The 56,116-nt window shown below is 69.7% G+C and carries 54 protein-coding genes (2 of these 54 only partly in view); 17 read left to right on the top strand and 37 right to left on the bottom strand.

The genetic code is table 11. The features are described 5' to 3' along the window. Together gcvT and ACIA5H_RS00525 are read left to right on the top strand one after the other, a co-directional pair. A protein-coding gene (gene gcvT / locus ACIA5H_RS00530; protein ID WP_397072858.1) for a glycine cleavage system aminomethyltransferase GcvT crosses the window boundary here: on the top strand, positions 1–482 show its 3' portion. 619 nt of this gene lie to the left of the window's left edge; 482 of the gene's 1,101 nt are visible here — the last part of the coding sequence; its start codon lies off the left edge, out of view; it ends in the stop codon at positions 480–482. Positions 483–588: 106 nt separating this feature from the next. Continuing rightward, positions 589–1,686, top strand: coding sequence for a branched-chain amino acid aminotransferase (locus tag ACIA5H_RS00525; protein WP_397072856.1), 1,098 nt, complete (start codon positions 589–591; stop codon positions 1,684–1,686). A 1-nt stretch (position 1,687) separates the two neighbouring features. Here ACIA5H_RS00525 and ACIA5H_RS00520 read toward each other — a convergent pair whose 3' ends face one another. The 5 genes from ACIA5H_RS00520 to ACIA5H_RS00500 all read right to left on the bottom strand — a co-directional run bounded on the left by ACIA5H_RS00520 (position 1,688) and on the right by ACIA5H_RS00500 (position 6,588). Beyond that, positions 1,688–2,401 (bottom strand): MBL fold metallo-hydrolase, encoded by a 714-nt coding sequence (locus tag ACIA5H_RS00520; RefSeq protein ID WP_355072903.1) that lies wholly within the window; start codon positions 2,399–2,401, stop codon positions 1,688–1,690. A 98-nt stretch (positions 2,402–2,499) separates the two neighbouring features. Then, positions 2,500–3,255, bottom strand: coding sequence for an adenosylcobinamide-GDP ribazoletransferase (locus ACIA5H_RS00515; protein ID WP_397072853.1), 756 nt, complete (start codon positions 3,253–3,255; stop codon positions 2,500–2,502). A 166-nt stretch (positions 3,256–3,421) separates the two neighbouring features. Then, positions 3,422–4,501, bottom strand: a complete 1,080-nt coding sequence (gene cobT / locus ACIA5H_RS00510; RefSeq protein WP_397072851.1) for a nicotinate-nucleotide--dimethylbenzimidazole phosphoribosyltransferase — start codon at positions 4,499–4,501, stop codon at positions 3,422–3,424. 154 nt (positions 4,502–4,655) lie between these two features. Next, entirely contained in the window at positions 4,656–5,216 is a 561-nt protein-coding gene (cobU, locus tag ACIA5H_RS00505; protein WP_397072849.1) for a bifunctional adenosylcobinamide kinase/adenosylcobinamide-phosphate guanylyltransferase, read from the bottom strand. Between the two features lie 403 nt (positions 5,217–5,619). Further along, positions 5,620–6,588 (bottom strand): helix-turn-helix domain-containing protein, encoded by a 969-nt coding sequence (locus ACIA5H_RS00500; RefSeq protein ID WP_355072910.1) that lies wholly within the window; start codon positions 6,586–6,588, stop codon positions 5,620–5,622. Positions 6,589–6,673: 85 nt separating this feature from the next. On the opposite strand from ACIA5H_RS00500, the gene ACIA5H_RS00495 reads away from it, so the two are divergent. After that, positions 6,674–6,835, top strand: a complete 162-nt coding sequence (locus ACIA5H_RS00495; RefSeq protein ID WP_379253047.1) for a hypothetical protein — start codon at positions 6,674–6,676, stop codon at positions 6,833–6,835. Positions 6,836–6,863: 28 nt separating this feature from the next. Here the strand turns inward: ACIA5H_RS00495 and ACIA5H_RS00490 are convergent, their stop codons facing one another. Beyond that, a complete protein-coding gene (locus ACIA5H_RS00490; RefSeq protein ID WP_397073401.1) occupies positions 6,864–7,478 on the bottom strand; it encodes a DUF3043 domain-containing protein in 615 nt (204 codons plus the stop codon). 256 nt (positions 7,479–7,734) lie between these two features. Here ACIA5H_RS00490 and ACIA5H_RS00485 point away from each other — a divergent pair, with 256 nt between their 5' ends. Both ACIA5H_RS00485 and ACIA5H_RS00480 read left to right on the top strand, forming a co-directional pair. Continuing rightward, positions 7,735–8,085, top strand: a complete 351-nt coding sequence (locus tag ACIA5H_RS00485) for an iron-sulfur cluster assembly accessory protein (RefSeq protein WP_355072914.1) — start codon at positions 7,735–7,737, stop codon at positions 8,083–8,085. 252 nt (positions 8,086–8,337) lie between these two features. Next, entirely contained in the window at positions 8,338–9,306 is a 969-nt protein-coding gene (locus ACIA5H_RS00480) for a carbohydrate kinase family protein (RefSeq protein ID WP_355072915.1), read from the top strand. A gap of 58 nt (positions 9,307–9,364) precedes the next feature. On the opposite strand, the gene asnB is transcribed toward ACIA5H_RS00480, so the two are convergent. Further along, the gene (asnB, locus tag ACIA5H_RS00475) at positions 9,365–11,308 is read right to left on the bottom strand and encodes an asparagine synthase (glutamine-hydrolyzing) (RefSeq protein WP_397072845.1); all 1,944 of its coding nucleotides are present in this window, start codon (positions 11,306–11,308) and stop codon (positions 9,365–9,367) included. Between the two features lie 364 nt (positions 11,309–11,672). Between asnB and ACIA5H_RS00470 the strand changes: the two genes are divergently transcribed. The 3 genes from ACIA5H_RS00470 to ACIA5H_RS00460 all read left to right on the top strand — a co-directional run bounded on the left by ACIA5H_RS00470 (position 11,673) and on the right by ACIA5H_RS00460 (position 13,974). Next, positions 11,673–12,764 (top strand): cytochrome c oxidase subunit II, encoded by a 1,092-nt coding sequence (locus tag ACIA5H_RS00470; protein ID WP_397072843.1) that lies wholly within the window; start codon positions 11,673–11,675, stop codon positions 12,762–12,764. Positions 12,765–12,777: 13 nt separating this feature from the next. Then, positions 12,778–13,194: a cytochrome c oxidase subunit 4 gene (locus ACIA5H_RS00465; RefSeq protein WP_355072918.1), complete on the top strand. Its 417-nt coding sequence runs from the start codon at positions 12,778–12,780 to the stop codon at positions 13,192–13,194. A gap of 123 nt (positions 13,195–13,317) precedes the next feature. After that, complete coding sequence (locus ACIA5H_RS00460) at positions 13,318–13,974, top strand: TetR/AcrR family transcriptional regulator (protein WP_379253050.1); 657 nt, start codon at positions 13,318–13,320, stop codon at positions 13,972–13,974. On the opposite strand, the gene ACIA5H_RS00455 is transcribed toward ACIA5H_RS00460, so the two are convergent. The 16 genes from ACIA5H_RS00455 to ACIA5H_RS00380 all read right to left on the bottom strand — a co-directional run bounded on the left by ACIA5H_RS00455 (position 13,971) and on the right by ACIA5H_RS00380 (position 29,097). Continuing rightward, complete coding sequence (locus ACIA5H_RS00455) at positions 13,971–15,068, bottom strand: CSLREA domain-containing protein (protein ID WP_397072841.1); 1,098 nt, start codon at positions 15,066–15,068, stop codon at positions 13,971–13,973. The genes ACIA5H_RS00460 and ACIA5H_RS00455 overlap by 4 nt on opposite strands. A gap of 288 nt (positions 15,069–15,356) precedes the next feature. Further along, entirely contained in the window at positions 15,357–15,656 is a 300-nt protein-coding gene (locus ACIA5H_RS00450) for a YciI family protein (RefSeq protein ID WP_364427916.1), read from the bottom strand. 99 nt (positions 15,657–15,755) lie between these two features. Beyond that, a complete protein-coding gene (locus ACIA5H_RS00445) occupies positions 15,756–17,033 on the bottom strand; it encodes an FAD-binding oxidoreductase (protein WP_355072926.1) in 1,278 nt (425 codons plus the stop codon). A 52-nt stretch (positions 17,034–17,085) separates the two neighbouring features. Continuing rightward, on the bottom strand, positions 17,086–18,651 hold the full coding sequence (locus ACIA5H_RS00440) for an alkaline phosphatase D family protein (RefSeq protein ID WP_397072838.1): 1,566 nt from the start codon (positions 18,649–18,651) through the stop codon (positions 17,086–17,088). A gap of 70 nt (positions 18,652–18,721) precedes the next feature. Next, positions 18,722–19,486 (bottom strand): sporulation protein, encoded by a 765-nt coding sequence (locus tag ACIA5H_RS00435; RefSeq protein ID WP_397072836.1) that lies wholly within the window; start codon positions 19,484–19,486, stop codon positions 18,722–18,724. A gap of 72 nt (positions 19,487–19,558) precedes the next feature. After that, complete coding sequence (locus tag ACIA5H_RS00430) at positions 19,559–20,230, bottom strand: phosphoribosylanthranilate isomerase (RefSeq protein WP_397072834.1); 672 nt, start codon at positions 20,228–20,230, stop codon at positions 19,559–19,561. 43 nt (positions 20,231–20,273) lie between these two features. Continuing rightward, complete coding sequence (locus ACIA5H_RS00425) at positions 20,274–21,005, bottom strand: lysophospholipid acyltransferase family protein (RefSeq protein WP_379253056.1); 732 nt, start codon at positions 21,003–21,005, stop codon at positions 20,274–20,276. Between the two features lie 178 nt (positions 21,006–21,183). Beyond that, complete coding sequence (locus ACIA5H_RS00420) at positions 21,184–22,194, bottom strand: ROK family protein (protein ID WP_355072938.1); 1,011 nt, start codon at positions 22,192–22,194, stop codon at positions 21,184–21,186. Then, positions 22,191–22,607 (bottom strand): hypothetical protein, encoded by a 417-nt coding sequence (locus tag ACIA5H_RS00415; RefSeq protein ID WP_397072831.1) that lies wholly within the window; start codon positions 22,605–22,607, stop codon positions 22,191–22,193. Before ACIA5H_RS00415 ends, ACIA5H_RS00420 begins: the two co-directional genes overlap by 4 nt. Further along, positions 22,597–23,871 carry an ArsA family ATPase gene (locus ACIA5H_RS00410; RefSeq protein WP_397073399.1) on the bottom strand — a complete coding sequence of 425 codons (1,275 nt, stop codon included), beginning with the start codon at positions 23,869–23,871 and terminating at the stop codon, positions 22,597–22,599. The genes ACIA5H_RS00415 and ACIA5H_RS00410 overlap by 11 nt, the downstream gene beginning before the upstream one ends. Positions 23,872–23,894: 23 nt before the next feature. Beyond that, complete coding sequence (locus ACIA5H_RS00405; RefSeq protein ID WP_355072941.1) at positions 23,895–24,329, bottom strand: SRPBCC family protein; 435 nt, start codon at positions 24,327–24,329, stop codon at positions 23,895–23,897. Between the two features lie 37 nt (positions 24,330–24,366). After that, positions 24,367–24,750, bottom strand: a complete 384-nt coding sequence (locus ACIA5H_RS00400; protein WP_355072943.1) for a polyketide cyclase / dehydrase and lipid transport — start codon at positions 24,748–24,750, stop codon at positions 24,367–24,369. 29 nt (positions 24,751–24,779) lie between these two features. Next, positions 24,780–25,907, bottom strand: a complete 1,128-nt coding sequence (locus tag ACIA5H_RS00395) for a glycosyltransferase family 4 protein (RefSeq protein ID WP_355072945.1) — start codon at positions 25,905–25,907, stop codon at positions 24,780–24,782. Positions 25,908–26,101: 194 nt separating this feature from the next. Then, the gene (locus ACIA5H_RS00390; protein WP_397072828.1) at positions 26,102–27,094 is read right to left on the bottom strand and encodes a hypothetical protein; all 993 of its coding nucleotides are present in this window, start codon (positions 27,092–27,094) and stop codon (positions 26,102–26,104) included. Between the two features lie 150 nt (positions 27,095–27,244). Continuing rightward, positions 27,245–28,309, bottom strand: a complete 1,065-nt coding sequence (locus tag ACIA5H_RS00385) for an NlpC/P60 family protein (RefSeq protein ID WP_355081455.1) — start codon at positions 28,307–28,309, stop codon at positions 27,245–27,247. Positions 28,310–28,527: 218 nt separating this feature from the next. Beyond that, the gene (locus ACIA5H_RS00380; protein WP_355081457.1) at positions 28,528–29,097 is read right to left on the bottom strand and encodes a C40 family peptidase; all 570 of its coding nucleotides are present in this window, start codon (positions 29,095–29,097) and stop codon (positions 28,528–28,530) included. A 596-nt stretch (positions 29,098–29,693) separates the two neighbouring features. Here ACIA5H_RS00380 and ACIA5H_RS00375 point away from each other — a divergent pair. Beyond that, positions 29,694–31,487 (top strand): DEDD exonuclease domain-containing protein, encoded by a 1,794-nt coding sequence (locus ACIA5H_RS00375; protein WP_397072825.1) that lies wholly within the window; start codon positions 29,694–29,696, stop codon positions 31,485–31,487. Positions 31,488–31,492: 5 nt separating this feature from the next. Then, positions 31,493–31,768 (top strand): Lrp/AsnC family transcriptional regulator, encoded by a 276-nt coding sequence (locus ACIA5H_RS00370; protein WP_067800602.1) that lies wholly within the window; start codon positions 31,493–31,495, stop codon positions 31,766–31,768. Positions 31,769–31,772: 4 nt separating this feature from the next. Here ACIA5H_RS00370 and ACIA5H_RS00365 read toward each other — a convergent pair whose 3' ends face one another. The 3 genes from ACIA5H_RS00365 to ACIA5H_RS00355 form a co-directional block, all read right to left on the bottom strand. Next, positions 31,773–32,054: a hypothetical protein gene (locus ACIA5H_RS00365; RefSeq protein ID WP_397072823.1), complete on the bottom strand. Its 282-nt coding sequence runs from the start codon at positions 32,052–32,054 to the stop codon at positions 31,773–31,775. A gap of 235 nt (positions 32,055–32,289) precedes the next feature. Continuing rightward, the gene (gene trpD / locus ACIA5H_RS00360) at positions 32,290–33,351 is read right to left on the bottom strand and encodes an anthranilate phosphoribosyltransferase (RefSeq protein WP_397072821.1); all 1,062 of its coding nucleotides are present in this window, start codon (positions 33,349–33,351) and stop codon (positions 32,290–32,292) included. Between the two features lie 362 nt (positions 33,352–33,713). Continuing rightward, positions 33,714–34,145: a hypothetical protein gene (locus tag ACIA5H_RS00355; RefSeq protein WP_355079579.1), complete on the bottom strand. Its 432-nt coding sequence runs from the start codon at positions 34,143–34,145 to the stop codon at positions 33,714–33,716. A gap of 196 nt (positions 34,146–34,341) precedes the next feature. Between ACIA5H_RS00355 and ACIA5H_RS00350 the strand changes: the two genes are divergently transcribed. From ACIA5H_RS00350 to ACIA5H_RS00335, 4 genes are all read left to right on the top strand, one after another. Beyond that, positions 34,342–34,953: a heme-copper oxidase subunit III gene (locus tag ACIA5H_RS00350; protein WP_039797061.1), complete on the top strand. Its 612-nt coding sequence runs from the start codon at positions 34,342–34,344 to the stop codon at positions 34,951–34,953. Between the two features lie 86 nt (positions 34,954–35,039). After that, positions 35,040–35,903 carry a cytochrome c gene (locus ACIA5H_RS00345; RefSeq protein ID WP_355079581.1) on the top strand — a complete coding sequence of 288 codons (864 nt, stop codon included), beginning with the start codon at positions 35,040–35,042 and terminating at the stop codon, positions 35,901–35,903. Positions 35,904–35,929: 26 nt separating this feature from the next. Further along, positions 35,930–37,105 (top strand): ubiquinol-cytochrome c reductase iron-sulfur subunit, encoded by a 1,176-nt coding sequence (locus ACIA5H_RS00340; RefSeq protein ID WP_355079687.1) that lies wholly within the window; start codon positions 35,930–35,932, stop codon positions 37,103–37,105. Beyond that, complete coding sequence (locus ACIA5H_RS00335) at positions 37,102–38,721, top strand: ubiquinol-cytochrome c reductase cytochrome b subunit (protein WP_355079583.1); 1,620 nt, start codon at positions 37,102–37,104, stop codon at positions 38,719–38,721. Before ACIA5H_RS00340 ends, ACIA5H_RS00335 begins: the two co-directional genes overlap by 4 nt. A 67-nt stretch (positions 38,722–38,788) precedes the next feature. Here ACIA5H_RS00335 and ACIA5H_RS00330 read toward each other — a convergent pair whose 3' ends face one another. After that, a complete protein-coding gene (locus tag ACIA5H_RS00330) occupies positions 38,789–39,289 on the bottom strand; it encodes a polyadenylate-specific 3'-exoribonuclease AS (RefSeq protein ID WP_397072817.1) in 501 nt (166 codons plus the stop codon). Between the two features lie 376 nt (positions 39,290–39,665). On the opposite strand from ACIA5H_RS00330, the gene ACIA5H_RS00325 reads away from it, so the two are divergent. After that, the gene (locus ACIA5H_RS00325) at positions 39,666–41,051 is read left to right on the top strand and encodes a class II 3-deoxy-7-phosphoheptulonate synthase (RefSeq protein ID WP_355079587.1); all 1,386 of its coding nucleotides are present in this window, start codon (positions 39,666–39,668) and stop codon (positions 41,049–41,051) included. Between the two features lie 54 nt (positions 41,052–41,105). On the opposite strand, the gene pknB is transcribed toward ACIA5H_RS00325, so the two are convergent. Beyond that, a complete protein-coding gene (pknB, locus tag ACIA5H_RS00320; RefSeq protein ID WP_397072815.1) occupies positions 41,106–43,067 on the bottom strand; it encodes a Stk1 family PASTA domain-containing Ser/Thr kinase in 1,962 nt (653 codons plus the stop codon). A gap of 118 nt (positions 43,068–43,185) precedes the next feature. On the opposite strand from pknB, the gene ACIA5H_RS00315 reads away from it, so the two are divergent. Next, a complete protein-coding gene (locus tag ACIA5H_RS00315) occupies positions 43,186–43,554 on the top strand; it encodes an Rv2175c family DNA-binding protein (protein WP_355079591.1) in 369 nt (122 codons plus the stop codon). Positions 43,555–44,298: 744 nt separating this feature from the next. Here the strand turns inward: ACIA5H_RS00315 and ACIA5H_RS00310 are convergent. The 4 genes from ACIA5H_RS00310 to ACIA5H_RS00295 form a co-directional block, all read right to left on the bottom strand. Further along, entirely contained in the window at positions 44,299–45,318 is a 1,020-nt protein-coding gene (locus tag ACIA5H_RS00310; RefSeq protein WP_397072812.1) for a phytoene/squalene synthase family protein, read from the bottom strand. Beyond that, positions 45,315–47,036, bottom strand: coding sequence for an alpha-(1->6)-mannopyranosyltransferase A (locus ACIA5H_RS00305; protein ID WP_397072810.1), 1,722 nt, complete (start codon positions 47,034–47,036; stop codon positions 45,315–45,317). Before ACIA5H_RS00305 ends, ACIA5H_RS00310 begins: the two co-directional genes overlap by 4 nt. Before the next feature lie 63 nt (positions 47,037–47,099). Beyond that, a complete protein-coding gene (gene crtI / locus ACIA5H_RS00300; protein ID WP_379253067.1) occupies positions 47,100–48,683 on the bottom strand; it encodes a phytoene desaturase family protein in 1,584 nt (527 codons plus the stop codon). Between the two features lie 22 nt (positions 48,684–48,705). Next, positions 48,706–49,839, bottom strand: coding sequence for a polyprenyl synthetase family protein (locus tag ACIA5H_RS00295; protein WP_397072808.1), 1,134 nt, complete (start codon positions 49,837–49,839; stop codon positions 48,706–48,708). 185 nt (positions 49,840–50,024) lie between these two features. On the opposite strand from ACIA5H_RS00295, the gene ACIA5H_RS00290 reads away from it, so the two are divergent. After that, positions 50,025–51,026, top strand: a complete 1,002-nt coding sequence (locus ACIA5H_RS00290; RefSeq protein ID WP_379253070.1) for a methylenetetrahydrofolate reductase — start codon at positions 50,025–50,027, stop codon at positions 51,024–51,026. A gap of 426 nt (positions 51,027–51,452) precedes the next feature. Here the strand turns inward: ACIA5H_RS00290 and ACIA5H_RS00285 are convergent, their stop codons facing one another. The 5 genes in view from ACIA5H_RS00285 to ACIA5H_RS00265 are tightly spaced (each overlapping or abutting the next) and all read right to left on the bottom strand, a layout consistent with a single transcriptional unit that may run on beyond the window. After that, the gene (locus ACIA5H_RS00285; protein ID WP_355079600.1) at positions 51,453–52,610 is read right to left on the bottom strand and encodes an LLM class flavin-dependent oxidoreductase; all 1,158 of its coding nucleotides are present in this window, start codon (positions 52,608–52,610) and stop codon (positions 51,453–51,455) included. After that, positions 52,607–53,413 carry a DUF1684 domain-containing protein gene (locus tag ACIA5H_RS00280; RefSeq protein WP_379253072.1) on the bottom strand — a complete coding sequence of 269 codons (807 nt, stop codon included), beginning with the start codon at positions 53,411–53,413 and terminating at the stop codon, positions 52,607–52,609. Before ACIA5H_RS00280 ends, ACIA5H_RS00285 begins: the two co-directional genes overlap by 4 nt. Beyond that, positions 53,410–54,777 carry an NtaA/DmoA family FMN-dependent monooxygenase gene (locus tag ACIA5H_RS00275; protein ID WP_397073397.1) on the bottom strand — a complete coding sequence of 456 codons (1,368 nt, stop codon included), beginning with the start codon at positions 54,775–54,777 and terminating at the stop codon, positions 53,410–53,412. Before ACIA5H_RS00275 ends, ACIA5H_RS00280 begins: the two co-directional genes overlap by 4 nt. Next, a complete protein-coding gene (locus tag ACIA5H_RS00270) occupies positions 54,777–55,910 on the bottom strand; it encodes an LLM class flavin-dependent oxidoreductase (protein ID WP_397072804.1) in 1,134 nt (377 codons plus the stop codon). The genes ACIA5H_RS00275 and ACIA5H_RS00270 overlap by 1 nt, the downstream gene beginning before the upstream one ends. Next, positions 55,910–56,116 carry the 3' portion of a hypothetical protein gene (locus ACIA5H_RS00265; RefSeq protein ID WP_379253075.1) on the bottom strand. 126 nt of this gene lie beyond the right edge of the window, so the window shows 207 of its 333 coding nt (coding positions 127–333); its start codon lies beyond the right edge, outside the window; the stop codon is at positions 55,910–55,912. The genes ACIA5H_RS00270 and ACIA5H_RS00265 overlap by 1 nt, the downstream gene beginning before the upstream one ends.

Genomic DNA, 56,116 nt, shown 5'->3' with positions numbered 1-56,116 from the left:
CGCTGTTCCGCGTCTTGGTCGAGCGGGTGCGCGCCGCCGAGGGGCAGGTGGCCGGGCTCGGGGCCCGCGACACCCTGCGTACGGAGATGGGCTATCCGCTGCACGGGCACGAACTCTCCCTGGACATCTCCCCGGTGCAGGCGCGCTGCGGGTGGGCGGTCGGCTGGCAGAAGCCGGAGTTCTGGGGGAAGGCCGCTCTGGAACAGGAGAAGTCGGCCGGTCCGCGCCGAATCCTGCTGGGGCTGAAAGCACTCGACCGGGGTGTGCTCCGGCAAGGGCAGACCGTGCTGCGTGATGGCGAGCCCGTCGGCGAAACCACTTCCGGCACCTTCTCGCCCACCCTCAAGGTCGGCATCGCGCTGGCATTGCTCGACACCGCGGCGGACATCCAACCCGGCGCCGAGGTCGAGGTCGACGTGCGCGGCCGCCGCGTGCGCTGCGAAATCGTGCGCCCGCCGTTCGTGCGGACCAGCACCAAGTGACCCGTCCTTCTCCCGGACGCATGGGCGATCGGCTGCGGGCGGCGCTGCGCTGAGGGGTATGGACCAAGGCGAAATGGCCGGAATCGGGCCGGATAGGATCGTCGCCATGACCGCTGCCGCACAGTTCACCCGTATTCCGCACCCCGCGCCGCTTCCGGCGCAGCGGCGACAGGAGGTACTGGCGGAGCCGGGGTTCGGGCGGTACTTCACCGATCACATGGTCTCGATCGATTACGTCGGCGGCACGTGGACGAACGCGCGGGTGGAGCCGTACGGGCCGCTGGCGCTGGACCCCGCCACCATGGTGTTCCACTACGGCCAGGCCATCTTCGAGGGACTCAAGGCCTACCGGCACAGTGACGGCAGCGTCTCCTGCTTCCGCATCGACGCCAACGCCGCGCGTTTCCGCCGGTCGTCTCGCCGGATGGCGATGGCCGAGCTGCCCGACGAGCTGTTCATCGAGTCGGTGCGCCAACTGCTCGAGGTCGACCGCGAGTGGGTGCCCGCGGCGGGCGGCGAGGAATCGCTGTACCTGCGGCCGTTCATGTTCGCGACCGAGGCCGGACTCGGCGTGAAGCCCGCCGCGGCGTACAAGTACCTGCTGCTCGGTTCCCCGGCGGGGGCGTACTTCCCGCGTGGCGTCAAGCCGGTGCGGGTCTGGCTGTCCACCGAATACGTGCGCGCCGCGCCGGGCGGCACCGGCGAGGCGAAGGTCGCCGGCAACTACGCGGCTTCGCTGCTGGCCCAGGCCGAGGCGTCGGCCAAGGGCTGCGACCAGGTGGTGTGGCTGGACGCGTGTGAGCGCCGCTACGTCGAGGAGATGGGTACCAACAACCTGTTCTTCGTCTTCGGTTCCGGCTCCGACGCGCGCCTGGTCACCCCGGAACTGTCCGGCTCGCTGTTGCCCGGCATCACCCGCGACTCGCTGCTCACCCTCGCCGCCGATTCCGGCTTCCCGGTCGAGGAGCGCAAGATCTCGGTCGAGGAATGGCGCAAGGGCGCCGAATCCGGGGAGATCACCGAGGTTTTCGCGTGCGGCACCGCCGCGGTGATCACGCCGGTCGGCTGGGTTCGCTCCGGTGAGGGCGAATTCACCATCGGCGGTGGCGAGCCCGGCGCGGTCACCATGGCCCTGCGCGACACCCTCACCGGCATCCAGCGCGGCACCTTCGCCGACAAGCACGGGTGGATGCGGCGGATGTGACTCAGCCCGGCATCAGCATGTGCCACTGCTCCAGCGTCTGCGGACGCATGACGTAGTTTTTGTCCCGGACAGTGGACAGCGCGGCGCTGGGTTCCTGCGAGTACCAGTGGCCCGGATAGACGACCGGGTCGCCGGCGAGTCCGGCCAGGTAGCGCAGGCTGCGGAACATTTCGTCCGAATCGCCGCCGGGGAAATCGGTGCGGCCACAGCCGTCGACGAACAGGGTGTCGCCCGCGATGAGGCGGTTGTCGAACAGGAAGCACTGACTGCCCGGCGTGTGGCCGGGCGTGTGTAGTAACTCGATGTCGAAAGCTCCGACGGTGACCTTGTCGCCGTGCTCGTGGCCGGTGAACTCGCTCTCGGCGATCCCGGTGACGTTGGCCACCCACGGCAGTTCTTTGGCGTTGACATGCACTGGGACGCTTGTCTTTTCGAGCAGCTCGCGCACACCGCGCAGGGTGAAGCCGAGCATCGTGCCGCCCACGTGATCGGGGTGGTGGTGGGTGGCGAGCACCCCGCTCAGCCGCAGGCCGTCGCCCTCGGCGATGTCCACCAGATCACCCGCGGCGTAGGCCGGATCGATCACCACGCAGTCGCCCGTTTCCCGATCGCCGATCAGATACGCGAAGTTGCGCATCTGCGTCGCGATCGGATCGCCCACGGCGTAGTCGCGTCCCGACAACAGCTGGCGAAAGTACAGGCGCTCAGAAGACATACCGCCCACCTTATTGCCCGACCCAGACGATCCGCGCGCCACCGCCGGAAAAATTCCAGTGACCCAGACTCTCGCCCCCAACGGCCCGCCGGAGACGGTCAGCCGGGCTGGATCGTGAGGGACAGCACGGCCGCGGTGAGGGCCACCGTGGTCTCGATCGCGGCGCCGAGGACGTCACCGGAGAGCCCGCCGAAACGGCGCGCGCAGTGCCGGACCAGAACCCTCGACGCGGCCAGTCCGAGCGTCACGGCCAGCGGGCCGAGCCACGGGCGGCCCGGCACGGCGAACACGGCGAGACCCGCCGCGGTCACCGGCCACATGACCGCGGCGGCGGCCGATTGCGTGCCTGCCACCAGAACACCGAACCCGGTGCCCGGCGCGGCCGGGACACCCCGGCAAGCGAGGATCACCGCGACACGGCCGGTCACCACGGCGAGAGCGGCGGCGAACCACCGGCCCGAATCGGCCAAGGACGCGAACGAGAACGCCTGTATACCGATGACGAACGCCAGCCCGGCGACGCCGAATGGTCCGGCCCCGCCGCTCTTCATGATCTGCCTTGCCCGCTCCGGCGGCCCATAGCTGCCGAGCCCGTCCAAGGTGTCGGCCAGGCCGTCGAGATGCATACCCCTGGTGATCAACGCCAGCGCGCCGACCACCAGCAGCCCGGCCAGCGCGGCGCTCGCCCCGGCCCAGGTCAGCGCCCAGAGCAGGCCCGCCGCCCCGGCCCCGAGCAGGGCGCCGACCAGCGGCGCCAGCAGGATCGCCCGCCCCGCCGCCGCGCGGTCCACGGCATCCGGCCCGCGCACCGGGAGCACCGTGAGCCAGGAGATCGCCAGCCGAACCCCGTTCACGCCGGTCCTCCGCGGACGGGCGGCGCTTCCCTGGGGGCCGGGTGCCGCGCGCGGACTGCCGACGCCTGCGGATCGCCGCTCGAAGCCCCGAACGGTCCGGCGGGAACGAGGTCACGGCAGCCGCGCCGAGTCGTAGGCAGGTGGCGGCCTCGCGGCAGGGCGGACTTCACTTGCGCAGGTTCGGCGGGGCGCTCGCCTGTTCGGCGTCGGAGGTGCTGACGCCCGCTTCGGCGAAGGTGGACATCTCCGCGAGCGCGGCCACCGCCGAGCGGAGGATCGGAAGGGCGGTCAGCGCGCCGGAGCCTTCGCCGAGGCGCATGGTCAGGTCGAGCAGCGGATCCAGGCGCAGGTGCCGCAGCGCGAGTTCGTGTGCCGGTTCGGTGGAGCGGTGACCGGCCAGCCACCAGGCGCTCGCGCCCGCGGCGAGATCCTCTGCGACCATCGCCGCGGCCGTGACGACGACGCCGTCCAGGACGACGGGCGTACGACGGGTGGCGGCCTGGGCGAGGAACGCCGCCATCGCGGCGAAGTCGGCGCCCGCGGCCACGCGGAGAAGTTCGACCGGGTCCTTCACCACCGGGCGGGCGCGGCGCATCGCGTCGCGGATCGCGGCGACCTTGCGGATCCATCCGGCGTCGTCGACGCCGGTGCCGCGGCCGACCGCCGCGACCGGCTCGGTATCGGTCAGGCTCGCGACGAGCACGGTGGCCGGAGTGGTGTTGCCGATGCCCATGTCACCCGCGATCAGCAGGTCGGCGCCCGCGTCGATCTCCTCGTCGGCGATGGCGCGGCCTGCTTCGATCGCCGCTCGGACCTCCTCGGCGGTGAGCGCGTCCTCGCGATCGATCGCCCCGCTGGAGCGGCGCACCTTGTGCTCGGACACCTGCGGATCGGTGTCGGCGTCGACGGAGATGTCCGCCACCCGAACCGTCGCGCCCGCCACCGCCGCCAGCGCGTTCACCGCGGCGCCGCCACCCAGGAAGTTCGCGACCATCTGCGCGGTGACCTCACTCGGATACGCCGACACCCCGTGCCGCGCGATGCCGTGATCCCCGGCGAAGACCACGACCCTGGCGCGCTCGAACTGCTTCGGCGGGCACGCGCCCTGGCAGGCCGCCACCCAGTTGCCGAGTTGCTCCAATCGGCCCAGTGCACCAGCGGGTTTGGTCAGCTGCGCCTGCCGTTGCTCGGCCGCCGCACGAAACTGTGTGTCCGGAGGCGCTACCGGTCCGAATCCGTGCGTCACTATCGAGCCTTTCGGTCATGGCGGTTCCGCCGACTACGCCGCCCAATCTTGCCATTGCCCCTTCGCGCCGTGGGTCCGTGACCTGATCTCCGGCGGTGGGCGGTGCGACCGATCCGCGCGGTTCACCGCCGGTCGTCGCTCGTCGTCGCGCGGGCTACTCGAGACGGAGGGGAAGGCCCGCTACGACCAAGAAGGCCTCGTCGCAGACCTGGGCCAAGCGCTGGTTGAGGGTGCCGATCTCGTCGCGGAAGAGGCGGCCCGAACGCGTGGCCGGGATGACGCCCATGCCTACCTCCGGGCTGACGATCACGAGATCACCGGTGTAGGCGGCGACGGCCGCGACCAGTGCGTCGGTGTCGGGGGAGACCGTGCCGCGCGGAGCCTCCCAAGCCTCGCGCGCGTCGATGCGGGCGGTCAGCCAGGTGCCGATGTCGTCGATCAGGGTCACGTCGGGCGGCGTGGGCATGAACGCGGTGAGAATCGCTGTCGGGTCGGCGCTTTCGATGGTCGACCAGCCCGCCGGGCGTCGGCCGCGATGCTTGGCGATGCGCTCGGCGAAATCGTGGTCGGCGGGATCGGGCACGGCGGTCGCGAGATAGCGCACCGGGCCGCCGGCCCGAAGCGCGAGGTCCTCCGCGAACGCCGACTTTCCGGACCGCGCGCCACCCAGAACAAGGATGCTGCGCGCCGCCGCGGGCGAGGGACTTTCCGACACGAGTGCACGGTATCAATCGAACGGCGGATTGCCGCGTGACTGCCGATGCCCGCCCGGCGTGTGCCGTGCTCCGGCGAACTTCGGAATGCGGCCTGCGGCGAGACGTGCCGAGCGGGCGCGGCGGTAGGCCCGAACAGATGGTGGCGGCGGGTCCGGTCCCAGGCGGGATCGTCGGGCACCTTACGGGCTAGGGGGTCGTCGAGGCACTGCGTATCGGACGCGAGTCGTGTTCTTCGATGTCGCAGGCCAGTCAGCCGGTCATGCTCGCCAGGTCGGCCGTAGCGATCCACATACGTGTTCGATGTCCGCGGTTCATGCGGTGCCTTTCAGCGCGCGGACTCGGTGCAGTTGGGTGAGTGCCGCGGTCCGGCAGATTCCGCCGGGTCCCATCGCCGTTTTGTCATCAGGCGGGAGTGTCCGAGCTGCGTCCGAAGCGGCGGCGGTACTCGGTGGGGGCGATGCCGACGAGACGCTGGAAGTGGTGGCGCAGGAGGGCGCCGGAGCCGAAGCCGGAGCGGTCGGCGATGTGTTCCAGCCCGAGGTCGGTTTCCTCGAGCAGTTGCTTGGCCAGCAGCACGCGCTGGTTGGTGAGCCACTTCACGGGGGTGGTTCCGGTCTCGGCGGCGAATCGGCGCGCGAAGGTGCGGGTGGACATGTTGGCGCGGGCGGCCAGGTCTTCCACTGTGTGCGGCAGGTCGAGGTGCTCGTTCATCCACTCCAAGGTGGGGATGAGGCTGTCGGACGTGCAGGCCGCGACGGGGCGTTCGATGAACTGGCGCTGCCCGCCGTCGCGCTGCGGGGGGACCACCATCCGCCGCGCGATCGCGTTGGCCACGCCGCTGCCGAGTTCGCGCCGCACCAGGTGCAGGCAGGCATCGATGCCCGCGGCGGTGCCTGCGCTGGTGATCAGGTCACCCTCGTCGACGAACAGCACGTCCGGATCGACAGTTGCCTCGGGGTACTCGGCCGCGAGTTTCTCCACGTAGCGCCAGTGCGTGGTGCATTTGCGGCCGTCGAGCAACCCGGCCGCCCCGGCCAGGAACGCTCCGGAACACACGGTGAGCACGGTCGCCCCGGCGGCCGCAGCGTCGCGGATGGCCGTGACGACCCGCGGATCGAATCCGTGGTCGGCCGCGGCGGCGGGAATGGCCACCAGATCGGCCGCCGCCAGTTCCTCCAGCCCGTACTCCGGTGTGACTGTGATGCCAGGGCTGGTCGAGTGCAGCGGGACACCCGGCTCGGCCCCGCACACCCGGAAATCGAAGGCGGGCAGTCCGTCGGCCGTGCGGTCGAGGCCGAAAACCTCACAGATGACCCCGAATTCGAACATGGCCATGCGTTCGGACAGCACCACGGCGACCTTCGACAGCATGCGCCCAGTCTAGTGGCCGTATTTTTGCGAACAATGTCACTACCGCCACTTTCGGCGGTAAATCGCTGACCGCAAAATTACTGCCATGGTTACTTTTCTCATCACCCTGGCGGTCATCGTGGCTTTCGCCACACTCATCGCCCGCGGCACCGACCGCGCGGGATCCGCGCAAGTGATCGACCGCGACGTACAGCGGCTGCACTCCGAGCTGACGGCGATGCTCGGCCGCAACACCCACCACCGCTGACCGGCCAGCGCCGTAGGCGCTGGCAAAACTACACAGCTTCGCCGGGGGTTACTCGCGGCTTCGGGGCGCGCATCTTGCGGATCTGCGAGGCGCGGACGAAGGCGTACCAGCCGAGGCGGTAGCCGCCGTCGGTGGTCTCCGGGAAACGCTCCCTGACCCGGTTGTTCACCACGCGGCCGAGCAGGACGCCCTCGATGCCCATGAACAGCATCATCACCAGCATGGCCAGGGTGACGACGGTCTGCAGCGCGGGCGCGAGGAACATCGAGAAGATCAGCACCAGCGCCATCGGCATGAACAGGCCGACCAGGTTGCGCCGGGCGTCGACGATGTCGCGGACGAAGGCCCGGACCGGGCCCTGGTCGCGGGGCGGCAGGTATTTGTCCTCGCCCGCGAGCATGCGCTCCCGTCGATCCGCGGCGGCCTCGCGCCGCTTCGCGGACGCCGCCTTGCGCTCCGCTCTGGTGCCCCGCGCGGCCTTGCGCCGGGCGCGGGCCTCCTTCGCGGTGAGCGGAGCGGGTGCTATCGGGCCGCGGCGCTTGCCTTGCGCGTCACGGCGTTTCGGGGTGGGACGGCCCTTGCCCGCGGTGGCCGTGGCCGCCGCGCGGGTGGTGCTTGCGGCCGAGTCACCGTTCGTGACCACCGTCGATGCGGCGGTCGCGTCGGTGGTGCTGGACTCGCCGCGACGGAACAATTTCACACCGACCAGGCTATTCGATGGGTGGCGCGGCGAGAAATGCGGTCCGATTCGCCCGGAGTGTGCGGGCTCACGGAGGTTGCGTGTCACCGCGGACCGGCTGGTGGCAAGATGGAGGAATAGCAGCCCGCCGAGTGGTGTTTACCGACACGACCCGTGCGCTGTTCCACGGGTTCGACCACAGGTTCCTCGAGGAGAGTTCATGACTGTGCAGAACGAGACCGCCACCCACGGTGTGACTCTGACCGACGCCGCCGCCACGAAGGCGAAGGCCCTGCTCGACCAGGAGGGCCGCGACGACCTGGCGCTGCGGATCGCGGTGCAGCCGGGTGGTTGCGCCGGCCTGCGTTACCAGCTGTTCTTCGACGACCGCTCGCTCGACGGCGACCTGACCGTCGACTTCGGTGGCGTCACGCTGGCCGTCGACCGGATGAGCGCGCCGTACGTGCAGGGCGCCTCGATCGACTTCGTCGACACCATCGAGAAGCAGGGCTTCACCATCGACAACCCGAACGCCACCGGCTCCTGCGCCTGCGGCGACTCCTTCAACTGAGGTAGTAGCGTCCCGGCGCGGTCGCGGAGATCGGCCGCGTTCGATCGGAACAACTGATCTCGTAAGGACATGGGTAACTCGTCGGGAACGCCCAGGACCCGAGCGGCACTTGCGCAAGACCTGAACGCAAATCCGGTGCCGCTCAACTAGTACGGCCTGAAGACCCGGAGAGGCGGCATCAGCTACGGTGAGATCGGGACTCGCGTCCCGGTCTGCACCGCCTGCCGCCTACCGTTGAAGGGGCTCAGCCACGTGTCCATCGCCGTTTCCGCGTCCATTGCGACCGACCACCTCATGCGTTTTCCCGGACGGTTCGCCGACGTACTGCTGGCCGATCAGCTCGACCACGTGTCGCTGAGCTTCCTCGTCGATGATCTGCAGATCCGTCGCGGAGGCGTCGGTGGCAACATCGCCTATGCCATGGGCCTGCTCAATCGGACGCCCCTGCTGATCGGAGCCGTCGGCGCCGACTTCGGCGAGTACCGCGCCTGGTTGGAGAAGCACGGGGTCGACTGCTCCACCGTGCTGGTGTCCGACCGCGCGCACACCGCGCGTTTCGTCTGCACCACCGACGACGACATGGCCCAGCTCGCGTCGTTCTACCCCGGCGCGATGAGTGAGGCCCGCGACATCTCCATCGCCGAACTCGCCGAGACGCGGGACCTCGACCTCGTCCTGATCGGCGCCAACGACCCGGAGGCGATGCTGCGGCACACCGCCGAGTGCCGCGAATTGGGGATCCCGTTCGCCGCCGATCCCTCGCAGCAGCTGGCCCGCTTGGACGGCGACCAGTCCGTGCAGCTGATCGACGGCGCCGCATATCTTTTCACGAACAAGTACGAGTGGGGCCTGCTGCTGCAGAAGACCGGCCTGACCGAGGAAGAGGTCGCCCAGAAGGTCGGCGTCCGCGTCACCACCCTGGGCGCGGACGGCGTGCGGATCGTCGATCGCGACGGCACCGACGTGACCGTCGGCGTCGTGCCCGAGATCGAGAAGGTCGAGCCGACCGGCGTCGGTGACGCCTTCCGCGCAGGCTTCCTCACCGCGCACACCGCCGGGCTGAGCCTGGAGCGTTCGGCGCAGCTGGGCTCGTTGATCGCCGTGCTCGTGCTGGAGACCATGGGCACCCAGGAGTGGACGCTGACCAAGGAGTCCGCGCTCGAGCGCCTCAGCCAGGCCTACGGTCCCGAAGCCGCGGCGGACATCAAGACGCTGCTGTAGACCGTGCGAACGAAAGGCGCGCACCCGGCCGGGTGCGCGCCTTTCCCGCGTTTCCGGGTCAGAGCGAGACCGGGTAGACCGGCTCCTGGATCTCCGGCTTGATCCGGTCCTCGACGAAGATGCCGTGCCACACCATGAACACCAGCAGTGTCCACAGCCTGCGGCTGTGGTCGGAGGTCCCGGCCCGGTGCGCGACCAGCATCTCGCTGATCGCGGCCTTGTTCAGCAGGTGGTCGGTCTGCGACTCCGCGATCTGCTGCTGCGCCCAGTCGTAGAGTTCCGTGCCGCGCAGCCAGTGCCGCAGCGGGACCGGGAAGCCGAGTTTGGCGCGGTGCAGCACGTGCGGCGGCACGATGCCCTCCAGCGCCTGACGCAGCGCGTACTTCGTGGTCTCCTTGGTGATCTTCTGGTCGAACGGCAATCCCTCGGCCGCCTTCAGCACCTCGGAGTCCAGGAACGGCACGCGCAGTTCCAGCGAGTTGGCCATGGTCATCTTGTCGGCCTTGACCAGGATGTCGCCGCGCAACCAGGTGAACAGGTCAAGGTGCTGCATCCGGGCCACCGGATCCCAGCCGCGCGACTGCGCGTAGAGCGGCGCGGTGACGTCCTGGTGGGTCCATTCCGGCCGGAACTCGCGCAGCACGGCGCGCAGCTGGGCGTCGCTGAAGCTGCGCGCGTTGCCGTAGTAGCGCTCCTCCAGCGTGAGCGAGCCGCGGTGCAACAGGCTCTTGCCCCTCGTGCCGTCCGGAATCCGGTCCGACAGCTTGCCCGCCAGCCTGCGCAGGCCGCGGGGCAGCTTCTCGAACGGCTTCAACGACAGCGGCTCGCGGTAGATGGTGTACCCGCCGAACAGCTCGTCGGCGCCCTCACCCGAGAGCACCACCTTGACGTGCTTGCGGGCCTCCTTGGCGACGAAGTACAGCGGGACCAGCGCCGGGTCGGCCACCGGGTCGTCGAGGTACCAGACGATCTCCGGTATCGCCGCGGCGAACTCGGCGGGGGACACCACCTTCACCACGTGCCGCGCGCCGATCGCCTCGGCGCTCTCGGCGGCCACGTCCACCTCCGAGTAGCCCTCGCGCTCGAACCCGGTGGTGAACGTGATCAGCTTCGGGTTGTGCCGCATGGCCAGCGCCGCGACCGCGGTGGAGTCGATGCCGCCGGACAGGAACGAGCCGACCGTCACGTCGGCGCGCATGTGCTTGGCGACGGAGTCCTCGAGCGCCGCGGCGATCTCCCGGTAGCGGGACGCCGCCGAGCCGGGGGTGAACGGGCGCACCGGGAACTTCGGGGTGAAGTACCGGGTGACGACCGGCGCCGCGCCGGGCCGCACGGTGGCGTAGCTGCCCGATTCCAGCCTGCGGACGTCCTTGTGCAGCGTCTCCGGCTCGGGCACGTACTGCAGCACCGTGTAGTGCTCCAGCGCGCGCGGGTCCAGCTCGTCGCTCAGCCGCAGCGCGGGCAGCAGTTCGAGCAGGCTCTTCTTCTCGCTGCCGAAGGCGGTTCCGCCCGGCCCGGTGGCCAGGAACAGCGGTTTGATGCCGAACGGGTCGCGGGCCAGGAACAGCTCCTTGGTCTCGGCGTCCCAGATCGCGAAGGCGAACATGCCGCGCAGCCGCCGCACCGCCTCCGGACCCCAGTAGTGGAACGCCGCGACGATGGCCTCGCTGTCGCCCTCGGTCTGGAAGATCTTGCCGTCCGGGAACTCGGCGGCGTGCGCCTCGGCGAGTTCCGCGCGCAGCTCGAGATAGTTGTAGATCTCGCCGTTGAAGGTGAGCGCGTAGCGGTCGGGCCGCTCGGGCGGGCCCCAGCGCAGCGGCTGGTGCGAGTGCTCGATGTCGATGATCGACAGGCGGTTGAACCCGAAGATCACATGGTCGTCGTGCCAGGTGCCGCGCTCGTCCGGGCCGCGGTGGCGCACGCAGTGCAAGGCCTCGTAGACCTGCTCCACCGTGCCAGGTGCCGCCTCGTCAGATGCCAGGAATCCGAGCAGTCCACACACGGCGTCGGCAACCTCATTTCTCACAGTCGGGATACGCGCGCACCGTATGGGGCGCAAGGGGACGAAATCTAGTGTCCGAGTATGCCGCACCTAGGGCGTCCGCGCGTCGCGCGCGTCACGTCAGGGCGGAATCGCTGGTGACGATGATCCCGGCGGGCCCGGTGAGGTGTCGAAGCCGACCCGACGACAAAGGGGGGGTGCGTTTGGTCTACGCTGCGTAGTACTCAGGTCTCTCTCAGGCGACCCGCGCGCGAATGCGCCGGCCCGGGGAGTGCCCTGATACGAGCTTAGGACGTGTCGTCGGGGCCCATCGCAGCCCGGACGATGCACTGTCGGAATGTGTGGCGACCAGGAAGGCGTGAGCGTGGCGCACAAGGCGAGCGAAGAGATCGGGGCACGACCCGCCCGGGGTCGGCAGGGCCGTATCCTTCGGCGGGCCGGGCTGGCGGTGTCCTTGGGGATCACCGCGCTGCTCGTCTCGGGCTGCTCGATCGACACTGTTTGGCTGCGGTTCGGCTGGCCGTCCGGCATCACGCCGCAGGCCACCCGGATGCGGGAGTTGTGGACCTGGTCGGTCATCGCCGCGCTGGCGATGGGCGTGCTGGTCTGGGGTCTGACCTTCTGGACCATCGCGTTCCACCGCAAGAAGGCCGACTCTCCGGAGTTCCCGCGCCAGACCGGCTACAACGTGCCGCTGGAGCTGACCTACACGGCGATTCCGTTCGTCATCATCGCCGTGCTGTTCTACTTCACCGTGGTCGTGCAGAACTACGTGCACGAGAAGGTGGACAACCCCGACGTCACCGTCGACGTGACCGCCTTCCAGTGGAACTGGAAGTTCGGCTACCGCAACGTCGACTTCAAGGACGGCTACAGGTTCGACGGCATCGACACCTCGCGTGAGGCGCTGAACCAGGAGCAGCTCGAGGGGTACAAGGAACGGACCAAGGACGGTCACCCGCAGCCGGGCCCGGTACACGGCAAGCCGGAGAACGACATCCTCTCCTACCTGCACTACGACAAGGTCGAGACGATCGGCTCGAGCAACGAGATCCCCGTCCTGGTGCTGCCGACCGGCAAGGTCATCGAGTTCCAGCTCGCCGCCGCCGACGTGATCCACGCCTTCTGGGTGCCGGAGTTCCTGTTCAAGCGCGACGTGATGCCCAACCCGAAGGAAAACCACTCCGACAACGTCTTCCAGATCTCCAAGATCGAGAAGGAAGGCGCGTTCGTCGGCCGCTGCGCCGAGATGTGCGGCACCTTCCACTCGATGATGAACTTCGAGGTCCGCGCGGTCACGCCGGAGAAGTTCACCAAGTACCTGGACGCGCGCCAGGCGGGGAAGACCAACGCCGAGGCGCTCGCGTCCATCGGGGAGTCTCCGGTCGCCACGTCCACCGCGCCGTTCAACACCAGGCGCGACACCAAGAGCGCGGCCTCGGCCGAGAGCAAGTGAGGATTGATCTGACATGAAGATCGAAGCGCGGATTTTCGAACTGCTCACGGTGTTCTTCATCATCATCGCGGGCGTCTACGGCTTCTTCACCGGTCAGTCGCGTACGGGTGTCGAATGGGCGGGCACCACGGCCATGGTGTTGACCGCGGGTCTGTCGCTGATCATCGGGACCTACTTCCGGTTCGTCGCCCGTCGTCTCGACCTGCGCCCGGAGGACTACGAGGACGCCGAGATCGTCGACGGTGCGGGCGACCTGGGCTTCTTCTCGCCCGGCAGCTTCTGGCCGATCACGCTGGCCGCCGCCGGTTCGGTGACCGCGCTCGGCCTGGCGTTCTTCCAGTTCTGGCTGATCGGCATCGGCGTCGTGTGCGTCCTGACCGCCGCCGCCGGGCTGGTGTTCGAGTACTACCTCGGCCCCGAGAAGCACTGAGCCGAAGATCTGCCGAAACGGCCCCACCGGAAAAATCCGGTGGGGCCGTTTCGCGTGTGCGACGAGCTGCCGAAGCGGCGGAGTCCGGGTAGCTCCGGGCCCGCACCTGCTATGAAGGTGCGGGTGGGAGAGAAGTTGCTGGAACCGACCTTGAAGGCGTTACCGCACGGACCGCACGGCCTCGCTCGCGACCTGGTGACGGGCTCGCAACGGCAGCGCCTGCTGTACGGGGTCACGGTCGTCGTCGCCGACCGGGGCTACCTCGATGCGACGATCGCGGATATCGCCGCTGCCGCGAAGGTTTCGCGTCGGACGTTCTATCAGCACTTTCCGGACAAGGAAGCCTGCTTCCTCGCGGCGGCCGAGACCGGCCGCGATCTGATGATCGATCATCTCCGGCAGGTGATGAGGCAGATCTCGTCCGAGCCGGTGACGCCACTCGAAGCGCTCCGCCGCGGCATCCGTGAGTACCTCACGCTGCTGCGCGACGAGCCTTCGTTCGCCCGTGCCTTCTACCTGGAAACCGCGGTGGCCGGGTCGCGCGCGATCGAGTCGTTCGAACGATGCCAGCAGTGGTTCGCCGGATTCATCCGATCTTGGCGTGCGGCAGCGGGCCCCGTCGACTCCACCGTTCCCGATTGCGCGTACCTGGCGGTCACCGACGCGACCAACGAGGCCGTCCGCCGAACCCTCCGTGCCGGAGGAGACTTGCTCGAGCTCGAGGAAGCCGTCGTGTACATCCACCGCGCCTTGCTCGGGCCGCCGACGCCCGCCGACTAGGACAGAACTCTGTCGCCGGCCCCGGTGAGGTTGCAGGATGCGTCGTCGCTGGTGTTGCCACCTTCCGAGGCAATTCTCGCGAACACCTCGGCGCAGTTGACCACAGCTGTCCCGGACCTGTTGCCGAGAATCGTGGAGTCCCGCAGGAGGACGGTGCCGAGAGGGACGTTCACCAGGTCGGTCAACCGGCGTGGAAGGGTGTCGAGGTAGGCCGGCGCGACGTTGATGCCACTGCCGCCGTCGGATGCGGTGTTCCCGGTGATCGTCGCGCGATCGAAGGTCACCACGCCCCTTCCCCGAACGTCGACGCCGCCGCCGCGTCCGGCGAATCCGCCAGGGCGGTACCAGACTCCGGGGTCGACCACGTGGTTGTCCGCGATGGTGGTGTCGGTGAAGGTGCAGGTGTTGTCGCACCGCACACCGCCCGCCTCGCCCGCGGAATTGCCGGAGATGACCGTATTCCTCGTCTTCAAGTCCGAGCCGGGCACGTTGAAGATGCCGCCGCCGTATCCGGCGCTGTTGCCCTGGACCACGACGTCGTCGAGAACGAGATCCGACGAATTCGCGATGCCGCCCCCGCCGGTGTCGTAGAACGGGATCTCGTGCTGGGCGGCGACTCCGCCGGTCACCGTCAATCCCGCCAACGTCACGGGCGCGGCGACACTGAGCACCCGGTCGATCCCGCCCGCGTCCAGAACTGTTCGATCGCGGCCGGCGCCGCGCAGCGTCGTGGGGGCGGTCAGGTTCAGGTCGCCCGTGGTCGGATCAGGGTTGCGACCCTGTACTTTCCGCTGGTCGGGGGCGATCGTCAACACGTATCGACCGGCGGGAACCACGATTGTGCTGCCTGGACGGGCATTGGCCGTCTGCACCGCGGCGCGCAGCGTGCAGGCGCCGGAGATCGTGCGGCATTGCCCGCTGCCTGGGTCGGCCGCTACGTCGTCCGTCGTGGAGTCCACCGTTATCACACCCGGCGCACCCGCGGTGGGTGAGGTGTCGGCGTCGGCCGCTGCGGGAAAACCGGCCACGGCTCCCGCGACCAGGGCTGAGATGGCGAATGCGCTGATCGCCGCAGCAGATGTGCTCGTCCTCATGAGGTCTCTGATCCGATCACGAACATGGAGTAAGGTACGCCCGCGTATAAGTAGGGAACGTGAGCGTTTACAACTATGTCGCATCAGAACCCGCTACCGGTGGCGTTTCCGGAATTCGGTCCGCAGTCGCTGATCGGCATCGGCGTCGTCCGCATCCTGACAGCGCGGCAGGATGGTGTTCGAGAACTGCCTCGGGCCCGAGAAGCGCTCAGTCGGAGTTTCACCGAGTGTGAGTGGCGAATTCGGGGGTGCGTGCTCGCGAATCAGACCCGCTGTGTCCGGTTCACCTCAGGCTCCGTTGCGGTCGGAGGCCGCGATCACCTCGGGCGCGCCGAGTAGTGGCGTGAACTCCACGACCTCGTGCGTCGCGACGCCGTGGAGGAGGTACGGATCGGTGGCGAGGATCGAGTCGAGCCGATCGCGCGGCATATCGGTGGTCAGGTAGACGCCGCCCACCAGTGGAACGCGGCGTCCCGCCAGCACGAGGCGCCGGTCGGTGATGAGCTGCTCCAGCCAGCGACCGTGAGCGGGGCGCAGGGGGTCCACTTCGGCGAGCGGAACGGTGTAGGTGACGGTCACGACGAACATGAACGCAACGCTAGCGCTGGCCCTGATCGGTAGTCATGGCGATTTCCGGCGGCACGCGCACCAGCGGCCCTCGACCGAGGGACGGTACGGGCCGAACCGCTACTCGGCTTCGTACCGCAGCGAGTTCTCCGAACGGCAGATCTCCTCGATGCCGGAGACGATGTCGCGCAACTGTTCCGACGGGAGCGCGGCAGGGCGCAGGCGGCAGGTGAAGGTGATCAGGCCGTGGTCTTCGGCGGGCAGGCCGCGGGCGGCGGATTCGGCGCGCAGGTAGCGCGAGCGTACGCCGTAGGTCATCGCGGAGATGACCGTGAAGCAGCCGGTGCGTTCCCGGTGTCCCGAGAACAGATCGTGGAGGCGGTAGAACACCGACGTATAGCTCGACAGGGGCGCGAAAATGCCCACCCGGTAGGCGGGACCACGCTCGGACGAGCTGAGCGCCGTATCGGCCAGATACTCCGCATCGCGGAGGGTTTGCACCTTCGGCGCGAACAGCACCGCGCCCGCGGCCGCGTTGCGCACAGGCATGCCCGCCTTGCCGGGCGCGGCGGAGGCGATGGCGCCCAGCGATTTCCGCGCGCGCGACCCGACCTCGCGCCGGGCGCGCAGTCCCCTGGTGGGCGCGGTGGGGTACAGGCTCGACCACTGCCCGAAGCGCACGGTGCCCAGCTGTACGTGACCGGTGCCGACCGGGCGCGCCACCTTCAGCGGCGCAGTATCGACCCAGCGGCCGACCTGCAGTTCGGCGTTGCCGGGCCGCAAGATCTCCGCATAGGCGTGCTCGACGAAGGAGTCGAAGTCCAGGAACCGGTCGGCGTCGGTGGTCAGCCAGGTGCGTTCCTTGTCGATCTCGATCGCGTCCAGGGTGAGCGCGGTGATGATGCCCGCCCGGCCGCCCGCGCCCAGGATGCGCTGGAACCGCTCGGTGTGGTGGGTGCGCCCGCAGGTGCCGATGCGCCCGTCGGTGTCCACGTACTCCAGATCGACGATCTGGTCGATGAACAGGCCGTGTTTGTGCGAGGCCGCGCTGACGCCGCCGACCGAGGCGAAGCCGCCCGCGGTGATGTCGCGGTGATCGCCGACGACGGGCAGGCCGAGGCCGTGCGCGCCGAGCCTGCGGTCGATATCGGAGAGTTTGGCGCCCGCCTGCACCCGGACGGTGCGCCGGCCCAGGTTGATGTCCAGCACCTGATTCATCCGGCGCAGCGACACCACGGTCGGCTGAGCGGGCAGCGCGAGGCCCTCGTCGAGCAGCTCGCCGCCGCGCACCATCAGCCGTTCCGATCGCCCACGTGAATCCCGCACCGTGCGAACGACATCGGCGGTATCGCGGGGGAGGTATTCCTCGGCGTTGGAGACAATGTGCGGCGTGCTCATGGCAGAAGAGCTAACCACAGCGCGGCCCGCGCCGCTCCCCCGAAGCGGGGTGTCACCGCGACGCCGGCGCAAGGCTCTTGCTGAACAGGACGGATCCGGCGGCGTCGCACAGATCTACGGTCAGTTCCCTTGACCTTCCGTCGATGCGCACCTCGCCGAAATGCTGGAAGGCGTCCAGTGGCGAGCTGTTCTGCACCGGCGGGGCGTGCACGTAGACCGCCTCCGGACCGAACGTGCCGTCGAGCTGGTTCGGGCCGAACGCGCCCGCGTTGAGCGGACCGGAGACGAACTCCCAGAACTCGTCGAAGTCGGTGAAGGCCGCCCGCTCGGGCGAATAACGGTGCGCCGCCGTGTAGTGCACGTCGGCGGTGAGCCAGACGACGTTGGCCACCTTGTTCGCCTTGATCGACGACAGCACCTGGGCGATCTCGCGTTCCCGGCCCGACGGCGCGCCGGGATCGCCGTTGGCGGGTCCCTCGAAGGCGGTGGTGTTCTTCTGTTCGCCGTCCGGGACGACCAAGCCGAGCGGCAGGTCGTTGGCAATGATCTTCCAGGTGGCGGTGGACTCGCGCAGGCTGTCGACGAGCCACTTCGTCTGCGCCGGACCGAAGATGCGGCCGTCGGGGCCGTTGTTCGCGTTGTTGGCGTCCTTGTTCGCGCGCATGTCCAGCACGAAGACGTCGAGCAGCGGACCGTAGGAGATCTTGCGATACAGGCGGCCGTCCACCGCTTCCCTCGGCTCCAGCGGCATCCACTCGTGGAAGGCCTGCCAGGAACGGGTGGCCAGGGTGTCCATGGAGCGTTCGGTGTAGCCCTTGGACTCGCCGACCAGTCCGCCCGGGTACCAGTTGTTCACCGTCTCGTGGTCGTCCCACTGGACCACTTGGGCGACCGAACTGTTGAAGCGGCGGTAGTTCTCGTCGGTCAGGTTGTAGGCGTAGTTGCCGCGGAACTGGTCGAGGGTCTGCGCGACAGCGCTTTTCGCCTCGCTCACCACATTGCGCCAGATCCGCCCGTCGGGCAGGGCGACCGATTCCCGCAGCGGTCCGTCGGCGTAGATCGAGTCGCCGGAGTGCAGGAACAGATGCGGGTCGCGGGCGGCCATGACGGCGAAGATCCTCATGCCGCCCAGCTCCGGGTTGATGCCGTAGCCCTGGCCCGCGACGTCGCCGGACCACTGGAGCCGGATGTCCGACGCGGCGGTGGGCGCGGTGCGGAAGACGCCGGTGACCGGTTCGGAGGTGGCGCCGTCCTCGCCGCGCAGCGTCACCCGGTAGTGCACCTGCGTTCCGGCGGGCAGGCCGTTGACCCGCACCCGGCCGGTGCCGTCGGAATCGGGTGTGAGCAGCGGTCCGGTGAAACGCTTGGGATCGGTGAACGATTCCGTGGCGGCGGTTTCCACCAGCAAGGTGGCGGGGCGATCGGCGCGGGCCCAGATCAGTGCGCCGTCCGCGCGCGGATCACCCACCGCGACACCGTGTGTGAGCACCGGCCGCCCGCGGACCAGCGCGGGGCCGTTGTCCGGCGAGCATGCCGCCAGTGCAGGGGCCGCCACCAGTCCGAGCGCGGAGGCGCGCAATAGGGTGCGCCGGGAGGGTCTCGAGTCCGAGCCGGTCATGAGGCAACCCTGACGCAACTACGTCAACGGCGCGTGAACGGGCCGGGTCCGTGTGGACAACAAGCAAGAGTCAGTGCGCCAGGCGCGCTATACGGTGGTGCAGTTCGCCCGCCCAGTCCACGCCGGCCAGGTGCTGGTAGTCCACCCACAGCGCGTCGAACACGTCGCGGCCCTCGGAGAGCCAACCGCCGCGCTTGTCCGCCTCCAGGACCACGCTCATGCCGGTCTCGGTCGGAACGAAAGTCACCTCGAGCTGGTTCAGGCCCGGGTAGTGCGGTGCGCCCGCGAACTCGATCTCCTGGTAGAACGGCAGCGTCTGGGGCGTGTCGTGCACCCGGCCGGATTCCACGTCCGCGCTACGCAAATGGAATCCCAAGCGTTCCACCGCTTCCAGCAGCACGTGCTGAGCGGGCAGGGCGCCGACGCCGATCGGGTCGGTGTCGGCGGCGTCCACCGCGCCGTGGATCTCCACGATCGTGCGCAGCGAGACCACCGTGCCGGGCAGGTGTCGTCCGTTGTAGAACGTGATCGGTGTTTCCATCGGCGCGCGGGCCGCGAACCGGAACTCCAGCGGTGCCCCCTCGGGCATATGCAACGGTCCGTGCACCCCGGTACGTCCGAACGCGACGTCGCGCACGCCCTCGTGATCCTCGTACTCCTGCTCGGCCCTGGTCACGAACTCGACGGCCACCTGGGTGATCTCCTGCGCGACCGCACCGCCCCGCAAACGGATCACGCCCTCCACCGTGCCCCCGGGCTGCACACCCGGCGTGAACAACTCGGTCTCCACTTCGGCCCCACCGACCCCGGCCACCGCCAGCAACTTCTTGAACATGCCCGTACTTTCGCCGCGCCGTCTTACCGAAGGCTTGTCATTACCTTGTCGCTGTGGACGACTCGGCCGAGTCTAGGGCAGCGCCGATCGAGCGGCGGCGACGAAGGCGTCGCAAGCAGCGGGATCCTTGTGGCCGCCGGGGTATTCGACGCCGCTGTTGACGTCGACGGCGTACGGGTGGACCTGCCCGACGGCCGCGGCGACCGTCGCGGGCGTGAGGCCGCCTGCCAGTACGACGGGACGGTCGAACTCGGCCATCGCGCCGACGATGGTGGCGCTGATCGACCAATCGTGTGCGCGTCCGGTGCCGCCCAGCCGGTCGGGGGTGCGCGAATCGAGCAGCACCGCATCGCAATACGGAGCCATGGCGCGTGCGGCGCCGACGGCCTCCGGACCGGTCACGTGTACGGCGGCGAGAACCGGCCGCCCGGCCGCGCGTTCGTGTACCCGGGCGACCACATCGGCGGAGACCAGCCCGTGGACCTGGATCGCGTCCACACCCACCCGGTCGGCCAGTGCGATGATCGCCGCCGGGTCCTCCAGATGTGTGACCAGCACGCGGGTGACGAACGGCGGGGTGGCCGCCGCCAGCGTGGCAGCGCGACGCCGGTCGAGCGCGTCTTCACTGACATGCGTTACGCCCGAGATGAATCCGACCGCGTCGGCGCCCGCGGCGACGGCGGCGCGCAGGTCGGCCTCCGATCGGATGCCACAGATCTTCGTCCGTACGGTCGACGGGCGCACGTCAGCCGGCTCGAGGGGACCTTGATCGTCCTGGATGGAGTGATCAGCCTGCGGCGGTGTCCGGGATGCGGACGGGGACGGCGGCGGGGTGGCTGCCGCTGGGGACGCCCTTCTTCAGGCTGTGGGCGTAGACGTCGACGTACTCCTGGCCGGTGAGCTGCATGAGCTCGTACATGACCTCGTCGGTGACGGCGCGCTCGACGAAGCGGTTGCCGCCCATGCCGTCGTAGCGGGAGAAGTCGATGGGCTCGCCGAACTTGACTTTCACCTTCCTGCGGCGCCAGCGGAACGGTCCGGGCGGGCTCACCTCGTCGGTGCCGATGACGGCGACCGGGATGACGGGGACGCCGGTCTCCAGCGCCAGGCGGGCCAAGCCGGTCTTGCCCTTGTACAGGCGGCCGTCGGGGGAGCGGGTGCCCTCGGGGTAGAGGCCGACCAGACGGCCCTGGTCGAGCAGCTTGCGGGCGGCGTTGAGCGCGTCCTCCGCGGCGTCGGCGCCGCTGCGATCGATCGGGTACTGGCCCGAGGCGCTGAAGAAGAACTTCTGGAGCCGGCCCTTGATGCCCGGGGTGTTGAAGTACTCGGCCTTGGCGAGGTAGCTGATCCGCCGCGGGCTGAGCAACGGAGCGAACAGCCAGTCGGCGAAGGAGAGATGGTTACCCGCCATGATGGCCGGCCCGTCCGCCGGAATGTTCTCTACGCCTTCGACCGTAGGCCGGTTGTAGAGATGAATGAACGGTCCCAGCAGCACGAACTTCAGCAGCCAGTAGAACATGACGTCCTTCCCCCGGGACCGGGATAGTTGCGGGCACCTGCTTCAACTGCCGACTTTACCGCCGGTGCAAGATCACATCCAACCGCAGCGGCGAATCTCACCACACTTCGGCCCCGACGCCGAGCGATGACGACGACCGGCGTGTCGCGGCAGGCCACGAGGGGTCGTGGCGGCGTGGTCAACGACTGGTCCGCGCGACGCGCGCGGACTTACGCGCGCCCGAGGGCAGTGCCGCCCTCGCGAGGTCGGCCGCGCCGATCATGCCCGCGGCCTCACCCAGTTGGGTGGTTCGTATGCGGGCCAGCGGCCGGTGTCCCGCGCCCGTGATCGCGCGCGCGTACTCTTCGCGCGCCTCGTCCAGGAACAACGGCGCCGAACTGCTCACGCCGCCCGCGATGACCACCAGGTCCGGATCGAAGATGTCGCTGACGAACGCCAGCCCGAGCCCGAGCCAGCGCGCGAAGTCGGCCATCACCCGCACGGCGAGCGGGTCGCCGTCCTGCGCGGCGCCCGCGACCCGCCGTCCGGTCAGCGAGCCGGGATCGCGTGCCACATCCCTGGCCAGCACGGAGCGCAGGGTATCGCTGGCCAGCATCTCGATCGCGGTCTCTGCCAAAGCGGTTCCGCTGCAGTAGCGCTCCCAGCACCCGCGTTTGCCGCACGGACAGGGCCGCCCCTGCGGAACGACTTGCAGATGACCCAGTTCGGGTGCGACGCCGTGCGTGCCCCGATACAGCTGGCCGTCGATCAGCAGGGCGGCGCCGATGCCGGTGCCGATCGCGATCAGCACCACGTTGTGCCCGCCCGCGGCGGCGCCGAACCGATACTCGGCCCACATCGCCGCGTTGGCGTCGTGTTCCAGGATCACCGGCAGTTCCAGCCGTTCGGTGAGACGCTGGGCGACCGGGGCGTCCTGCCAGGGTAGATGCGGGGCGAACCGGACGGTGGAGCGATCGCCGTTGATGAACCCGGCGACCGCGAGGCCGACCGCGCCGATGGGATGCCTGCCGGACAGGTCGCGCACGGCCCGGTCCAGCGCGTCCTCCAGCGCTCGCGCGGAATGCGGCGTCGGCGCCTGGACCGTGTCCAGCACCTCGCCGCTGTCATCGATCACCGACGCCCGAATGTTGGTGCCGCCGACGTCTATTCCGACGGTCAGCGGTCGCGTACCGGCCATCTGGTGCGTCATACCTTGATCGTCACGGGAATGTCGACGTAACGGGGACCGTCGTCGTCCCCGGGCCGGCCATGGCGATGCGGCGCGCCGGTCTCCGGGTCGGCTTCGGTGGGCATGACGGGTTCGACCGGCACTCCGGCCAGCGCCTCGCGCAGCACGGTGACGATCGCGGTGCCGTGCTCGGCGACCGCGGCCAGCACGTCGTGGTGCTCCCCGCGCACCAGCGCCGCGGCCGCGCACACCGGACACCAGCTGCAGCTGGACCACTCGACGTGTCCGTCGGCCGCGCGCCGCAGCACCGGCTCGACCCGTTCCAGCACCGCCTCGGCCAGCAGCTTCAATTCCTCGGCGAATTCGGCGACACCGTCCGGCGCGGTGTGGCCGCCGACCTCCTCGCCCCTGGGCGAGTGCGGATCACCGGTCATCGTCGCGACTTTCGGACGCGTGCGCCCAGACCCGGGGATCGGGCCGGAAGCGGACCACCAGGTATCCGTCATCGAGTTCGGCGCCGTCGACCGTGCACCGCCGCAATACCGGCGCCAGACCAACCCGGCGCCGGACACCGTCCGCTCCCACGATCAAATCGTCCTCCACTCGGCCAAGGCGCAATGTGGCGGCGTCGACCACCGGCAGGTGCATGCGCAGCGCGTACACCGACTGCAATCCGGTGCCGGATTCCAGGAGAACCAGCGGTTCGCCGGAACTCGCGTCGACCTCCGTCTGATTGTCGCTCAGCATAAGCGCAGCGTCCCCGGTGTCGCCCGCCGAGTCCATCGCGTACGACAGCGCGGCCAGCGAGTTCAGCCCGATCGGCTCCGGGCCGGTGTGCCGCGCGATCACCACCGGTATACCCGGCATCGTGCTCCGCAACTCGGCGATGACGTCGGATTGTTCGCCGCGCCGGTTCGAATACCACTGCACGGCCGGATGTTCGGCTCCGTCGGGCGTCGCGAGATCGGGTAGCACCTTGTTCACCACGACGGCGTCCAGCCGCAGGCCCAGCAGCGCCGCGGCGGAGCGCACCCGCTGCGACTCGGCCACCGCGACGCGCTCGGCGAGGGTGACCAGCCGCGCCCGCGTGCGCCGGTGGTCGGCGAGCAGATCGCGAACTTCCGTGACCGCCCGCACGATTCGTTCCACCGTTGCCGCGAGCACGGCGCGCCGCAGGTCGGTGCCGACGGCGCTCATCGCCCGTGCGTGCGGCGGCCACATCCGTTCCACGTAACCCAGCAGCGTGCCCGGCGCGGTGACGATGCGCAGCATGTCCGCCGAGGGCGGGCAGTCGACGACGATCAGATCCCAGTCGTCCTCGGCGGCGAACTGGGCGATCTCCACCAGCATCAGCAGTTCCTGCACGCCGGGCAATCCGGTCAGTTCCGCCGGGTCCAGCGCGGCGAGGTCGAAACCGTGCTCGTGTCCGCGGCCGGCCGAGATCACCCGCACCACGTCGCGGAACCGGTCCTCGAGCAGCGCGAGCGAATCGATCTCGATCACGTCCAGTCCGGGCAGCACGGTGGCGACGCCGGTGACGGTGCCCGGATCGTGCGGGAAGCGGAAGCCGAGCGCGTCGCCGAGCGAATGCGCCTGATCCAGCGAGGCGATCAGCACGCGACGGCCCGACCTGGCCTCGGCCATGGCGGTGGCGCACGCGAGCGTGGTCTTGCCCACCCCACCCTTGCCGATGAACAGCTCGACCCGGGTCTTGTGCGCGGTCAGCCTTCGACCCGTTTCTTCAGTTCCTTCAGCGCGGTGTCGGTGATCACTTTCTCGGCCTTGCGCTTGAACATGCCGATCATCGGGATGTTCAGGTCGACGGTGAGCGTGTAGACGACCTCGGTGCCGCCGGGCCGATCGATCAGCTCGTAGGTGCCGTTCTGCGCCTTCTGCAACTCGCCGCTGAGCAGCCGCCAGCTGACCGCCTTACGGTCGGCGCGCCACTCGTAGGACAGGACGTAGGTGTCCTTGACCACCCCGGCGTCCAACACGAACCGCGCGGTCTTGGCCAGACCGTCCGGCCCCACCTCCAGCACCTCCACCGACTTCGCCGCGGATACCCACTCGGGATAGGACTCCAGATCGGCGATGACGGACATCACCTGCTGCGACGGGGCCTCGATGACGATCGATCTCTGGGTCCGGTCGGCCATGCGGACAGCGGTTCCTTTCAGCGTCGGTGCTGGTAGATCAAGGCTGGGGCGCGGGACTGACACCGGCGGGGCGGCCCGCCTCCAGCCGGGACTTCACCTCGAACGACATGTTCTTGCCCGCGACCCGGCGCGCCCGGTTGGCGGCGGCGAGCTTGCCCGCGGGCAGCGCGGGCTCCGGCTCGGCGTGCAGGAAGTAGTGCAGGATCACCCCGTCGAGCGCGGGCTCCAGCCACACCTCCATGGTCCCCGTCAGGCCACCGGACACCGACCAGCGGATACCCTTCTCGGCTCGATCCTCACGGACATCCAGGGCCAGGTCGGGCCACCAACGGCGCCAATTGTTCGGTCCCGCCAGCAGCTCGGCCACGGCGGCCCCCGGTGCGGCGACGAAGGTCTGATCTGCGACCTGGATACTGCTCACTCCGCTGAGCGTAGTAGATGCGACGCGGATCACCGCAGCAGCTGTCGTAGGCGCGCGCCCAAGCTGTCCCAGCGCCACTGCTGCTCGACGAACGCGCGGCCCGCCGCGCCCATCCGCGCGGCGGCATCCCGGTCGGACAGAATGTCCACCAGGGCGTCGGCGATCTGCTGCACGGAACGCCCGTCTACCACGCGACCGGTCTTGCCCTCGATCACCGTCTCCGGCGCGCCGCCGGAGTTACCCGCCACCACCGGGACGCCGGACGCCGACGCCTCCAGGTAGACGATGCCGAGCCCCTCCACATCCAGCCCCGCGCCCCTGGTCCGGCACGGCATCGCGAAGACGTCCGCCAGCGTGTGATGCGCGGCCAACTCACCGGACGGGACGCGGCCGGTGAACACCACGTCCTCGGTGACGCCCGCGGCGACCGCCAGGGCGCGCAGCTTGTCCTCGAAGGGGCCGCCGCCCGCGATCACCAGGACCGCGCCCGGCACACGCTCACGGATATCGCGCATCGCCAGGATCAGCGCGTCCTGCCCCTTGCGCGGCACCAGCCGGGACAGGCACAGAATGGTCGGCCGGTCGCCGAGGCCGTATCGTTCGCGCAGTTCGGCCCGCGCGGCCGGATCCGGGCGGAAGACCTCGGAGTCCACCCCGGGCGGCAGATACTCGAGCGCCGCGTTCGAGCCGAACGCGGACGCGAACCGGCGGCGGGTATAGCGGCTGACGTAGGTGACCACATCGGTGTGCTCGCCGATGGCACGCAGCGCCTGCCTGGCCCCCGGCAGCATCGACCACCCGACCTCGTGTCCGTGGGTACTGGCCAGAATCCGTTCCGCGCCCGCGCGACGCAGCGCGGGCGACAGCAGCGCCAGCGGCGCCGCGGCCCCGAACCACACCGTGTCGCACTGCTCGCTGCGCAACAGTCGCGCGGCTCTGCGCAGCACCAGCGGAGTCGGCAGCATCAGCGTGGTGGGATGGCGAATGACCTGGAACTTCTGCCGGGCATCGAACTTCAGATGGCTGTCGCCACGCCAGCGCGGAGCGTAGACCACCAGGTCGTCCGGCGGCAGCTCACCGGCCAACGCCTGCAGATACGACTGGATACCGCCCGGCCGCGGCGGGAAATCATTGGTAACCAGCAGAGTTCGAGCCATGCGCAACAAAATACTGGGTCTGATTTGCAGCGCCTGCGGCGCTGCGTGTTCGCGGCCCCTTTGTGGCCGCGAACGGAAGAGGCTCGGTCTCGCTTCGCTCCAGTTGCCACGCGACGCCTTCCTATTCCGCACCGACGTCCGCTGACCCTGCGTAACGGGCGCGGCACCGGTGCGCTCGCGGCTGTCGGTAGGGGTCAGGCGGTTCGGGTTCGGAGCCACTCGCGCCAGTCGTCGACGAAATCGGCGCGGGGGGTGCCGAGGACTTCGCGGAGGATGCCGTCTTCGGTGGTGGGGTCCTGTTTGCCCGCCGCGATGCGGTGGTAGAGCTGGACGAGGCGGGCTCGGTCGTACTTCTCGGCGACGAAGGCACAGATCGACCAGGCCTTTTCGTATGTGAAGGCGGCGTCGGGGCCGGAGAAGTCGGTGTCGGGCGGCAGATCCTCGGGGATCCGGCCCGCGTGGGCATGCGCGGTGAGCGTGGGAGCGATGTCGGAGAACCGCTGGTCCTCCCCGTGGTGCGCGGTGTAGTCGGCGAAACCCTCCAGCATCCACAGCGGGGCGCCGTCGACGGTGTCGGCGCGAGCGGCGATGTGGGTGAGTTCATGCCGCAGCAGGGTGGCCATGCCCTCGGGATCGAGGCGGCGTCCGGTGTCGGGGCCGAAGACGACGCGCTGGCCGGTGGGCCGACTGCCCGCCGTGAACGGATCGGCGACGGAGGCGGCGGCGACTTCGGCGGGCAGGAGACCGGGTGAGCGCAGCAGGGCCGCGAACTCGGAGGGCGACGAGGCGACGACGACCAGCGCGGACTGCGCCCAGCCGGGACCCCAGACGTCGGTCACCGCGGCGGTGGCCTCGGCGAGTTCACGTTCCAGCACGTCGATTTCGATCCGCTGGTCGGGATGGCCGACGACCAGGGACCGTCCCCCGTCTCCGGTCGGCACTTGGCGGGCGATGATCGACCCGAACGGTTCGACGATGCGCCGCACCTCGGCCAGCCGGGGATCGGCGGCCGCCGCCTGACCCACCGCCTCGGTCGCTCCCGGCTCCGCGGCCCGCAGTTTCGGCAGCACCGTGTTCGGCAACATGATCAGCGCGACGCACACGCCGGTGAGTGCCACCACCATCGCGACGGTGAGACAGAACTCGAAGCGTCGCCGGGCCGAGCACCACGCGCGCAATCTCCGCATGCCGTTCATCGGCGCGCCCCGGCGGGGGATACGGCTGTGCGGCCGACGGGGTAGGCGCCGCGCCGCCCGCCCGGGTGGGTCACCGTTGCCCGTCGCGGGTTGGCTGGGCTTCGAGTACTGCGGTGCCGCTGGTTGGCTCGCTCACGGCCTCTAGTATCGCCGAGCCGAATGGAACGGCGTCGAGCTCATGGGTGCGACCGCGACGGGCACGCCGAAGGTGGAGGCATGCAGCATGAGCCCGTTGCCCGCGTAGATGCCGACGTGCGAGATGTCGGAGTAGAAGAACACGACGTCGCCGGGCTGCAGATCCTCCTTGGCCACGGGTGTGCCGTAGGTGGCCTGCTGCGAGCTCGTCCGGGGCACGTTCTTGCCGACCTGCTTGAACGCCCACTGGACGAGGCCTGAGCAGTCGAACTGGTCCGGACCGGTGGCGCCCCAGACGTAAGGGTCGCCGATCCGGGTGAGACCGGCCGCCAGCGCGCTGGTCCCGCTGCCGGGGACGAGGCCCTGCAAGAGACTGTCCCGGTCGAAGCCGGGCGGGAACGGCGATCCGGCGAGGGCCGACTTGTCCTTGGCCGACAGCGACCCCCAAGCCTGCACCACCTGGGCGATGGCGCCGCCGAGGTCGCTGCGCTTGTGCTCCAGTTCGATGCGCACCGCCTCGGCTTTCTGCGCGGCGGAACGGGCGGCGTCGGCGGCGGTGCGGGCCGCCGATTCGGCGGCGGTCGCGGCGTCGGTGGCCTTCGAGTAGTGGTCGAGCTGCTCGGAGGTCTGCGCGGACACCACGTCCAGCGTGGACATCTGGTCGAGCAGTTGCTGCGGTGAGTCGCTGACCAGCACGGCGAACAGGCGGTTGGTGCGGGCGCCCTGGTAGGCGGCGATCGCGGTGCGGTCGATGACCGGCCGATACCGGCGGATCTCGTCCCTGGCCTGGTTCACCAGGTCGGTGCTGGCGGCCAGCCGAGCGTCGGCGTCACGCTGGACGGCGAGCTTCGCGTCCAACTCGGCTTCCACGCCCAGAGCTTGCTGGTTGAGCTGTTCGGACTGACGAGACAGATCGATCATCCGCTGCACCGCCTCCGTGGCGGTGGAGGGAAGCGCCACCGGATCCGCTCCGGCCGGGCCGCCGCCGTAGAGACCGGCGGCCAGCAATCCGGCTGCCAGCGTCCCTCCCACCAGACGTTTGGTCTGCTGTCCCCGGTGATGCTCAGCCACAGCCCGCGGTGCCCCGTTCTCTCGTGCAGCGATCTCTCGCGAAACCGACGCGGAAGCCTTCGACGAACCCCGAGGTTTGCGCCGGGCGAACCCGGGTAATCGGTGGAAGGTCTCGGTTAGGTTACGGAACGGCCCTCATCGATGTCCAGTAGAGAACGAATTGATCACAGGGCCGTGGTGCGGTCGGGCCGCGATCTCGCGGCCCGACCAGCTGCTGCTCAGAAGCGGCGAGCGCCTGCGATCGGCATGGAGGAGATCGGCGCCACCTTCACGGGCTGGCCCGAGGTGGACGCGTGCACGACGTTGCCGTCACCGGCGTAGAGGCCGGAGTGGCCGCCGCCGTAGAACGAGACGAGGTCGCCGGGGCGCAGATCGTCCAGGGACACGGGGCTGCCCGCGGCGAGCTGGGCGCCGCTGGTGCGGGGCAGTTCGATGCCCGCTTGGCGGTAGGACCACTGGACCAGGCCGGAGCAGTCGAACGCGTCCGGGCCCGCGGCGCCGTAGACGTACGGCGAGCCGACCTTGCTCAGGGCGGCGTCCAGCGCGATGTCACCGGAGGCCTTGGGTGCGACGAAGGGCAGGGGAGCGGGGCCGGGCAGCTCGACGCCCGGAATGCCCGGCGGAACCGGCAGCTCGTTCGGAACGTCGAAGGTTCCCACGCCGGGGACGGTCACCGGCTGGGCCGACGCGGGGGCTGCGGGCAGCAGGAACGCGCCGATGGTGGCAGCGCCGACGGCCCCGGCGGCAACAGCGCGCTTCGCCTGACGCTTGGCGGCGTTGGTCGTCATGATGCGGTACTCCCAATCTGCCTCACGACGCCGCACCCGGTGGTGCCGCGGACTTCGTCGGCGCCGCACCGGTCGGCGCGGCGGGACTCCGTGAGGTCTCGAAAAGGTTACGAACACATCACGGTCGTTTGTAAAGCGTCGGCGAAGCGAAATGGGGTTGCTCAACAATTTCACCGGCTAATGGATGTGAGATGCGTCCCACCGAATCACGAAAAGATAACGGCGGGGTAATCGTGCGAGAGCGCGCCTTCGAGCAGGGTCGCGCGGCGGGGTGGACCGGTCGGCTACCCCGGGTGGGTCTGCGGAGTGTTTTCCCAGGTAGTGGCGGATAATGTGCCATAGGTTCCGATATGGTCGGTCGTTCGTACACCGTAGAGCCAGGGGTTGCCGACACGCCCGGGGTCGGCAGATCGCTTTTCGCGGGACTCGCCGCAATGTTTGATACAGTTTTGAACCGTATGTGATCTGAGTCTCTTTTCCGCATTTCTAGATCATTTCCCGGGTATCCCCCCGAAATCTCCACGGTGTCATTCGGACATTTCGCGGCGTATTCGCGTGCTCGGTTCCTGTCGGACCGTGGCCCTACGCTGCTCGCCGTGTCCGATCCCGTGCCGCGCCCGGCCGTCCAGCAGCTGGCTTTCGACGAGCTCGACACCCCCTTGTACGACACGACTTTCGTGGTCGTGGACCTGGAGACCACCGGGACCAGTCCCGGGGCCGACGGCATCACCGAGATCGGAGCGGTGAAGGTGCGCGGCGGGGAGGTGCTCGGCGAATTCGCGACACTGGTCAACCCGGGACGAGCGATACCGCCCGCGATCGTGCACGTCACGGGCATCACCACCGCGATGGTGTACGCCGCGCCGCGCATCGAGGCGGTGCTGCCCGGCTTCCTGGAGTTCGCCGCGGGCGCGGTGCTGGTCGCGCACAACGCACGGTTCGACATGGCGTTCCTGCGTGCCGCCGCGGCGCAGTGCGACACCGCATGGCCGGCCGCGCAGGTGCTGTGCACCGTGAAACTGGCGCGACGGGTGCTCGGGCGCGACGAGGCGCCTTCCGTGCGGCTGGTTTCGCTGGCCCGGCTGCTCGGCGCCACCACGCAGCCGACGCACCGGGCACTGCAAGACGCGCGCGCGACCGTCGACGTGCTGCACGCCCTGATCGCGCGGGTCGGGAACCAAGGTGTCCACAGTCTCACCGAGCTGCTCGACTACTTGCCCGACGTCACGCCCCGGCAGCGCTCCAAACGCGTCCTCGCGGCCGATCTCCCCGCCGCTCCGGGGGTGTATTTGTTCCGCGGTCCCTCGGACGAAGTCCTATATATAGGCACGGCTGTGAACCTGCGCCGCCGCGTCCGTAACTACTTCACCGGTTCGGAGACCAGAGGGCGGATGAAAGAGATGGTCTCGCTGGCGCTTCGGGTCGACCACGTGGTGTGCGCGCACGCGCTCGAGGCGGGGGTGCGCGAACTGCGGCTGTTGGTGGCGCACACCCCGCCCTACAACCGCCGGTCGAAATTCCCGAAACGGGCCTGGTGGCTCACTCTCACCGACGAGCCGTTCCCGCGGTTCTCGGTGGTGCGCGAGCCCGGCCGGGACGCGCTGGGGCCGTTCCACTCCCGCAACGACGCCGCCGACCTGGGCGTGATCATCGCCGAATTCACCGGGTTGCGCACTTGCACGGCACGGCTGTCAAGGAACGCGGCGCACGAGTGCCCGCCCGCCCTGGTCGGCGGCTGTCCAGCGGGCTCCCAGGGAAAGCCGCTGAACATGGCGCAGTACGCGCCCGCGCCCGCGCTCGTGCGCGCGTTGTTCGCCGGGCGCAGCGACGCGCCGATCCGGTTCATGCTCGACCGCATCGAAACTCATTCGCGCGCGGAACATTTCGAGGCGGCGGCGCGGCTGCGCGATCGCGTGGCGCGAGTAGTGCGCGCGCTGCGGCGCACCCAGCGACTGGCCGCGGTGGCGCGCATCGCCGAGCTGATCGCCGCGCATCCCGACGGTGACGGCGGGTGGGAGTTCGCGGTCATCCGGTACGGCCGCCTGGCCGGTTCCGGTACCGCCCAGAGGGGCGTGCCGCCGATGCCCATCGTGGAGCAGATCGTGGCCGCCGCCGAAACAGTGGTTCCGGCCTGGGTCGCCGGACCGCATGTGCAGGACCACGCCAGGTCTCCGGTCGAGAACGCCCCGCCTTTACGCGGCGCGTCCCCCGAGGAAGTAGCGCTGGTCGTACGCTGGCTGGCCCGGCCCGGCGTCCGCATCGTGCGGACCACGGACGGGTATCACGAGCCGCTCTTCGGCGCGGCGCGCTGGCTGGGCTGGGCGGAACTGGCCGACGCGGCGGTCCGCGCCCAACCGACCGAGGAAGGTTATCTGGACCGCTTAGGCTGAGCGTCATGATTACCGCGATCGTCTTGATCCACGCCGACAACGGCCGCATCCCGGAGACCGCGCAGGCGGTCGCGGACACCGACGGCGTCGCCGAGGTCTACTCCTGCGCGGGTGACGTGGACCTGATCGCGATCGTGCGGGTACGTGACCACGAGCAGATCGCCGATGTGGTGACCGGCCGGATCGACAAGACACCGGGTGTCCTGCGCACCACGACCCATATCGCGTTCAAGTCGTATTCGCGCGCCGAAGTGGAGGCGGCGTTCTCGCTCGGCGAATAGTCCCTCAGTCCCGCACCCGGACACTGCGCACGGCGAAATAGGCGCCGTCGTTCGGTGGCAGCACGACGACGTCGCCCGAGCAGTCCGGCGACTCGTACAAGTGCGCGACTCCATCGGTGCGGTTGCGGATCTCCACGTCGGACCCGTCGCCGACCTCGACGCAGCCGACCGGGTTCTCGTACACGACGCCGTCGGCGAACAAAACGCCTCCGGCCGCATTCGCTCCTGGGACGGCGGCGATGCCTGCGGTGGCGAGGACGACGAGTAGCGGAACGAAAAGTCGCATGTCGGTGCTCCTCGTCGGTCGAACCGATCGGCGCGGTGCCCGACTCGGCATGCGCCGAATTGTCCGGCCGACGTTACCGGCCGCGACGATCGCGGCCGCGGCCCTCGCTCAGGTCAGCGTGTCGGCGCGTGTTCCCAGCGGCGATGTCGGAGAGCATCGGCACGGCCAGGTCGGCGCCGAAGCCGCGGCAGCGTGCACGAGCCGGGCATCGCTGCGGGCACCGAGCCAGCCCGCGTCAGTTGTCGCCGAGCGTCTGCGTCAGCTTCGCCCAGCGCTCCAGCAACGCCGTGGCGGCGCCCGTGTCGATCGCCTCGGCGGCGCGCTCGACGCCCGCCGCGAGCGCGGCGTGCAGGTCGGCGTCGGGATCGCCGACGCCGCGCGACCAGTCGTAGGTCAGGATCGCGGCGGCCGAATTCAGCAGGACCGCGTCCCGGACCGCGCCACCACGACCGGCGAGCACGTCGCGGGCCACGCCCGCGTTCACCTCGCTGTCGCCGCCGCGCAGCGCGTCCAGATCGACCCGCGGGATGCCTATGCGGGTCGGATCGATGGTGGCCCGGCGCGTTCGTCCACCCGACACGATCCACGCCTCGGTGGTGTCCGAGGTGGTGATCTCGTCGAGGCCGTCGTTGCCGCGCACCACCAGCGCGCTCGCGCCGCGTTCGGCGAACACGCCAGCGATCACGGGCAGCAGGTCGGCGAACGCGCAGCCGACCAGCCCGGCGCGCGGCTGCGCGGGGTTGGTCAGCGGCCCCAGCACGTTGAAGACGGTCGGGATGCCGATCTGGCTGCGCGCCGCGCCCGCGTACCTCAGGGCGGGATGGAACACGGCCGCGAAGCAGAAACCGATGCCGACTTCCCGCACGCAGCGAGCCACCGCCTCGGGACCGAGGGCGAGCTTCACGCCCAGCGCCTCCAGCACATCGGCGCCGCCGCTCTTCGACGACGCGGCCCGGTTCCCGTGCTTGACCACGGGCACCCCCGCCGCGGCCACCACGATCGAGGACATGGTGGAGATGTTCACCGAGCCGGACCGGTCGCCTCCGGTGCCGACGATGTCGACCGCGTCGCCATCGATCCGCACCAGCCGGGCGTGCTCGAGCATGCCGCTGGCCAGGCCGGTCAGCTCGGCGGGCGTGGGTCCCTTGATCTTCATGGCGACGCCGAACGCGGCGATCTGCGCGGGGGTGGCGTTGTCGGACATGATCTCGCTCATCGCCCACGCCGTGTCGTCCGCGGCCAGGTCGCCACCGTCGGCGAGGGTTCCGAGCACCTGGGGCCAGCTGCGCACGCTCATTCCACACTTCTCCCGTCACACTGGTTCGCGCACCAGTTTGTCCGCAAGCAGCCTAGCTGTGTTAGTTCTTCCAGCGCCTGCGGCGCTGGGTGTTCGCGGCCCCTTTATGGCTCGCGTGTGCGCGACCGCCGCTTGCTCCTTCGTCGCCTACGCGGCGGCCGCGCACACGCGAGCCGGGCCGCGAACGGCGGATGCTCGGTCTCGCTTCGCTCGAAAGACGTGGTTGGGGTGCGCTGGGCGCGTTGGTGGTCGAAGTCGGGCGGGGCGCGCGGTTCGGGAGTTGTGTTCGCTCGGCCACGGCTTCGTCACACGTGCGAGTTGTCGCTGCCGGAGTCGTCGGGGAACCCGGGTCGGCAGGGCTGTTACGGCTGTGGGCTCGGTTGCAGGGCGTCCCAGCCGTCGGCGTGGCCGTCGTGACGTTGGGCGAGACCGGCCATGCGGGAGCGCTCCTGGGAGCAGTGCAGGGCGTCGAGCAGTTGCACGCGCCGCAGGATCAGCGGCTCGAACTCGTCGGTGCCCGGGCCGCTCACCTGCGGTGCGGGGGAGTAGCCGTCCTGCGCGGCGATCGCGCAGACGGCCTGCACGTGCCGGGGCGGGATGCGCAGGTGATGCCGCAGCACGGCGGGAGCATCCGGTGCCAGCCCCGTCGCGCGCGCCAGCGCGGCCGAACACGCCTCCGCGTCGTCGAAACTCGACGCGACCACGACCAGGTCCGCCCGGTCCGGGTCGAGAGCGGTGTCCCGGTCCCGCCGGAACAGTCGGCGCCACAGTCCCGGCGTCGCCTTCACCTTCATCTCAGCTTCTCCTTACCCTCGCCTGTCATGCTGGCCGGGCGTTCGTCCGCGCGTGCGACTCGTTCCCGGTTCGCGCATCCGGCTCGTACCGGCCCTGCCTGGTCGAGAGCCCGCTCTCCCTGCGTTTTCCGACACGGAGGAACGAGTTTCGTACCCGGCTACTGCCGTCGTACTACGACGAGTCATACTTACCCCCGTGACGACCGCAGTAGGGACCCCAGGATCGGCCATTACCCAGCGTGTGCATTCGCTGAACCGGCCCAACATGGTCAGCGTCGGTACCATCATCTGGCTGTCGAGCGAGCTGATGTTCTTCGCCGGCCTGTTCGCGATGTACTTCGTCGCCCGCGCCCAGGCGCACGGTAACTGGCCGCCGGAGCCGACCGAGCTGAACCTGAAGCTCGCAGTGCCGGTCACGACCGTGCTGGTCGCGTCGTCGTTCACCTGCCAGATGGGCGTGTTCGCCGCGGAGAAGGGCGACGTGTTCGGCCTGCGCCGCTGGTACGTCATCACTCTGATCATGGGCGCGTTCTTCGTCGGCGGCCAGGGCTACGAGTACATGAACCTCGCGCACGAGGGCACCACGATCTCCAGCAGCTCCTACGGCTCGGTGTTCTTCATCACCACCGGCTTCCACGGTCTGCACGTCATCGGCGGTCTGATCGCGTTCGTGTTCCTGCTCATGCGCACAAAGGTCAGCAAGTTCACCCCCGCGCAGGCCACCGCCGCGATCGTCGTCTCCTACTACTGGCACTTCGTCGACATCGTGTGGATCGGGTTGTTCGCCACGATCTACTTCGTCCGCTGATCGTGGTCGCCGCGCCGCCTCGGCGGGCGCGGCGCGACCCGAGATCTTTCGCACAAGTCGGTTCCGTCTACTCCAAAGGGACACAGATGAGTTCATCTCCCCCGTCAGCGCCAGAGCCCGCCAGCCCCGGGAACGGCCAGGCCAGCAAGACGCGCAGGCAGCGGCGCGTTCGCCGTCGCATCGCGGGCGGACTTGCGCTGCTGGTGGGCCTCGTCGGAGCAGGCTTCCTGGCATCGGCCCTCACGCCGGACCCGCAGCGGGCCACCGCGCACGAGGACCAGTCCGCGCTCATCCGCGAGGGCGAGCAGCTCTACGACACGTCCTGCATCACCTGCCACGGCGCGAACCTGCAGGGTGTGGCCGACCGTGGTCCCAGCCTGATCGGCGTCGGCGAGGCCGCGGTCTACTTCCAGGTGTCCTCCGGCCGCATGCCGATGGCCCGTAACGAGGCCCAGGCGCAGCGCAAGCCGCCGAAGTTCGACGCCCACCAGACCGACGCGCTGAGCGCGTTCGTGGCTGCCCACGGCGGCGGTCCGACCGTGGTCCGCGACGCCAACGGCGAGGTCGCCCAGGAGTCGATGCGCGGCGACGACATCGCCCGCGGCTCGGAGCTGTTCCGCATGAACTGCGCGTCCTGCCACAACTTCACCGGACGCGGCGGCGCGCTGTCCTCCGGTAAGTTCGCGCCGCCGCTGGAACCGGCGAGCGAGCAGCAGATTTACGCCGCGATGATCACCGGCCCGCAGAACATGCCGAAGTTCTCCGATCGCCAGCTGAGCGCGGAGGAGAAGCGCGACATCATCGCCTACGTCAAGAACGCGACCGAGGAGCACAGCCCGGGCGGCTGGGATCTCGGCGGGTTCGGTCCCGCGACCGAGGGCCTGGCCATCTGGGTGGTCGGCATCACGCTCGTCGTCGGCGCCGCGATGTGGATCGGATCCAGGTCATGAGCAATAGCGAGAAGGAGCGAGACGACATGGGTCGGCCGGATGAGGGCCACGACGCGCATCTGTCGAAGGAGCAGTCGGTGAACGCCAACCCGGCGGAGCCCACCGAGGCGGACCTCGACAAGATGTCGCGCGACGAGCTGGTCAAGCTCGGTACCGAGCGCGACGGCGTCGACGTCGCCTACCGCCGCGAGCGCTTCCCGATCCCCGGGACCCGGGCGGAGAAGCGCGCCGAGCGCGCGGTCACCTTCTGGTTCGCCGTGTCCGGCATCGCGGCCGCGGCGCTGGTCGGTGTGTTCCTGTTCTGGCCGTGGGAGTTCAAGGCCAAGGATGAGGAGGGCCACGGGCTCTACTCGCTGTTCACCCCGCTGGTCGGCCTGACCTTCGGCATCTCGGTGCTGGTCATCGGCGTCGCGGTGGTGCTGATCCGCAAGCTGTTCATCCCCGCCGAACTCTCCATCCAGGAGCGGCACGACGGTCCGTCGCCGGAGGTCGAGCGCCGCACCCTGGTCGCCGAGCTGCAGGACGCGCTGGACACCTCCACGCTCGGCCGCCGCAAGATGATCACCCGCACCGCGGGCGCGGGCGTCGGTGTACTCGGCGTCGGCGCGCTGCTGGTGTTCGTCGGCGGCCTGATCAAGAACCCGTGGGCCAAGGGCGACAAGTCGCCGCTGTGGGTCTCCGGCTGGACCCCGGACTACCCGGGCGAGACCATCTACATCCGCCGCGACACCGGTCGCCCGGAGGACGTGGTGCTGGTGCGTCCGGAGGACCTGGACGCGGGCGCCATGGAGACGGTGTTCCCGTGGAAGGAGAAGTGGCGCGGTGACGAGCACGCGACCCTGCAGTCGCTGCGCGGCATCCGCAACGCCGTCATGCTGATCCGCCTGCGTACCGAGGACGCGCAGAAGGCGATCAAGCGCAAGGGGCAGGAGAGCTTCAACTACGGCGACTACTTCGCCTACTCGAAGATCTGCACCCACCTCGGCTGCCCGACCTCGCTGTTCGAGCAGCAGACCAACCGGATCCTGTGCCCCTGCCACCAGTCGCAGTTCTCCGCGACCGAATGGGGCAAGCCGGTCTTCGGTCCCGCCGCTCGCGCGCTGCCGCAGCTGCCGATCACCGTCAACGCTGAGGGCTTCCTGGTCGCCAACGGCGACTTCATCGAGCCGCTCGGCCCGGCCTACTGGGAGCGCCGTTCATGAGTCCTTCAGTCGCAGCCCAAGCCAGCGAGGCGGACGAGCGCTACCGCGCCGCCGCGTTCATGAAGCGGTCGATCAACAAGGTCTTCCCGACGCATTGGTCGTTCCTGCTCGGCGAGATCGCGCTCTACAGCTTCATCATCCTGCTGCTGTCGGGCGTCTACCTGACCTTGTTCTTCGATCCCTCGATGAGCGAGGTCGTCTACAACGGCGCCTACCAGCCGCTGCGCGGCGTGACCATGTCGCGCGCCTACGAGACCGCGCTGAACATCACCTTCGAGGTCCGCGGCGGTCTGTTCGTCCGCCAGGTCCACCACTGGGCGGCCCTGCTGTTCGCGGCGTCGATCATCATCCACCTGTTCCGTATCTTCTTCACCGGCGCGTTCCGCAAGCCGCGTGAGGCGAACTGGGTGATCGGCTCGCTGCTGCTGATCCTGGCGATGTTCGAGGGCTTCTTCGGTTACTCGCTGCCCGACGACCTGCTCTCCGGCACCGGCCTGCGGGCCGCGTTCGGCGGTATCACCATGAGCATCCCGATCGTCGGTACCTGGATGCACTGGCTGATCTTCGGTGGTGACTTCCCCGGCGAGATCATCATTCCGCGGCTCTACATCGCGCACGTGCTGCTGTTCCCCGGCATCATCCTGGCGTTGATCGCCGCGCACGTGGCGCTGGTGTGGTACCAGAAGCACACCCAGTTCCCCGGGCCAGGCCGCACGGAGAACAACGTGGTGGGCGCCCGGATCGTGCCGGTGTTCGCCGCCGACCAGGGCGCGTTCTTCGCCTTCACCCTCGGCATCGTGGGCATCATGGGTGGCGTGTTCCAGATCAACCCGATCTGGAACCTGGGTCCGTACAACCCGTCACAGGTGTCGGCGGGTTCGCAGCCGGACTTCTACATGATGTGGACCGACGGCATGGCGCGATTGATGCCGCCGTGGGAGCTGTACCTGGGCCGCTACACCGTGCCCGCCGTCTTCTGGGTCGCGCTGATCATGGGTCTGGTGTTCACGGTGCTGATCGCCTACCCGTGGATCGAGAAGCGGCTCACCGGCGACAACGCCGCGCATCACAACCTGTTGCAGCGTCCGCGTGACGTCCCGGTCCGGACCGCGATCGGCGCGATGGCCATCGCGTTCTATGTGGTGCTCACGCTGTCGTGCGTCAACGACATCCTCGCGCTGAAGTTCGACATCTCGCTGAACGCGACCACCTGGATCGGCCGCATCGGACTGCTCGTCGCCCCGCCGGTGGCGTACTACCTCACCTACCGGTTCTGCCTCGGCCTGCAGCGCAGTGACCGGGCGGTGCTCGAGCACGGTATCGAGACCGGTGTGATCAAGCGCCTGCCGCACGGCGAGTACATCGAGGTGCACCAGCCGCTCGGCCCGGTCGACGACCACGGCCACCCGATCCCGCTGGAGTACCAGGGCGCGCCCGTGCCGAAGAAGATGAGCAAGCTGGGTTCGGCGGGCAAGCCGGGCACCGGCAGCTTCCTGCGCGCGGATCCGCAGGAGGAGAGCGATCGGCACTTCGAGATCGAGCACGCCGAAGAGCACAAGCAGCTGAAGGTGCTGCAGCAGGCGCAGGAGGCGGCGAACGGCAAGCACGGCCACTGACGCCCCGGCCACGGAAAGCCCCGAGTCGAATACGACTCGGGGCCTTTTCGCGTCTATGCCGCCTATGTCAGAGGAGTGGCGCCGCGCGGCGTGCGGCCTCGATTGCCTCGAATTTGGCGAGGTTGTGCCGGGCGTCGGCGAGCGCGTCGTGCGCGTCCGGCGGGATCGGCGGAAGTTCGGGACGGCCGTGCGACTCCCAGTGCTGGCGCAATTCGTTGGTGTAGCGCGGCAGCGCGTTGGGCAGATCGACCATCGAGCCCCACAACTGGCACAGGGCGACGTGATCGTAGGCGGACACCCAGGCCCACAACTCCGGCTGCACGGTCGGCCGCGGCACCAGGAACGCGTACAGCTCGTCGCGGATCCGGTCGCGGCTGCGCCACAGCGGAGAGGAGGGCGAAGGCAGCTGCGGCAGTACGAATTTGCGCACCCAGGGCCCCGCACGTTCGGCATCGAATTCGGTGGACACCGCGTAGTACTCCCGGCCGTCCTCGCAGACGACGCCGATGGAGACCAGATCGATGGTCACTCCGTCCTCGATGAATTCGCAGTCATAAAAATATCTCAAGCACTGTGCCTCTCTGATATCTGCGCTGGCAGGGATTTCGGCAGCAATTGGGTGCGGAATGGCTGGTGTTCTCGTATGCAGTGTAGAAGGTCGTGCACGGAGGGCACGAGCGCGAGGGCGTGTGGCAAGGAGAGAATCCTGCCCTGGAAACTGGATAGAAGAATCCTTCGGAAATGGATTTTCGCCATATCGCCGGTATCGAGTAGGGCAACCGAAAATCCTCGAATTCCGCGATGGCGCTGAAGACGACAAATCGAACCACACGGTCTTGCTCCGCGGCGGCACCCGCTGGGCAGAACACATTCACCCTGGGTGGAGCGATTCCAGCCCTGGGACTGGGTGTCCCCAAGGGGCGTGCGGTCCGTATTCTGAACTCGTGAACTGGACCGTCGACGTACCCATCGATCGCCTGCCGGAACTGCCGCCGCTGCCCACCGAGCTGCGCAGGCGGTTGGACGACGCGCTGGCGCGGCCCGCGCTGCAGCAGCCGTCCTGGGATCCGGAGCAGGCGGCCAACATGCGCACAGTGCTGGAGAGCGTCCCGCCGATTTGCGTGCCCGCCGAGGTGGAGGAGCTGCGTGGCCAGCTGGCCGAGGTGGCCCGCGGTGAAGCGTTCCTCCTGCAAGGCGGCGACTGCGCGGAGACCTTCGCCGACAACACCGAGCCGCACATTCGCGGCAACATTCGTACTCTCCTGCAGATGGCGGTGGTCCTCACCTACGGCGCGAGCCTGCCGGTGGTGAAGGTCGCGCGGATCGCGGGCCAGTACGCCAAACCGCGCTCCTCGGACACCGATTCGCGCGGGCTCAAGTCCTACCGCGGCGACATGGTGAACTCGCTGGTCGCCGACGCCGCGCTGCGCGAGCACGACCCGTCGCGCTTGGTCCGGGCCTACGCCAACGCGAGCGCCGCGATGAACCTGGTGCGCGCGCTGACCGGCGCGGGCATGGCCGACCTGCACAAGGTGCACGACTGGAACCGTGACTTCGTGGCCAAATCGCCCGCCGGCGCGCGCTACGAGGCGCTGGCCGAGGAGATCGACCGCGGCTTGAGGTTCATGACCGCGTGCCGGGTGAACGACCCGAGCCTGAAGTCGGCCCGCATCTACGCCAGCCACGAAGCGCTCGTGCTGGACTACGAGCGCGCCATGCTGCGCCTGAGCGAGAACGCGATCGGCGAGCCGGTGCTCTACAACCTGTCGGCGCACTTCCTCTGGATCGGCGAGCGCACCCGCCAGCTCGACGGCGCGCACATCGCGTTCGCGGAACTGCTGGCCAACCCGATCGGCCTGAAGATCGGCCCGTCCACCACGCCCGAGCAGGCCGTGGAGTACGTCGAGCGGCTCGACCCGAACAACGAGCCGGGCCGGCTGACCATCGTGTCCCGCATGGGCCACAGCAAGGTCCGCGACGTGCTGCCGCCGATCATCGAGAAGGTGCAGGCCACCGGTCACCAGGTGATCTGGCAGTGCGACCCGATGCACGGCAACACCCACGAGTCATCCACCGGCTTCAAGACCCGCCACTTCGACCGCATCGTCGACGAGGTGCAGGGCTTCTTCGAGGTGCACCACGCGCTCGGCACGCATCCCGGCGGCATGCACATCGAACTCACCGGAGAGGACGTCACCGAATGCCTCGGCGGCGCCCAGGACATCTCCGACCTCGATCTGTCCGGCCGCTACGAGACCGCCTGCGACCCCAGGCTGAACACTCAGCAGTCGCTGGAGTTGGCGTTCCTCGTCGCCGAAATGCTGCGCTGAGGTCCGATCCCCGGCCGCGCGGTCTTCCCTGACCCGCGGCCGGTGCGCTTCCCGCTAGGGAAGGGCCACGATGGTGACCGTGTCGCCCGCCTCCAGGTTGACCCCGATGGCCGGAGTCTGTGAGACCACCAGGGAGCTGTCCGCGCGCGCCAACTGCTTCACCTCGACCCGCAAACCTAGGCTCTCCAGCTTGGCGCGGGCGTTGGCCACGGTCCACCCGCGGACGTCGGGCATCTTCAAAGCGTTGGAGATCAGCAGGACGACGCCGTCGCCCGATTGGATGGTTGCGCCCGCGCCCGGCTGGGTGCCGATGGCGTTGTCCGCCTCGACGCTGCGGTCGAACTGAGGTTTGGTCTCACGCACCGCGATGCCGGCGGCGGTGAGGATCTTGGTGGCTTCGTCGGTCGACTTGCCGCGCACGTCGGGAACCTTCACCGGCTGGGAACCCTTGCTGCGGTACACCTTCACCTGCGCGCCGAGCGGCAGCACGGTCCCCGGGTTCGGTTCCACCCGGGCGACCGTCCCCTTGGGCGCGGTATTGGACACCTCGCCCGCGTCGACCGGTTGCAGGCCGTTGTCCCTGATCAACTGGTTGACCTTCGACACCTGGTCACCCGCTTTGACGTCCGGTACCTTCGGCTTGCCGTTGGAGACCAGGACGGCGACCGTCGACCCTTTGGTGATCTTGGATCCGGCCGAAGGGTCGCTGCCGACCACGCCGCCGACCGGGATCGCGTCCGACGCCTTCTGGCGGATCTCGGTCTCGAAGCCGGCATTCTGCAGGGTGGCGACCGCCTTGTCGGTGTCCAGCCCCGCGATGGGTGGCACCGCAGAATAGCGACCGACACCGAGCCACCAGCCGCCGATGCCGACCAGCAGGGTGAGCACCGCGACGATGGCCACCCACACCCAGACCGTCCGCCGCGAGCGGTTGATGTCGTCGGAGTAGGGCGGATACGGCGCCGCGGGATGCGCTTGGCGCACCGGTTGCGGCCGGTCGTAGGCATCCGGCGCGTCGTGGTCGATGCGGGGCCGCTGGGCGGTGACCACTCGGGTGTGCTGCACCGGCTGCGGCGGGAGGGCAGACGCCCCGGCGAAGCCAGGCTGGTCGTCGCGATCCGGCTGCACGGCTCGGTAGCCTGCGCTGAGATGCTCGGCGGAGTCCTGCGGCGCGGGCACCCGATAGGCGGGTAGCCGCAGCTCGGCGCCGATCAGCCGCAGCGCGGCCGCCATCTCGTTCGCGTCCGCGAACCGGTGGGCGGGTTCGCGCGCGGTCGCCTTGGCGACCAGTTCGTCGAACTCGGGCGGTACCCCGGAGATGAAAGCGCTCGGACTCGGCACATCGTTCTCGATGCGTTGATAGGCCACCGAGATCGACGTGTCGCCGGTGAACGGAACCCGGCCGGTGAGCAACTCGAAGATCAGCACGCCGAAGGAGTAGACGTCGCTGCGCGAGTCGGCGGAGCCGCTGGTGACCTGCTCGGGCGACAGATAGGCGGCGGTGCCGAGGATGACGCTCGCCGATGTGGTGTTCGCCGCCGCCACCGCGCGCACCAGACCGAAATCGGCGATCTTCACCTCGCCCGCGTCGGAGATCAACACGTTCTCCGGCTTGATGTCGCGGTGCACCAGTCCCGCGGAGTGCGCGACGCCGATCGCCGCGAGCACGGGTTCGGCGACAGCGCGCACGGCGTGCGGCGGCATCGGGCCGCGCTCGCGCAGCAACTCGCGCAGCGTGCCGCCCTCGACCAGCTCCATGATCAGGAAGGGGTGATCGCCGTCGATGCCCTGGTCGTACACCGCGACCAGAGAAGGATGCTTGAGTTTGGCGACCGCGCGCGCCTCGAACTCGAATCGGGACAGGAACTGGGGGTCGCCCGCGAACTTCGGATCCATCACCTTGATGGCGACCGGCCGGTCCAGGCGGGTGTCGACCCCGCGGAAGACCATCGACATTCCGCCGCGGGCGATCGGCGCATCGATCCGATAGCGCCCTTCCAGCATCTGGCCGATCAAGAGAAGTCCTCCGGCTTTCACAAAGTCAGCCGCTCCGTGCGGCCCCCACGATGGTATCGACTCGCACCACCCCGGGTGTCTCACGACGTGCGGCGCGCGACCGTCTACCGTTGTCCGGGTGAGTGCATTTCCCTGCAGTGACGACGTCCTTCCGCAGTCGGTGACCCTGGTGTCGCTGCCGGAGGTGGCCGAGCGACTCGGGCTTGTGGTAACCCGGGTGCACCAGATGTTGCGCGACCATCAATTGATCGCCGTCCGCAGAGAAGGCGTGGCGGGTGTCCCCGAGCGGTTCTTCGACGACACCGGCGCGGTCGTGAAGCCGCTGCCCGGCCTGATCACCGTGATGCGCGACGCCAAGTACACCGACGAGGAGATCCTGGAGTGGATCTTCACCGACGACGACACCCTGCCCGGCAAGCCGGTCGACGCCCTGCACGGGCCCCTTGCCCGCGAAGTTCTGCGCCGGGCCGCCGCGGATCCGTTCTGAGTTTTTGGCCGCGCGGGCGCGGCGTGTTCGCGGCCCTCTTGTGGCTCGCGTTTGCGCGACCGCCGCTTGCTCCTTCGTCGCGTACGCGGCGGCCGCGCAAACGCGAGCCGGGCCGCGAACGGAACAGGCTCGGTCTCGCTTCGCTCGAAACCTGTGGTCGAGGTGGTGTGCTTGCGTCCGGTGTGACCTCGCTACCAGGGGTTTCGCTGTTGCCGCGGGCCCGAGGTCCGCGCTGGTGGGATTGCTGCCCCTGTTGTGCCGGTTCTACCGGGCTTGCGCGGCGCATGCTCGGTCTCGCTGCGCTCGAATCCTGTGGTTGAGCTGGTGTGCGTCGGGTGGTGACCTCGCTACCAGGGGTTTCGCGGTTGTCGCAGGGCTGATTTCCGTGGGGGTGGCATCGGTGCGGCTGCTGTGCCGGTTCTATTGAGCTTGCGTGGTGGTGCTCGGTGTCGCGTCGCTCGGATCCTGTGGTCGAGGTGTGTGTGGTTGTGTCGGGTGGTGACGTCGCTACCAGGGGTTTCGCGGTTGCCGAGCGGCCTGGAGGTCCTCGCTGGGGGCACCGCGGCGCGGCGTGTCGGTTCGGCCGCGCTCGGAGGTTGGGCTGGTGCTCTTACGTTGGACAGGGCGAGGCCTCGTTGGCGGTGGCGGGGCGCTGATGGTGGCGTCTTGTCCGGGCCGTCGCTCGGAGGAGGGATGGATCGTGAAGCTGCGATCGGACGAGTGCCGAAAGAATCGGGGCCGTGGTCAGCGGGTGAGGCGGCCACGGAGTGTGGCGGTGGTGAATTCGGTGGCGGCTATGCGGAGGCGGTGGTGGCGGGGGACTACCGCGCGGTGGTCGAAGACGGCGTAGTCGCTGCGCTCGATGTGGTGCAGGATGTCCGCGTAGAGGGTGGCCGCGGTGCGGATGGCGGGGCGTACTCGCGGTTCGAGCAGGTCGATGCCGGGTTCGGCGCGGCGGTAGAGGTCGCGGTTGACCGCGATGAGGTGGGCGAGGGCACGCCGGACGCGCGGATCGGTCCGGCCGGTGCGGCGACATTCGAACAGCAGGGCGTCGTCGACGCCGAACGCGGCGAGGGCGTCGGCGGGCAGGTAGACGCGGTCGCGGTCGAGATCCTCCGCGACGTCGCGCAGGAAGTTGGTCAGCTGGAACGCCTCGCCCAGCGCGGCGGCGGCGGGCTCGGCCGCGGACACCGGGACGACCGTGCCGAGCACCGGCAGCAGCTGCAAGCCGATCGCGGCCGCCGAGCCGCGCATGTATTCGCGCAGCTGCGCCATGGTGGCGTAGCGATTACGGAACGCCGGGGCGCCCGGCGCGTCCATTCGCATGGAATCCAGGAACGTCCAGAAGTGCTGCGCGGCAATGTCGTAACGGTGGATGGTGTGGGTGACCGCCGCCAGGACGAGGGCGCGCGGCCGCGGGCCCGATTCCCAGCTCCGGTCGTTCTGCCGGTCGGCGGAAGAAGCGTGCGGTGCCGTCCTCGCGCTGCCGAGGCGCGATTCCAGTGCGGCCCGCAGGTCCCGTTCGATCTGATCGAGTTCCGCGGCCGGGTCGCGATCGTGTGCCGCGGCGGAACGGCCCGCCCGGTCGACGACGTCGTCCACCATGCGCGCGAACGCGTACAGCGCGTGCACGGCGGGTCGTCGTTCGGCCGACAGCAGCCGGGTGGCCAGGAAATAGGTGCGGCCATGGGCGGCCGCGATCTGCCTGCACTCGCGGTAGGCGAGCGGCAGCAGCGCGGAACCCGGTAGGCGGTCCTCGGTCATGGGGTGGCGGCGCGCGAAGCGGTGGCCTCGCCGGGCGTGGCCGCGACATCGCCCGGCGGCGTGGCGCGCAGGCGCAGCGGGTCCACTGTGCGCAGCGACAGCGCCGCCACGACCGCGGCGAAGGTGGCGGCGGCGACGTGCCAGAAGTTGTACAGGCCGATCGAACCGTCCGGCTGGAAGACCAGCATGAGCCAGGTGCACACGCCGACCAGCGCCATCAGCGTCGTGGTGGACAGCGCGAACCCGGCGGCCAGCGCCAGCGGCCACGAGTAGTACCAGGGCAGTGCGGCGGGCGACAGGATGACGATCGCGACGAACGCGATGAGGATGCCGAGCACCGCCTCCCGCTCGCTGTGCCGGAACCGCCACCAGGTCCACGCGAGGACCGCGACCAGGGCCAGCGCGCACATCGCGCGGGTCACCTCGAGCACCGATTCCAGCCGCAGCGGGGTGATCCAGGTGACCGCGTGCGCCATCACGGTCGGCAGCGACAGCCAGTTGATGATCTTCTTGGACCCGGACAACGCCGTCAGCCAGCCGATGCCGACGCCCGCGATGGCCGAGGCGGCGACGAAGACGACCGCGAACACGCTCAGACCGAGCCCCGCGATCTTGCCGAACATGAGTGCGGGATGCGGCATGTCCTCGGTGGGCTCCGCGGCGTCGCCGGGTTGCTCACTGGCGGGCAGGTGCGCCGGGTCGCGCCCGACCCGCTGCGCGGCGCGGCGTTCGCGTTCGTGCAGCATCCAGATCCAGACCAGGAACGGCAGCGCCACGCCCGCGGTGGCCTTGATGGCCACGCCGATAGCGACGACGACGATGCCCGCCACATGGTGGCGCTCCAGCACCAGCGCGATGCCCGCGCACATCAGGCCGACCATCAGCATCTCGTTGTGCACGCCGCCGATCAGGTGGATGAGCACCAGCGGGTTGAGCACCGCCAGCCACAGCGCGACGGTCGGCTTGCCGCCGAGGTGCTTGGTCAGATACGGCACCGCCCACATCATCAGCGCCAGGCCGGGCAGCATGACCAGCCGCATCGCGATGGTGCCCGCCACCACGTTGTCGCCGGTCACGGCGGTGATCGCGCGCCCGAGCAGCAGGAACACCGGGCCGTACGGCGCGGTGGTGGTGGTCCACACGGGGCTCACGTTGTCCAGCAGCACACCGGGATTCGCCACCGGACCGACCCGGTAGGGGTCGAAGCCGTCGCGCAGCAGCGCGCCCTGCGCGAGGTAGGAGTAGGCGTCGCGGCTGAACATCGGCACGGCGAACAGTAGCGGCGCGATCCAGATGCCGACGATGGCGCGCAACTCGTTCAGCGTCACCTCGGCGTCGGTCCGGTCGCCCGTGCCGATCGTGGCGCGCCCGAGCCGCACCCACGCGGTGACCATGAGCAGCACGCCGATCCAGATGCAGATGGTCGACAGCGCGTAGCCGTGCCCGAACCGCAGCCAGGACAGGTGCATGGCCTCGAGCAGCGGGTCCCGCTTGCGGACGCTGCCCGCGCCGAACCCGCCGAACATGATCATGATCGCGCCGAAGAAGCCGAGCAGCGCGGCATGGCCCTCGGGGCTTCTGGCGAAGTCGGCGGAGGTGCGGACCCACCACAGGACACCGCGGGGGGTGGCCGATTCGCGACCTGCGGAGGCGGGCGACGAGGAGTGGATGTCACCGGCGGAGGCGGCCTCTGCGGTGCGCGTTTCGGGGGATGCCATCTGGTGTCGGTCCCCCCGAATGGTCGGCGGTCGCAACCGCGAGCGAATAGGTCGGCGCTTAGTTTACGGCGTCGCCTCGAACACTATCCGGCTGGTGCGCGGGGTTCCAGGCGAAGTGGGCGCGATCGCGCGGGCAATACGGTTTGCCGCCAGTTTTCCGGAGAGCAGGGCGGTCGGCACGCCCACACCAGGAGTGGTGCCGCAACCAGCGATAACCACGTTGTCGCTGGAACGCGGGAAATTGCTCGGCCTGAAGGGACCGGTCTGGCGGAAGAGGTGAGCGGCGGAGAACGGTGTGCCCGCGAGCATGCCGCGGTCGAGCCACGTCCGTGGTGTGTCGAGCCGGTCGACGGCGAAATGCTCGGCGATGCCCCGATAACCGCGCGCTTCCAGCACGGCGAGCAGCTCGCGGAGATAGGCGGGGCCGAGACGCGGCCAGTCCAGCGGCGCCGCCGAAAGATTCGGGCACGGCGCCAGCAGGGAGAACGGCTCGTGACGTCCGTCGGCGCGTTCGATGAACAGGCTCGGATCGGTCAGCGCGGGCCGGGTCAGCAGCAGCGAGGGGTCGCTCATCAGCCTGCCGCGGCCCCGGCGGGCCGTGATCTCGGCGAATGTCCGATCCCAGGCCTGCCCGAACTCGATGGTGTGGTGTGCCTGCACCGGCCAGTCCGCCGCGACGGCGGCGGGGACGGTGCCGTGCGCGACGACCGCCGACGGCGAAGCGCGCAGCCCGCGCCGGGGCCGCACGCCGAGCCGGTCGAGCGAGCCGAGATCGGCGGTGAGCACCAGCGCGTCACAGTCGAACGAACGCCCGTCGGCGGTGCGAGCGCGCCGGGCGCGGCGGTCCGCGTAGTCGATACCGACCACTTCGGCGTTCAGTTCCAGCGTGCCGCCCGCCTCGGTGAACGCCTGCGCCAGCGCGGCGGCGATCGCCCGCATCCCGCCCTCGGGGAAATACACGCCGAGCGAGGTGTCCATGTGCGGGATCGCGCCGTACACGGCGAGCGCCCGCGCGGGCGGCATGCCCGCGTAGAGCGCCTGGAAGGTGAACAGTCGCGCCAGGCGCGGGTCCCGCAGGAACCCGCGCACCCGGGGACCGAGCCTGCCGAAGCCGCCGAGTCGCACCAATTCGGCCAGGGCGCGGCGCTTCTCGGGGACGCGCACCATATCCAGCGGCGAGTCGAAGTTGGTGTCCATGAACTCGGTGAACTCGGCCGCGTAGACCCGCGCCAGCCAGGCGCGCAGCCGCCGGTATCCCCGTGCCTCGGCCGGGCCGCAGGCCCGCTCGACTTCAGCGGCCATCGCGTCCGGATCGGCGAAGACCCTGATCTCGGCGCCGTCGGCGAACCGGGCGTGATAGCCAGGAGCCAGCCGGTGGATGCGCAGCGGGGGCACGCAGGTCTCCGGGGCGCGGCCGACGGCGGCGAGCGCGTCGGTGATCAGTTCGGGCAGCGTGAGGACGGTGGCGCCGGAATCGATGTCGTAGTCGGCGCCCCGATAGCGTCCGACCCGGCCACCGGGGTGGTCGGCCCGCTCGAGCAGCGTCACCGTGCGACCCGCACCGGTCAGATACAGGGCGGCCGAGAGCCCGGCCAGTCCCGCACCGACCACCACGACGCGATCGGTCGGTCCCGCAACGGTTCTCATCGGAGTCTCCTCGCCGTGGCGCTCACGCGGCACGCTTGGTGGCGGCCAGCGCCATGGCGCGCAGCCGTTCCTTGGCCGCGGGCGTCGCCGAGCTGGCCTCGATGGCCGCCAGGCCGGTGTCGGTGAGTTCGGTGATGCGGCGCTCCACTTCGTCGACCGCGCCGAGTTCGACCAGCAGCGCGCGCAGCCGCTGCACCTGCTCCGCGCTCAGGTCGGTGCCGACGCTCGAGCGCAGCAGCGCGGCCGCGGCGGGATCGGCGTCGTCGGCGCGCCGCAGCGCCTCGGCCAGCAGCACGGTGCGCTTGCCCTCGCGCAGGTCGTCGCCGGAGGGCTTGCCGGTGACCGCCGGATCGCCGAACACGCCGAGCAGGTCGTCGCGCAGCTGGAAGGCGATCCCGATCGCGGTGCCGAACTCGCGGTAGGCCTCGATCAGCTCCTGACCCGCTGCGGCGATCGCGGCGCCGAGATGCAGCGGGCGTTCGACGGTGTAGGCGGCGGTCTTGTAGCGGTTGATCCGCAGCGCGGCCTCGACCGATTCGTCGCCGCCCGCCTCGCCGCTGATGTCGAGCAGCTGGCCGCCGAGCACCTCGGTGCGCATGTCGGCCCACACCGGCGCGAACCGGGCGATGGCCGCGGGGGCGAGGCCGGACGCGTGCACCATGTCATCGGCCCAGGACAGCGCCAGATCGCCGATCAGGATGGCCACGCTGGCGCCGAAGTGCGCCGAGTCGCCGTACCATCCGCGGTCGCGGTGGCGCTGCTCGAAGTCGACGTGCACGGTGGGGAAGCGGCGGCGGGTGCGGGAGGAGTCGATGATGTCGTCGTGGACCAGCGCGCACGCCTGGACGAGCTCGAGCGCGGAGCACGCGGTGAGCACCGCGGCGGCGTCGGGGGCGTGCGGATCGCCGCCCGCTCCGAGCCAGCCGGTCCACGCGAACGCGGGCCGGGTGCGTTTCCCGCCGCGGAGCACGAACTGCTCGAGTGCGTCGGTGGCCTCGACGAAGACCGGGCCGAGGCGCTCGGTCGTCGCGCGGCGGGTGGCGAAGAAATGGGTCAGGGCGTCTTCCACGGCGGTGACGAAGGCGGGGGTGCCCGGCTGCGGCACCGCTGGGCGCGGCGTCTGAGTACCGGTTGCGGCGGACAGAGGAGCCTCCAAGGTCGTGCGGATGGTGGACGCACGGGGTCGCGGAGGGTGCCCGGGCGCTGCGGATGATTCGGGGCCGAGCGAGGGGCGGTCGCGCGTGTCGCTCGGCGTGGCGAACAACTCGCCCGATGCGAAGAATACGCGGAGGGTCCGAGCGACCCGACAGGGCCGCCACCGGCCACCTCTACACTGAACCGGTGACTTTCGACAACGTGCGGGGCGGCTCGACCCCTGGCCGGGCGTCCCGGACGCACCCGAACGTCTCCGCCACACCGTCGGTCGTGGAGAGTCTGCGGGCGCACGCGGGGCACGCGGTGCCGTTCTCCGTGGAGTTCAATCCGCCGCGCGACGCCGCCGCCGAAGCGCGGCTGTGGCGCGCCGTCCGGCAGTTCGAGTGCATGCACCCCGCGTTCGTATCGATGACCTACGGCGCGGGCGGTTCCACTCGCGACCGCACTGTCCGCGTGACCGGGCAGCTGGCGCAGGAGACGACGCTGCTGCCGGTCGCGCACCTGACCGCGGTGGAGCACAGCGTCGCGGAGCTGCGCTCGCTGGTCGGCGCGTACGCCGACTCGGGCATCCGCAACATCCTGGTGCTGCGCGGCGACCCGCCCGGTGACCCGCTCGGCGAGTGGCACAAGCATCCCGACGGCGTCTCCTACGCCGAGGAGCTGGTGCGCATCGTGCGCGACCTCGGCGATTTCCACGTCGGCGTGGCCTCCTTCCCGCAGGGCCACCACCGCTCGCCGGACCTGGCGACCGACACCGCGTTCCTGGCCGCGAAACTGCGAGCGGGAGCGGAGTATTCGATCACCCAGATGTTCTTCGACGTCGAGCACTATCTACGTCTGCGCGATCGCCTCGTCGCGCTCGACCCGATCGAGGGCGCGAAGCCGATCATTCCGGAGCTGATGCCCATCACGTCGCTGCGCACGGTGCAGCGCGCCGAGGAACTGTGTGGCAGGCCGCTGCCCGCCGCCGTGCTGGACCGGCTGCGCAAGGCGGCGGGCGACGACGGTGCGGAGAACGCCGCGGCGGTGCGCGCGGCGGGCATCGAGATCGCCACCGAGATCGCGCAGCGGCTGATCGACGAGGGCGCGCCCTGCCTGCACTTCATCACGCTCAATTTCGCCAAGGCGACCAGCGAGGTGCTGACCAACCTCGGTTACGGCGTCACGGCGACTCCGGTCAGCGCCTGACCGCGCACGGGGTCCTCTGATCACGGCGCGTCGAGCCGACGGTGTTCAGCGGTGCGTACGGGTGGTCGTCCGGAACGCATGTCGAGTCGAACGGCCGATCACCGGTCGGGCGATCGTCCGGAACGTGCGCGTCGAGCCGAGTCGGCGATCACCGGTCGGGCGAGTGTCCGGAACACGCGTCGGGCCGAATCGGCGTTCAGCGGTAGCGCGCGGTGCTCCGGTGCCGGTGCGGCCGAGCCGAGTCGGCGATCACCGGTCGGGCGAGTGTCCGGAACACGCGATGGGCCGAATCGGCGTTCAGTGGTAGCGCGCGGTGCTCCGGTGCCGGTGCCGGTGCGGCCGGGCCGGACGCCGATCGACGGAACCCGGGCGAGATGATCCCGGAGTCTGCCGGTGCGCACGAGGACGCACCGGCTAGGGCCCCGGTCAGGCGGCGCGAGCCGCGCGCAGTCCCCATGCCTCGGCGAGCAGCCGATACGATTCCAGGCGATCGGCGTGCTGATGAGTGATCGTGGTGACGAGCAACTCGTCCGCCCCGCTGACGCGTTGCAGCGCGGCGAGCCGTTCCGCGACCGTGCCGGGTGATCCCACGAACTGGGTGGCAAGGCGGTCGTCGACCAGACGCCGCTGCTCCGCGGTGAGCGGCGCGATGGTCGCCGGATCGGGATAGTCGGCCGCGCCCGCCCCGCTGCGGATGCTGTGCACCCAGTGACCGTAACTGGCGGCCAGCCGCTGTGCGGTCGCGTCGTCCTCGGCCACGACCACGTCCGCGGAGATCACCACGTACGGCTCGGCCGAGTCGGCGGACGGGCGGAACGCCGCGCGATACGCCTCGATCGCGTCCAGCGCGGTGCCCGGCGAGACGTGATAGGCCGCGGCGAACGGCAGCCCCAGCCGCCCGGCTAGCTCCGCGCTCTCGCCGCCGGTACTGCCGAACAGCCACAGCCGCACCTGTGCGTTCTCACCGGGAACAGCGTGCAGCGCAACGCCTTCCGGGCTGACGAAACTACCGGCCAACAGGGCGCGCACCTCGCCGATCTGCTCGGCGAAATCCAGCGGCTCCGCGCCGCGCTGCTGCAACGCGCCCACCGAGGCGATGAATTTCGACCGGTCCAGGATGCGGCCCGGGTCGAACGGCGGCGGAACGACCACGCCGTCGCGGATCTCGGTGCGCCCCGTCACCGCGTCGACCACCGGTTTACCGCCCTTGTTGCGCCCGGCTTCGGCCCCGAACTGGCTGCGCCGATGACCCGACCGGCCCAGCCCCAGGTCGAGCCGGCCCGGGTACAGCGCGTCGATCGTGCCGAACGCTTCCACGATCGAGGCCGAGGTGTGATGACCCACCTGCACGGCCGCCGAACCCACGCGGATGCGCTTGGTGGCCGCGGCGACCAAGCCGATCAGGGTGATCGAGGAGGAACTGGCCACCCTGACGAAGTGGTGCTCGGCCAGCCAGTACCGGTGGTAGCCCCACTGTTCGGCGTGCTGGGCCAGATCGACGGTGTTGCGCAGCGCCTGCTGCGCGGTGGAGCCCGCGCTGATCGGGGACAGGTCCAGGATCGATAGGGGAACGGACCCGCTCATGCCGCACGCCCCTGCCGCGGATCCTGCTCGCCCGCTTCGATGGCCACGCGCAGCCGATTCTGCGCGGGCGCCACCGGGCAGGTCGCGAAATCGGTGAACGCGCACGGCAGATTCGCCGCGCGGTTGAAGTCCAGCACCACCGTGCCGTCCGCCTCCGGTGCGCCCACGGTCAGTGACCGTGCGGCCGGGTAGGTCGTCACACCGCTGGTCGCGTCGGTGAACAGCACACGCAGGTCGTTCCGGTCGCCGAACGCGACGACCCGTTCGGTCACCTCGCCGATGCGGAATTCGATGGTGCCCGCGGCGCTGTGGTGGTGTTCGAGTCCCTCGATCACCGCGCCGGTGACCACGGTCCGCTGTTCCTCGAACGGGGTGAACCGCCCGGAGAGCACCCAGCGTGGATCGGGTCGATACGACGGGATGCCGTCGAAGGTGAGCAGGGCGGGGGAGGCCGGGTCGTGCACCCGGACGGCGTAGCGACCTGTGCGGCGGATCACCTCGAGCACCCGGCGCTCCTGCCGGACGTGCAGTCCGGGCGCGCCTTCGGCGGGGGTGACGATCTGCACGCCGGCGATGCCGAGCCCGTCGTACTCCAGCCGGTCGGCGGGCTGGGCGGTGATGAACACCTTCTCGTCGGTGACCCACCAGGTGCCGGGGACATCCGGCAGCCGCTCGGGGCGGTCGGTGAGCCAGTGCAGCCCGGTCAGGCTGAGAAAGCCGAGCGGGTCGCGCAACTGGTCCTCGCGCGCGTGGTGCCAGCGCGCCCACTCGGTCTCGAAAACGCTGGTGATGCTGGTGGTCATGACGCTATGGCTCCTTCGTGGGCGGTGGTGCGACGGTGGGGATGGCGCAGGCCGAGGTGGTCGCGCAAGGTGGTTCCGGCGTACTCGGTGCGGAAGCTGCCGCGCTCCTGGAGTTCCGGGACGACCCGGTCGACGAACTCGTCGAGCCCGTGCGGGGTGAGGTGCGGGACCAGGATGAATCCGTCGGCGGCGTCGGATTGCACATAGGTGTCGATCTGCTCGGCGACCGACGCGGGCGTGCCGATGAACTGCTGGCGCGCGGTGACCTCGATGATCAGCTCCCGGATGCTGAGCCCGCCCGCTTCCGCCTTGGCCCGCCAAGCCTCGGCGACCGCCCGGGGGTCCTTGGCGTGCCGTACGCGGCCGCGGGTGACGGTGACGTCGTCGGCGGGCTCGACGTCCGGCAGCGGGCCGTCCGGGTCGTAGCCGGAGAGGTCGCGGCCCCAGACCTGCTCGAGGAAGGCGATCGCGGTCTGCGGACCGACCTGCTGCAGGCGGATGTGCCGGGCGCGCTCCTCGGCTTCGGCCTCGGTGTCTCCGAGGACGAAGGTGGCGGCCGGGAGGATCTTCAGCTCGTCGGGGGTGCGCCCGTATTTGGCCAGGCGGCCTTTGAGATCGGCGTAGAAGCGCTGCCCGTCCGCCAGTGTGCCGTGGCCGGTGAAGATCGCGTCGGCCGTGGCCGCGCCGAATTCCCGGCCGTCGTCGGAGTCGCCCGCCTGCAGCAGCACCGGGTGGCCTTGCGGGCTCGGCGGGAGCACGAATCGGGCGGCGATGTCGAATTGCGTTCCGCGATGCCGGGTTTCCGGGATGTCGCGGGCGAACACCCCGGCCTCCCGATCGACGACCAGGGAGTCCGCGGCCCAACTGTCCCACAACGCCCGGGTCACCTCGACGGTCTCGGCCGCGCGGCGGTAGCGCTGCCCGTGCTCGAGATAGCCGCCGCGCCGGAAGTTGGCACCGGTGAACGCGTCGGAGGAGGTCACGACGTTCCAGGCCGCGCGCCCGCCGGAGAGGTGGTCGAGCGAGGCGAATTGCTTGGCCAGCTCGAACGGTTCGTTGTAGGTGCTGTTGATGGTGCCCGCGAGCCCCAGCTTCTCGGTCACCCCGGCCAGCGCGTTGAGCACGGTGAAGGTGTCCGGCCTGCCCACGACGTCCAGATCGTGGATGCGGCCGAGATGTTCGCGCAGACGCAGCCCTTCGGCGAGGAAGAAGAAGTCGAACAGGCCGCGCTCGGCGGTACGCGCCAGATGCTCGAACGACGCGAAATCGATCTGGCTGCCCGACTCGGGATCGCTCCAGACGGTGGTGTTGTTCACGCCGGGGAAGTGGGCGGCGAGGTGGACGGGCTTGCGGGGCTTGTCGATCACGACGGCGTGCCTTCCGTGCTGGTGGCGTAGCGGCTCGCCGGGCGGGGCAGGCCGAGGCGAGCGCGTAAAGTGCTGGCGGGCTGCGGTTTCCGGTCCAGTGCGGACAGCTGGCGCACGGCGGAGGGAAGCGCGAGGGGGCGCAGGACCACGCCGTCGGCGGCCTCGGCGGCGGCCACGTCCGCGAGCAGTTCACGCAGCGTCGCGGTGGTCCCGACGTGGCGCAGGGCGGTCGGCGCGGGGGTGCGGACCGGGTCGGCCCAGCTGTCCAGAGTGTGGACGTCCACACGTGCCGTGTCCAGGGAGTCCGCCAGATGGATGTCCAGATCAAGCAGCACCTGCACGCTGTCGGGGTCGCGTCCCGCGGCCGTCAGCGCAGCACGCACTTCGGTGCGCCGCGCTCGCGCCGCGTCGAGATCCGCCGCGTCGATCCGGACCAGGTCGGCGCGGCGCAGCGCGACCTCGGTGTCGGCCGCGCCGTCCGCGCGCACCGCGACGATCGGCTGACCCTGGGGCGAGCGCGGAGTGATCGATGGCCCCTTCACCGCGAAGTGGTCGCCGGTGAAGTCGATGTAGTGCAGTTTGTCCCGGTCGACGAAGCGGCCGGTCGCGGCGTCGCGGATCTCCGCGTCGTCCTCCCAGCTGTCCCACAGCCGGGTGACGACCTCGATCGCCTCGTCGGCCTCGTGCCACAGCGCGGCCGCCTCCTGTGCCGGTTTGCGTCCGAACGCCCGCGCCTGCTCGTCTCCTTCGGAAACGGTGACCTCCCAGCCCGCCCGGCCGAGCGTGGCGAAATCCAGGCTCTGGAACGCCTTCGCCAGATGGAACGGCTCGGTGTGGGTGACCGGCGCCTGCGGGATCAGGCCGACGCGGTGAGTGGCGGCGGCTACGCGGGCGGCGATCGCGACCGCGTCGAGCCTGCCCCGGGTGGCGCCGGGGCCGCCGGGCTGCAAGCCGAACGAGTCGGGCAGGAACACCGCGTCGACGCCCGCCTGCTCGGCCGCGACGATCAGATCGACCCAGTACCGCCCGGTGAACAGGTCTTCGGCGCGTGAGTCGGCACGCCGCCAGGACGCGGGGTGCGCGCCGGTCCCCGCCGCCTCGACGGCGAGGAAGAGGCCGGAATCCGTCATCAGGCCGTGCCCTCCGCGTCGATCTGCTGCCGCAGCGCCGGGTGCGTGCCCGCTCCCGCGACGTCGGGGGCCGAGAACAACGCCTGCTGCCACAGCGCGGCGCGTATGCCGGGCGAGGAGCGGACGACGCGGCGGTCCCGCTCGGCGCGGACCGGTGCGACCGCGTGTACCCGCGCGTTACCGGCGATCTCGGCGGCGCGCGGGGC

The organism is Nocardia sp. NPDC051900, assembly GCF_044452545.1.
In the GTDB taxonomy this organism is placed as follows: domain Bacteria; phylum Actinomycetota; class Actinomycetes; order Mycobacteriales; family Mycobacteriaceae; genus Nocardia; species Nocardia sichangensis.
Note: the sequence above shows the minus strand (reverse complement) of the source record. Positions and strands in the feature narration are given on the sequence as shown.

What these genes read in the sequence shown, in the direction of transcription:
- ACIA5H_RS00525 (WP_397072856.1), top strand. Translation starts at nt 589, where the DNA reads ATGACCGCTGCCGCACAGTTCACCCGTATTCCGCACCCCGCGCCGCTT.
- ACIA5H_RS00520 (WP_355072903.1), bottom strand. Translation starts at nt 2,401, where the DNA reads ATGTCTTCTGAGCGCCTGTACTTTCGCCAGCTGTTGTCGGGACGCGAC.
- ACIA5H_RS00500 (WP_355072910.1), bottom strand. Translation starts at nt 6,588, where the DNA reads ATGCTGTCGAAGGTCGCCGTGGTGCTGTCCGAACGCATGGCCATGTTC.
- ACIA5H_RS00495 (WP_379253047.1), top strand. Translation starts at nt 6,674, where the DNA reads ATGGTTACTTTTCTCATCACCCTGGCGGTCATCGTGGCTTTCGCCACA.
- ACIA5H_RS00485 (WP_355072914.1), top strand. Translation starts at nt 7,735, where the DNA reads ATGACTGTGCAGAACGAGACCGCCACCCACGGTGTGACTCTGACCGAC.
- ACIA5H_RS00465 (WP_355072918.1), top strand. Translation starts at nt 12,778, where the DNA reads ATGAAGATCGAAGCGCGGATTTTCGAACTGCTCACGGTGTTCTTCATC.
- ACIA5H_RS00455 (WP_397072841.1), bottom strand. Translation starts at nt 15,068, where the DNA reads ATGAGGACGAGCACATCTGCTGCGGCGATCAGCGCATTCGCCATCTCA.
- ACIA5H_RS00450 (WP_364427916.1), bottom strand. Translation starts at nt 15,656, where the DNA reads ATGTTCGTCGTGACCGTCACCTACACCGTTCCGCTCGCCGAAGTGGAC.
- ACIA5H_RS00445 (WP_355072926.1), bottom strand. Translation starts at nt 17,033, where the DNA reads ATGAGCACGCCGCACATTGTCTCCAACGCCGAGGAATACCTCCCCCGC.
- ACIA5H_RS00440 (WP_397072838.1), bottom strand. Translation starts at nt 18,651, where the DNA reads ATGACCGGCTCGGACTCGAGACCCTCCCGGCGCACCCTATTGCGCGCC.
- ACIA5H_RS00435 (WP_397072836.1), bottom strand. Translation starts at nt 19,486, where the DNA reads ATGTTCAAGAAGTTGCTGGCGGTGGCCGGGGTCGGTGGGGCCGAAGTG.
- ACIA5H_RS00425 (WP_379253056.1), bottom strand. Translation starts at nt 21,005, where the DNA reads ATGTTCTACTGGCTGCTGAAGTTCGTGCTGCTGGGACCGTTCATTCAT.
- ACIA5H_RS00420 (WP_355072938.1), bottom strand. Translation starts at nt 22,194, where the DNA reads ATGACGCACCAGATGGCCGGTACGCGACCGCTGACCGTCGGAATAGAC.
- ACIA5H_RS00415 (WP_397072831.1), bottom strand. Translation starts at nt 22,607, where the DNA reads ATGACCGGTGATCCGCACTCGCCCAGGGGCGAGGAGGTCGGCGGCCAC.
- ACIA5H_RS00405 (WP_355072941.1), bottom strand. Translation starts at nt 24,329, where the DNA reads ATGGCCGACCGGACCCAGAGATCGATCGTCATCGAGGCCCCGTCGCAG.
- ACIA5H_RS00395 (WP_355072945.1), bottom strand. Translation starts at nt 25,907, where the DNA reads ATGGCTCGAACTCTGCTGGTTACCAATGATTTCCCGCCGCGGCCGGGC.
- ACIA5H_RS00390 (WP_397072828.1), bottom strand. Translation starts at nt 27,094, where the DNA reads ATGCGGAGATTGCGCGCGTGGTGCTCGGCCCGGCGACGCTTCGAGTTC.
- ACIA5H_RS00380 (WP_355081457.1), bottom strand. Translation starts at nt 29,097, where the DNA reads ATGACGACCAACGCCGCCAAGCGTCAGGCGAAGCGCGCTGTTGCCGCC.
- ACIA5H_RS00370 (WP_067800602.1), top strand. Translation starts at nt 31,493, where the DNA reads ATGATTACCGCGATCGTCTTGATCCACGCCGACAACGGCCGCATCCCG.
- ACIA5H_RS00365 (WP_397072823.1), bottom strand. Translation starts at nt 32,054, where the DNA reads ATGCGACTTTTCGTTCCGCTACTCGTCGTCCTCGCCACCGCAGGCATC.
- trpD (WP_397072821.1), bottom strand. Translation starts at nt 33,351, where the DNA reads ATGAGCGTGCGCAGCTGGCCCCAGGTGCTCGGAACCCTCGCCGACGGT.
- ACIA5H_RS00355 (WP_355079579.1), bottom strand. Translation starts at nt 34,145, where the DNA reads ATGAAGGTGAAGGCGACGCCGGGACTGTGGCGCCGACTGTTCCGGCGG.
- ACIA5H_RS00345 (WP_355079581.1), top strand. Translation starts at nt 35,040, where the DNA reads ATGAGTTCATCTCCCCCGTCAGCGCCAGAGCCCGCCAGCCCCGGGAAC.
- ACIA5H_RS00340 (WP_355079687.1), top strand. Translation starts at nt 35,930, where the DNA reads ATGGGTCGGCCGGATGAGGGCCACGACGCGCATCTGTCGAAGGAGCAG.
- ACIA5H_RS00335 (WP_355079583.1), top strand. Translation starts at nt 37,102, where the DNA reads ATGAGTCCTTCAGTCGCAGCCCAAGCCAGCGAGGCGGACGAGCGCTAC.
- ACIA5H_RS00310 (WP_397072812.1), bottom strand. Translation starts at nt 45,318, where the DNA reads ATGACCGAGGACCGCCTACCGGGTTCCGCGCTGCTGCCGCTCGCCTAC.
- ACIA5H_RS00305 (WP_397072810.1), bottom strand. Translation starts at nt 47,036, where the DNA reads ATGGCATCCCCCGAAACGCGCACCGCAGAGGCCGCCTCCGCCGGTGAC.
- crtI (WP_379253067.1), bottom strand. Translation starts at nt 48,683, where the DNA reads ATGAGAACCGTTGCGGGACCGACCGATCGCGTCGTGGTGGTCGGTGCG.
- ACIA5H_RS00285 (WP_355079600.1), bottom strand. Translation starts at nt 52,610, where the DNA reads ATGAGCGGGTCCGTTCCCCTATCGATCCTGGACCTGTCCCCGATCAGC.
- ACIA5H_RS00280 (WP_379253072.1), bottom strand. Translation starts at nt 53,413, where the DNA reads ATGACCACCAGCATCACCAGCGTTTTCGAGACCGAGTGGGCGCGCTGG.
- ACIA5H_RS00270 (WP_397072804.1), bottom strand. Translation starts at nt 55,910, where the DNA reads ATGACGGATTCCGGCCTCTTCCTCGCCGTCGAGGCGGCGGGGACCGGC.